General features: G+C 38.6%; 52 protein-coding genes and 2 pseudogenes (1 of these 54 running past the window's edge). 36 read left to right on the top strand and 18 right to left on the bottom strand.

The genetic code is table 11. The annotated features are described in order from the left end of the window. The 7 genes from FDK13_RS10960 to FDK13_RS10930 all read right to left on the bottom strand — a co-directional run. Positions 1 to 173, bottom strand: the 5' portion of a protein-coding gene (locus FDK13_RS10960) for a hypothetical protein (RefSeq protein WP_137340021.1). It extends 247 nt beyond the left edge of the window; the window shows 173 of its 420 coding nt (coding positions 1-173); the start codon lies at positions 171 to 173; its stop codon lies off the left edge, out of view. Continuing rightward, a complete protein-coding gene (locus tag FDK13_RS10955) occupies positions 97 to 507 on the bottom strand; it encodes a carboxypeptidase-like regulatory domain-containing protein (RefSeq protein WP_137340020.1) in 411 nt (136 codons plus the stop codon). Before FDK13_RS10955 ends, FDK13_RS10960 begins: the two co-directional genes overlap by 77 nt. A gap of 18 nt (positions 508 to 525) precedes the next feature. Next, the gene (locus tag FDK13_RS10950; protein WP_170982778.1) at positions 526 to 711 is read right to left on the bottom strand and encodes a hypothetical protein; all 186 of its coding nucleotides are present in this window, start codon (positions 709 to 711) and stop codon (positions 526 to 528) included. A 23-nt stretch (positions 712 to 734) separates the two neighbouring features. Continuing rightward, on the bottom strand, positions 735 to 980 hold the full coding sequence (locus FDK13_RS36605; RefSeq protein WP_374756096.1) for a DUF4974 domain-containing protein: 246 nt from the start codon (positions 978 to 980) through the stop codon (positions 735 to 737). Between the two features lie 24 nt (positions 981 to 1,004). Beyond that, positions 1,005 to 1,277, bottom strand: a complete 273-nt coding sequence (locus tag FDK13_RS10940; RefSeq protein ID WP_229216010.1) for a FecR family protein — start codon at positions 1,275 to 1,277, stop codon at positions 1,005 to 1,007. A gap of 20 nt (positions 1,278 to 1,297) precedes the next feature. Then, the gene (locus tag FDK13_RS10935) at positions 1,298 to 1,792 is read right to left on the bottom strand and encodes a FecR family protein (protein ID WP_137340017.1); all 495 of its coding nucleotides are present in this window, start codon (positions 1,790 to 1,792) and stop codon (positions 1,298 to 1,300) included. A 158-nt stretch (positions 1,793 to 1,950) separates the two neighbouring features. Further along, a complete protein-coding gene (locus tag FDK13_RS10930) occupies positions 1,951 to 2,574 on the bottom strand; it encodes an RNA polymerase sigma-70 factor (protein WP_137340016.1) in 624 nt (207 codons plus the stop codon). A 773-nt stretch (positions 2,575 to 3,347) separates the two neighbouring features. Between FDK13_RS10930 and FDK13_RS10925 the strand changes: the two genes are divergently transcribed. From FDK13_RS10925 to FDK13_RS10910, 4 genes are all read left to right on the top strand, one after another. Continuing rightward, positions 3,348 to 3,683 carry an ArsR/SmtB family transcription factor gene (locus FDK13_RS10925; RefSeq protein WP_137340015.1) on the top strand — a complete coding sequence of 112 codons (336 nt, stop codon included), beginning with the start codon at positions 3,348 to 3,350 and terminating at the stop codon, positions 3,681 to 3,683. A gap of 288 nt (positions 3,684 to 3,971) precedes the next feature. Beyond that, positions 3,972 to 4,214, top strand: coding sequence for an acyl carrier protein (locus FDK13_RS10920; RefSeq protein ID WP_137340014.1), 243 nt, complete (start codon positions 3,972 to 3,974; stop codon positions 4,212 to 4,214). Between the two features lie 617 nt (positions 4,215 to 4,831). Next, on the top strand, positions 4,832 to 5,428 hold the full coding sequence (locus FDK13_RS10915) for a methyltransferase domain-containing protein (protein ID WP_137340013.1): 597 nt from the start codon (positions 4,832 to 4,834) through the stop codon (positions 5,426 to 5,428). A gap of 183 nt (positions 5,429 to 5,611) precedes the next feature. Beyond that, entirely contained in the window at positions 5,612 to 6,697 is a 1,086-nt protein-coding gene (locus FDK13_RS10910; RefSeq protein ID WP_137340012.1) for a 3-oxoacyl-ACP synthase III family protein, read from the top strand. 724 nt (positions 6,698 to 7,421) lie between these two features. Here FDK13_RS10910 and tnpA read toward each other — a convergent pair. From tnpA to FDK13_RS10890, 4 genes and pseudogenes are all read right to left on the bottom strand, one after another. Further along, a pseudogene (gene tnpA / locus FDK13_RS10900) lies at positions 7,422 to 7,737 on the bottom strand (IS200/IS605 family transposase); the annotation flags it as partial. Positions 7,738 to 7,967: 230 nt separating this feature from the next. Next, complete coding sequence (locus tag FDK13_RS36600) at positions 7,968 to 8,237, bottom strand: hypothetical protein (RefSeq protein WP_374756095.1); 270 nt, start codon at positions 8,235 to 8,237, stop codon at positions 7,968 to 7,970. Beyond that, positions 8,233 to 9,048: an IS110 family transposase gene (locus FDK13_RS10895; RefSeq protein WP_220417347.1), complete on the bottom strand. Its 816-nt coding sequence runs from the start codon at positions 9,046 to 9,048 to the stop codon at positions 8,233 to 8,235. The genes FDK13_RS36600 and FDK13_RS10895 overlap by 5 nt, the downstream gene beginning before the upstream one ends. A gap of 232 nt (positions 9,049 to 9,280) precedes the next feature. Further along, positions 9,281 to 9,847 carry a hypothetical protein gene (locus tag FDK13_RS10890; RefSeq protein ID WP_137340011.1) on the bottom strand — a complete coding sequence of 189 codons (567 nt, stop codon included), beginning with the start codon at positions 9,845 to 9,847 and terminating at the stop codon, positions 9,281 to 9,283. A 470-nt stretch (positions 9,848 to 10,317) separates the two neighbouring features. On the opposite strand from FDK13_RS10890, the gene FDK13_RS10885 reads away from it, so the two are divergent. From FDK13_RS10885 to rhuM, 8 genes and pseudogenes are all read left to right on the top strand, one after another. Continuing rightward, on the top strand, positions 10,318 to 11,130 hold the full coding sequence (locus FDK13_RS10885) for a hypothetical protein (RefSeq protein ID WP_137340010.1): 813 nt from the start codon (positions 10,318 to 10,320) through the stop codon (positions 11,128 to 11,130). Between the two features lie 303 nt (positions 11,131 to 11,433). Continuing rightward, complete coding sequence (locus FDK13_RS10880; protein ID WP_137340009.1) at positions 11,434 to 11,799, top strand: BlaI/MecI/CopY family transcriptional regulator; 366 nt, start codon at positions 11,434 to 11,436, stop codon at positions 11,797 to 11,799. A gap of 11 nt (positions 11,800 to 11,810) precedes the next feature. Beyond that, positions 11,811 to 14,069, top strand: a complete 2,259-nt coding sequence (locus FDK13_RS10875; protein ID WP_137340008.1) for a M56 family metallopeptidase — start codon at positions 11,811 to 11,813, stop codon at positions 14,067 to 14,069. 316 nt (positions 14,070 to 14,385) lie between these two features. After that, a pseudogene (locus tag FDK13_RS10870) lies at positions 14,386 to 15,575 on the top strand (IS3 family transposase). A 4-nt stretch (positions 15,576 to 15,579) separates the two neighbouring features. Then, positions 15,580 to 15,867: a hypothetical protein gene (locus tag FDK13_RS10865; RefSeq protein ID WP_137340007.1), complete on the top strand. Its 288-nt coding sequence runs from the start codon at positions 15,580 to 15,582 to the stop codon at positions 15,865 to 15,867. A gap of 124 nt (positions 15,868 to 15,991) precedes the next feature. After that, entirely contained in the window at positions 15,992 to 16,504 is a 513-nt protein-coding gene (locus tag FDK13_RS10860) for a hypothetical protein (protein ID WP_137340006.1), read from the top strand. A gap of 64 nt (positions 16,505 to 16,568) precedes the next feature. Beyond that, positions 16,569 to 17,249, top strand: a complete 681-nt coding sequence (locus tag FDK13_RS10855) for a hypothetical protein (protein ID WP_137340005.1) — start codon at positions 16,569 to 16,571, stop codon at positions 17,247 to 17,249. A 683-nt stretch (positions 17,250 to 17,932) separates the two neighbouring features. Beyond that, entirely contained in the window at positions 17,933 to 18,190 is a 258-nt protein-coding gene (gene rhuM / locus FDK13_RS10850; RefSeq protein ID WP_229216004.1) for a RhuM family protein, read from the top strand. Positions 18,191 to 18,197: 7 nt separating this feature from the next. Here rhuM and FDK13_RS10845 read toward each other — a convergent pair whose 3' ends face one another. After that, complete coding sequence (locus FDK13_RS10845) at positions 18,198 to 19,145, bottom strand: IS982 family transposase (RefSeq protein WP_137340004.1); 948 nt, start codon at positions 19,143 to 19,145, stop codon at positions 18,198 to 18,200. Positions 19,146 to 19,512: 367 nt separating this feature from the next. Here FDK13_RS10845 and FDK13_RS36090 point away from each other — a divergent pair, with 367 nt between their 5' ends. The 3 genes from FDK13_RS36090 (at position 19,513) to FDK13_RS10830 (ending at position 23,820) form a co-directional block, all read left to right on the top strand. Continuing rightward, entirely contained in the window at positions 19,513 to 19,878 is a 366-nt protein-coding gene (locus FDK13_RS36090; protein ID WP_229216003.1) for a type II toxin-antitoxin system death-on-curing family toxin, read from the top strand. A gap of 437 nt (positions 19,879 to 20,315) precedes the next feature. Beyond that, the gene (locus tag FDK13_RS10835) at positions 20,316 to 22,829 is read left to right on the top strand and encodes a hypothetical protein (protein ID WP_137340002.1); all 2,514 of its coding nucleotides are present in this window, start codon (positions 20,316 to 20,318) and stop codon (positions 22,827 to 22,829) included. 127 nt (positions 22,830 to 22,956) lie between these two features. Next, a complete protein-coding gene (locus FDK13_RS10830; RefSeq protein WP_137340001.1) occupies positions 22,957 to 23,820 on the top strand; it encodes a prealbumin-like fold domain-containing protein in 864 nt (287 codons plus the stop codon). A 479-nt stretch (positions 23,821 to 24,299) separates the two neighbouring features. Here FDK13_RS10830 and mnmE read toward each other — a convergent pair whose 3' ends face one another. Then, entirely contained in the window at positions 24,300 to 25,667 is a 1,368-nt protein-coding gene (mnmE, locus tag FDK13_RS10825; RefSeq protein ID WP_137340000.1) for a tRNA uridine-5-carboxymethylaminomethyl(34) synthesis GTPase MnmE, read from the bottom strand. A 147-nt stretch (positions 25,668 to 25,814) separates the two neighbouring features. Between mnmE and FDK13_RS10820 the strand changes: the two genes are divergently transcribed. The 15 genes from FDK13_RS10820 (at position 25,815) to FDK13_RS10750 (ending at position 44,152) form a co-directional block, all read left to right on the top strand. Continuing rightward, the gene (locus FDK13_RS10820) at positions 25,815 to 26,396 is read left to right on the top strand and encodes a 7-carboxy-7-deazaguanine synthase QueE (RefSeq protein WP_137340124.1); all 582 of its coding nucleotides are present in this window, start codon (positions 25,815 to 25,817) and stop codon (positions 26,394 to 26,396) included. Beyond that, positions 26,396 to 28,297 (top strand): OmpA family protein, encoded by a 1,902-nt coding sequence (locus FDK13_RS10815; RefSeq protein ID WP_137339999.1) that lies wholly within the window; start codon positions 26,396 to 26,398, stop codon positions 28,295 to 28,297. Before FDK13_RS10820 ends, FDK13_RS10815 begins: the two co-directional genes overlap by 1 nt. A gap of 181 nt (positions 28,298 to 28,478) precedes the next feature. Next, positions 28,479 to 29,447 (top strand): thioredoxin-disulfide reductase, encoded by a 969-nt coding sequence (gene trxB, locus FDK13_RS10810; protein WP_137339998.1) that lies wholly within the window; start codon positions 28,479 to 28,481, stop codon positions 29,445 to 29,447. Between the two features lie 84 nt (positions 29,448 to 29,531). Next, positions 29,532 to 30,608, top strand: coding sequence for a M23 family metallopeptidase (locus FDK13_RS10805; RefSeq protein WP_137339997.1), 1,077 nt, complete (start codon positions 29,532 to 29,534; stop codon positions 30,606 to 30,608). Between the two features lie 68 nt (positions 30,609 to 30,676). After that, on the top strand, positions 30,677 to 31,408 hold the full coding sequence (gene bshB1, locus FDK13_RS10800) for a bacillithiol biosynthesis deacetylase BshB1 (protein WP_137339996.1): 732 nt from the start codon (positions 30,677 to 30,679) through the stop codon (positions 31,406 to 31,408). A 169-nt stretch (positions 31,409 to 31,577) separates the two neighbouring features. Further along, positions 31,578 to 32,135, top strand: a complete 558-nt coding sequence (msrB, locus tag FDK13_RS10795; protein WP_137339995.1) for a peptide-methionine (R)-S-oxide reductase MsrB — start codon at positions 31,578 to 31,580, stop codon at positions 32,133 to 32,135. A 294-nt stretch (positions 32,136 to 32,429) separates the two neighbouring features. After that, entirely contained in the window at positions 32,430 to 33,623 is a 1,194-nt protein-coding gene (locus FDK13_RS10790) for a DUF4856 domain-containing protein (protein WP_137339994.1), read from the top strand. A gap of 78 nt (positions 33,624 to 33,701) precedes the next feature. Beyond that, a complete protein-coding gene (locus FDK13_RS10785; protein ID WP_137339993.1) occupies positions 33,702 to 34,844 on the top strand; it encodes an imelysin family protein in 1,143 nt (380 codons plus the stop codon). Positions 34,845 to 34,857: 13 nt separating this feature from the next. Beyond that, positions 34,858 to 36,207 (top strand): HTTM domain-containing protein, encoded by a 1,350-nt coding sequence (locus FDK13_RS10780; protein ID WP_137339992.1) that lies wholly within the window; start codon positions 34,858 to 34,860, stop codon positions 36,205 to 36,207. Positions 36,208 to 36,229: 22 nt separating this feature from the next. Beyond that, positions 36,230 to 38,605, top strand: coding sequence for a TonB-dependent receptor domain-containing protein (locus tag FDK13_RS10775; protein ID WP_229216002.1), 2,376 nt, complete (start codon positions 36,230 to 36,232; stop codon positions 38,603 to 38,605). 94 nt (positions 38,606 to 38,699) lie between these two features. Then, complete coding sequence (locus FDK13_RS10770) at positions 38,700 to 41,102, top strand: ABC transporter permease (RefSeq protein ID WP_137339990.1); 2,403 nt, start codon at positions 38,700 to 38,702, stop codon at positions 41,100 to 41,102. Positions 41,103 to 41,249: 147 nt separating this feature from the next. Further along, on the top strand, positions 41,250 to 41,768 hold the full coding sequence (locus FDK13_RS10765; RefSeq protein ID WP_137339989.1) for a GFO_1088 family ECF-type sigma factor: 519 nt from the start codon (positions 41,250 to 41,252) through the stop codon (positions 41,766 to 41,768). Continuing rightward, the gene (locus FDK13_RS10760; RefSeq protein ID WP_137339988.1) at positions 41,752 to 42,546 is read left to right on the top strand and encodes a HEAT repeat domain-containing protein; all 795 of its coding nucleotides are present in this window, start codon (positions 41,752 to 41,754) and stop codon (positions 42,544 to 42,546) included. The genes FDK13_RS10765 and FDK13_RS10760 overlap by 17 nt, the downstream gene beginning before the upstream one ends. 100 nt (positions 42,547 to 42,646) lie before the next feature. Next, positions 42,647 to 43,429 carry a DUF4097 family beta strand repeat-containing protein gene (locus tag FDK13_RS10755; RefSeq protein ID WP_137339987.1) on the top strand — a complete coding sequence of 261 codons (783 nt, stop codon included), beginning with the start codon at positions 42,647 to 42,649 and terminating at the stop codon, positions 43,427 to 43,429. Between the two features lie 27 nt (positions 43,430 to 43,456). Next, positions 43,457 to 44,152: a DUF4097 family beta strand repeat-containing protein gene (locus FDK13_RS10750; RefSeq protein WP_137339986.1), complete on the top strand. Its 696-nt coding sequence runs from the start codon at positions 43,457 to 43,459 to the stop codon at positions 44,150 to 44,152. A 71-nt stretch (positions 44,153 to 44,223) separates the two neighbouring features. On the opposite strand, the gene FDK13_RS10745 is transcribed toward FDK13_RS10750, so the two are convergent. Continuing rightward, entirely contained in the window at positions 44,224 to 44,706 is a 483-nt protein-coding gene (locus tag FDK13_RS10745; RefSeq protein ID WP_137339985.1) for a low affinity iron permease family protein, read from the bottom strand. 207 nt (positions 44,707 to 44,913) lie between these two features. Continuing rightward, entirely contained in the window at positions 44,914 to 47,475 is a 2,562-nt protein-coding gene (locus tag FDK13_RS10740) for a PAS domain-containing sensor histidine kinase (RefSeq protein ID WP_137339984.1), read from the bottom strand. 332 nt (positions 47,476 to 47,807) lie between these two features. On the opposite strand from FDK13_RS10740, the gene FDK13_RS10735 reads away from it, so the two are divergent. The 5 genes from FDK13_RS10735 (at position 47,808) to FDK13_RS10720 (ending at position 52,837) form a co-directional block, all read left to right on the top strand. After that, positions 47,808 to 47,933: a TetR/AcrR family transcriptional regulator gene (locus FDK13_RS10735; protein ID WP_137339983.1), complete on the top strand. Its 126-nt coding sequence runs from the start codon at positions 47,808 to 47,810 to the stop codon at positions 47,931 to 47,933. A 59-nt stretch (positions 47,934 to 47,992) separates the two neighbouring features. Continuing rightward, entirely contained in the window at positions 47,993 to 48,439 is a 447-nt protein-coding gene (locus FDK13_RS10730; RefSeq protein WP_229216001.1) for a nuclear transport factor 2 family protein, read from the top strand. 73 nt (positions 48,440 to 48,512) lie between these two features. Next, positions 48,513 to 48,674, top strand: a complete 162-nt coding sequence (locus FDK13_RS35375) for a hypothetical protein (RefSeq protein WP_170982777.1) — start codon at positions 48,513 to 48,515, stop codon at positions 48,672 to 48,674. 190 nt (positions 48,675 to 48,864) lie between these two features. Next, on the top strand, positions 48,865 to 51,444 hold the full coding sequence (locus FDK13_RS10725; protein WP_137339982.1) for a M12 family metallo-peptidase: 2,580 nt from the start codon (positions 48,865 to 48,867) through the stop codon (positions 51,442 to 51,444). Between the two features lie 1,171 nt (positions 51,445 to 52,615). Then, a complete protein-coding gene (locus tag FDK13_RS10720) occupies positions 52,616 to 52,837 on the top strand; it encodes a hypothetical protein (protein WP_137339981.1) in 222 nt (73 codons plus the stop codon). Between the two features lie 250 nt (positions 52,838 to 53,087). Here FDK13_RS10720 and FDK13_RS10715 read toward each other — a convergent pair whose 3' ends face one another. From FDK13_RS10715 to FDK13_RS10705, 3 genes are all read right to left on the bottom strand, one after another. Beyond that, the gene (locus FDK13_RS10715; RefSeq protein WP_137339980.1) at positions 53,088 to 54,329 is read right to left on the bottom strand and encodes a cation:proton antiporter; all 1,242 of its coding nucleotides are present in this window, start codon (positions 54,327 to 54,329) and stop codon (positions 53,088 to 53,090) included. Positions 54,330 to 54,434: 105 nt separating this feature from the next. Continuing rightward, positions 54,435 to 55,715, bottom strand: a complete 1,281-nt coding sequence (locus FDK13_RS10710; RefSeq protein WP_137339979.1) for an aminotransferase class V-fold PLP-dependent enzyme — start codon at positions 55,713 to 55,715, stop codon at positions 54,435 to 54,437. Positions 55,716 to 55,823: 108 nt separating this feature from the next. After that, complete coding sequence (locus tag FDK13_RS10705) at positions 55,824 to 56,510, bottom strand: phosphatase PAP2 family protein (protein WP_137339978.1); 687 nt, start codon at positions 56,508 to 56,510, stop codon at positions 55,824 to 55,826. Positions 56,511 to 56,884: 374 nt separating this feature from the next. Between FDK13_RS10705 and FDK13_RS10700 the strand changes: the two genes are divergently transcribed. After that, complete coding sequence (locus FDK13_RS10700; protein ID WP_137339977.1) at positions 56,885 to 57,625, top strand: Ig-like domain-containing protein; 741 nt, start codon at positions 56,885 to 56,887, stop codon at positions 57,623 to 57,625. Positions 57,626 to 57,671 lie beyond the last annotated feature (46 nt).

Raw genomic sequence — 57,671 nt, 5'->3', positions numbered from 1 at the left:
GAGATCGTAAAATCCGATTGCTGCGAAGTCGATGTGTTAAAGGCATACCGCGGAATATCAGTATTGGTGTTCGTTGGGGTCCATGAATTAAGCCACTCAACATTCAGATTGGTAAGTCCCGAGCTCAGAAACTGATTTCCGTTGCACACCATAACCCACAACGACAACTTCATCCAATGATTTATCATTAAATTTCAGGTCAATATCAATGACAGAAGAAGTCCCTACTTTAACTTCATGACTGGTATATCCCACAAATGAAAACACCAGAATGGCTTCTTCGTCGGGTACACTTAAAGTATAAGCGCCATTTACATCTGTGGATTTACTATATACGAATTTCACATTTGCCGTTACTTCCAATTCCGAAAGTATTAATCGTATCGTTCTTTGCTGCGCTTCAATCGTTACTTTTTTTTGTAACAGCTCCTGGGCATGTGCCTTATCCCCGTAAGAATAAGTGCAGGCAATCACTGCCAAAAGCAACTGTAGGGATGACGCTTTCATATATAGTCCACCATGGGTCTATGATTTGTAGTCTTTTTTGCATTGTTTTACATTGTTTAGATCATGAGATGATTTACACGCTCCCAGTATTTCATTTGTCCAGAATGAAACAACCGAGATTTTCAAGGGATGGGCAGGAGCCGAAGTATGTGTCCAGCATCTTCGGCTCTTTTTGCCTTCTGATAAAGGAAAATCCATTTTCATTTGGTTTAATTTTAGCTAAAATATTAATTGGAAACTTTGCATCCTATACCGCTTAGGACAACTTGATCTGCTTTCACCTGATAACTTGCCCCAATCGCAGCACATAGAACATCAAGCTGTGCGAAAAGGTCTTTAAAGTGAGACACATCCGCAGTGATACTACAATTGTCAAGATTATTGTTTTCATAAATTATGGTTGCACCATAAGCCTTTTCCAACTGAGGGACGATGACAGAAAGCGGGACATCTTTATAATTGAAGTTCTCAATTATCGTTCCTACTGCATCTTCCTGCTAAATAATGACGGGCTGATCTACCAAACCTGTTAGCATAGTTTCATTCTTAGGAAAAAAAGTGACCTTTTTATTAGGTGTGAGTGTCACTTCCCTATTTTTTTCAGATGTTACCGCACTTTCAAAGTTATTTTGAACTTTCACAATTCCTGTCACAACCGATACTTCAATACTGCCTTCCTGTTTTCTTCTGATACTAAAACTGGTTCCAACCACTTTTTTAATAATATAATCAGAATAAACAAGAAAGGGTTTAGCCTTATTGGGTGTTATGCTAAAAAACCCATTTCCTTTTAAAATACCTTCCTCTCGCTCACAGCAAAAACTTCCGGAAAATACAGCGTAGCTCCTGGGTCAAGTGTAATCTCGCTCCCATCCGAAAGTTTTACTAATTTCAACCGGTTGGTTTCATTTGTATTCCGCAGCAATTCTCTGATCTCAGAATCAGGAACCTTGGCGATAATGGAATACTTGTTTGAAACACTTGATTTATAAACTATAAATCCTGCCACTAAAATGATACATGCTGCCGCAAGTTTAACGTAGGCAGAATGCCACCACTTTGTTGTAAGTATTGGTTCAGGTGTTTCTGCCTGACCGTGCATTCCTAATTTAATCGAATTCCACATCTGAATTTTCGCTTGCTCGTCTTCGAGCAAATCGTTATCTGTATCCTTTGCTCCCAAAGAGTCGTACCAGAAATCAACGACTTGTTTTTTTATAGGATTTATACTGTTATCCTGATAACGTTGCAACAGTCGGTAGAGACCTTTCCAATTCTTTTTCATATATGATTTTGTAAGCCACTAATATGACTATATATAAAAGAAGTCGGCTAAACACGGTCAAACACGAAAATGGTTTTACATATTCTTGAATAATTCATATAAATAAAATCATTTATCAAGAATTATCTTGAAATATTCACTATAACTTTTCTGCGAAATTATAGTTCTAAATAATGGAATAGCAGCAGGGAGATATACACTGAATAATCCCTCAGTTGAAGTCTGAGGATTTTGAGGGCCTGGCTCATATGGTTATCCACTGTCCGGGTTGTAACATTTAGAATTTTGGCAATTTCTCCGATCGACTTATGCTGGATCCGGCTAAGTTCAAAGATGTTTTTTGTGCGCACAGATAGCTGGTCAATACAAGCTATAATTGCCCGGTTCAAATCGTTATACGCGAGTTCCTCTTCGGTATCCCAATCTGCATCAGAAATGTTGGCAAATACAGACTCTGCATGATTTTTTCGAACAATCTCCTTTTTATAAAAATCAATTATTTTAAACTTGATTGTGCCGAATAAATAGTAATCCAATACCTTAATTTCCAGTTCTTCACGTCTTAACCAAAGGTCAAGAAAAACATCCTGCACTATTTCCTTAGCATTTTCTGATATCTTTATTTTACCTACCACTATTTTGTAAAGCTTATTCCAATACCGTTCATATATTTCTTCAAATGCGGTTGTACTACCCATTTTTAACGCATTCAGTCGTTCAATATCGCTCGTAAAAGTACTGGCATACAAAAGCCTTCCGGTGGATAAGATATAGTTAAACACGAAGGTAATAAATTAAACTTTATTAATAAAAAATATAACTTAAAATAGATATTATGTTAGAATCTTAATATTCTAACTTCGACAAACCTTCTTCATCTATTTGAATTGAATCTGTCCATCGATCTTCGGCTATTGAGAATACATACATATTGGGCATCGGCATCTGGAAGAGTCAACGTAACACTCCCCAGCTGCTGCATGAACAAATCCTGGTGTTCCGGTTCGAACTGATCCGTCACCGGTTTGAAATCCTCGAACTTAGGGTGTTTTGATCGTAAAATTTTTCCACCTTGCTCGATTAAACCGGAAAGATGCCGCATCGTAGTCCGTACGAAATTATGGCGATCTATCTACTTTCGAAAAATCAATAGAAAAGACTCAAAATCAGGCATATATATAACTTTATCAAAAACCATTTTCTTGATTATTTCCAAGTTTGCCTTCTTATACTTCTTTTGTGGCACGTCTTAATAGGCTTTCCGAAGCATTCAAAAGTCTGGTATGTATGTTAATTGAACAGCATAGCACAAGGATGCGGACTTAAATCAATAACATGGCAACCCTTAGTTACTAAATCGAAGCCTTTTTGGTCACCTTTGATGTATCAAATTATTCAGTTTTAAATATAGGATCGGTAAGGCCAACGTGGTTTGTTTCTGCCAACATTTGAATAGTAAAAGTTTCAAACTGTTCCGCAAAGATACATAATTTGCGTTCATGTTTAAATATTACTATATTTGAACATTCTAATATAATAATATTTAAAATAGCAAATGAATAGTCCCTTGCATTTATATAAAGCTGAGTTTTTTAAAGCTCTGGGGCATCCCCTTCGACTGGCCATCCTTGACTCCCTGCGGGATGGACCTTTATCAGTCACAAAATTACAGGAAATGGTTCAAGTTGACCAATCGATTTTGTCTCAGCATTTGGCCAAATTAAGGTCGTTCAAGTTTGTGACGGCCAGAAGAGAGAAGACTACAATATTCTATCATGTACATGATACGGACGTGTATATCTTTTTGGACCTGGCAAAAAATATTTATGGAAGGCAATTGCAGCTTTCACAGGACATATTGAACCAGCTTAATACTACTGAGCATATCTGATGGGCCCTAAAACCGCTAAGACACTGCAATTACATCAGAGCTATTATTAACGTAATTCATGGAAATAGTTTCCTTAGCGAAGAAATCAATACTACTTCCTGCTCAGCACCACATAAAGATTTTATACATCACACTATAATTGGAACAGTTTGGGTAAATTAAATTATGACTGATTTGGTAAAGTAAAGTTCACATTTACTTGTTGACGATGAATTTTTCAACTAAAAGACATCACTTTACCAAGTAAATCAATTAGAACCATATAAGAAATAGAAAACGGTAACTGAAATGCAATACACTTATAATAAACTGATTTCTATTATTGTAACACAAGGAATTGCAAGGCGTTCAGATATGACCCCCTTGGCTGACTTTCAGCAGGACTTGAGTTATAAACCAGCTGATATTTTTGAACTGATCAGACTTGCTGAGAGGGCTTTTAAAGTCAGCATACCATCTGAGGATTATGACCAGTTTTCAACATTATATGATTCGGCATTTTATGTAAAAGAGAAACTTGAAATCAAATGATATCAAATCAAAGCGGTCGTACTCTTCCACCCAGGGTACACCTGAATTTTAATCAGGTAAAATTTTCTGATAAAAGCGGGAGCAGTACGATGGATAACAAAATGAAGTTTTTATCAACCCGCCTGGGAAAGAAAAAAGATTGTGTCTCGAGATCAAAAACATGGAGTATTATCAATCTTAAATGTCCACGTTGCCATCGAGGAAACCTGTTTTCCAAAACACACCCTTACACTTTTAAAGATGGGCTAAAAATGCCGGACAATTGTACAGTTTGTGGGCAGGATTTTAAAATTGAGCCCGGTTTTACATTGGTGCATTATGGGCAAGCTTTCCGATTGTAATTGTGCTTATGGCTTTCTTTTCAATTCTTTTACTCGCGATTTTCAAAATGCAGCTTGAGTGGTTTTTTGTTTGTATTACTCTGATACTATTTCTGTTACAGCCAATAATTATCAGACTAGGCCGGTCGATATGGATTCATATCTTCATACATCATGAAGCATCCGGGTTCAATTAAAGTACTCGACCTCTTCATTAGAGCTGGAATTGGCTTAACCTTCCAGGCTGAGGGTTTCTAAAACGAGTTTTAACGAACTATCAATAATCTATTTTATAAAATGATTTTCAAACAACTGAGAGCAAACATTGATGTTGACGATGATACTTTTAACGAATTATATCCCAATCGTATAAAAAAACTGTCAAGCCGCCATTGGACTCCGGTCGTTGTTGCCAAAATGGCCGCTGAGTATCTTGCCAAAAAACCTAATATTAAGGTACTGGATATTGGTTCTGGGGCAGGGAAGTTTTGTTTGGTGGGTGCTGCTTGCACGCAGGGGATGTTTTACGGTATTGAACAAAGGGATTATTTAATTGAAATTTCTAAAAAAATTGCTGCTAAATACCATTTACCAAATATTGAGTTTATTAATTCCAACATTAATAAAATTAATTTTTGTGATTACGAGGCATTCTACTTTTTCAATTCTTTCTATGAAAATGTAGATACTTCTTGTCCAATTGACAATATAATACTTCCCAGCAACGATTTATTTTATGCTTATTCGAATTATGTGAAACAGCAACTTCAAAGCACAGCAGTAGGAACGCGTTTGGTTACATATTGTACTGATTCTGACAATATACCAAATAGTTTTAGTCTATCTCATTCTGCTTATTATGGGTTTTTAAAGTTCTGGGACAAGGTTTTATAATGAATTTCTATAATTAAATCGTATTTTTTTCATGATTTAATGAATCAAAATAGAAGTGATTATTAGGAATAATCAAGAACGTCAATCAGAATATATACAAGAATTTATCATGAAGATTAAAGAAATTTCTGGCCTTAGAACAAGCCTGGAAAATTTTGATCTAATTTTTGCTTAAAATTAATTATGAATAATAATGTGTATTCGATTATAGTGGGTAGCGGAAGCTACATCCCCACGGTCATTGTTGAAAATCAAGATTTTTTGAATAATGAATTTTTTACACCAGATGGCATAAGACTTAAAAGATCCAATTTGGAAATCATTCAGCAGTTTGAGAAGATTACCGGAATTCGCCAAAGGCGGTATGTAAATTCAGATCTGGTAGCGTCCGATATCGCCTCTTATGCTGCCAAAGATGCGCTGGCGTCGGCACAAATTGATGGAGAAACACTGGATTACATTATTGTGGCCCATAATTTTGGTGATGTCAGAGATGACAATCCCCGAAGTGACTTTGTTCCTTCACTTGCTTCAAGGATCAAACACCAACTGAATATCAAAAATCCCAATGTAATAACTTATGACCTGTGCCTTGGCTGTAGTGGCTGGCTGCAAGGGATAATCCAGGCAGATCTTTATATTAAATCTGGTTTGGCCCATAGAATATTGGTCATCGGGACTGAAACGCTGTCACGTATGATTGATCCCCATGACAGGGACAGTATGATTTTTTCAGACGGCGCAGGCGCTGTTGTGGTTGCTTCAACAGAAAGCACAGTACCAGTGGGGATTATAGCACAGACAGCGCAGTCATATGCAAGCGAGCTGGCATATCTTCTTAAAATGGAAAAATCCTCAAATCCTGACTATGGCAGCAACAGGCTCTTTGTCAAAATGCAGGGGCATAAGCTCTATGAAAGTGTTTTGAAAATATTTCCAGGGTTGATAAAAGATTGTATTTCCAAAGCTGGATTATCTATCACAGATATCGATCAGGTCCTCGTACATCAAGCCAATAATAAGCTGGACGAAGCAATCTTGAAACAGCTTTTCGCCCTTTATGGTATTAACCAGGTTCCGGACTTGGTCATGCCTATGACCATCTCCTGGCTGGGAAATAGTTCAGTTGCGACCATACCAACTTTGTATAATCTGCTTTCCGAAGACAGGATTGAAAATTATACACTCCAGCCCGATAGCTTTATTGTATTTGCTGCCGTTGGTGCAGGGCTCAACGCGAATGCCATTGTCTATAAAGTACCTCGTTAATTAGTATAGTGTAAGTTTTGGCTGACGATGTTTCTATTTATTGGACGGAGATTCTTCGGGAGTTACTTTAACGCCATAAAAAGTAATTATTGCTTAAACACTGCTCCTTAGAATCAATTGTACTATATCAGGTGGGGAGAAAACCTCCACGAAAGTCGTGGCGGTTTTCTCCTTTTTTAGTTTACCAATTGCAGATAAAATTATCCCTTTCTTTATAGTAAACTAACCCCTCTCTTTCTGGTTTATATATACTGGAAAGGTAAAAACAGTATGATACATTCTCTAAACCAGCGATAAAACCAGCTAATGGAATTTCTGAAAAAAATTATTCACTTAATTCAAAACGTAGTTTACTGAGTCAATCCAATTTGTTTCATAAAAGACATGTTATCCCAGAATAAATATCCTTCAATCATTTTGCCATTCTTCCAGTGACCAATAGTATTTACAGGTAGCCACGCAACCGATGCAGGCCGCCGAGTCAAAAGCAGATTGAATTATGCCGACCGTTTTTGTCACCGGCAGTTCCTTACGCGCAAAATTGAAAATCATCAAATCCTTGACCGGCTTGAAGATCTGCTGAAAAGTTATTTTAATAGCACAGACCTATCAATGCAGGGTTTGCCAAGTGTACAATATATAGCCTAAGAATTAAACAACCACATTCTTAGAAGGTGGATTTTGTGAAAAGGTGAAGGCATAGCCTTCAATAGCTCATTCATACTTAGTCAAACAAGTTGAAATGTTGACCATTATTTTCTTCTTTCTTGTCTTCTTCTTCTTGATATTTTACATATCGGCGGATTACATCTTCGTTGATACCTACCGTATTGACAAAATACGGCATCGGCCTCCCGGCCCCGTGACCAAAAGTGATTACCCCAATAGGTCTTTTTCTTCAATCGAGGATAACTTTTGAACAGTTTTATAGCCAATTCCCCCTTCAAAGTACCCATCAACACCGATACAGAGACTTTGGGAGGAATAGAGACAACAAGATGAATATGATCCGGTTGTATGTTTAATTCTACAACTTCACAACTTCCAAGGGTCTATCCTAACTTTAACATAATCTTCACCTTTTGAATGAAATTTATCAAGGTCTGGGGCTTTGTTGGAATTGAACCAGTTGTCGATTTGTTTTTTTCGCCTTTTCCAGCCCCGAATCTTTTTTTTATTTGTTAAGAGCATAAATGTCTTTTACAGCCCGATAAATTTAATTCGACAAATTAATTAATAGAAATATATTCCTTTTTTGAGACTGATACTATTAACCAATTAAATTAAGCGCTTTTAACATAATATCTTTTGAATAAGCATACTTCATTGATTGCCAAGGCATTTTATTAACCCCTTCGGATGCATGACGCCTGGCTGACTCCAAATCCTCAAAATGCCCCTGATAAATCGAAATAATGTTATTGATTACTCCCAAGGTCTTTCTGTCATTATCGGTAGAAACCAAACTGATTTCCTTGTAAAGGCCCCTAATCAGCGCTTCATGGTTGCCCAATATATTGTCCGATTTAAGCTGGTCAATAAGCGCTTCCAGGAAAAGCCGGTTGATGTAGTGGATATTCCTGTGATATGATGCCTGTAAGCGAATCCTTTATGCAGTCTATTCCATGCTTATTGGTGATCCTGCCATGCACTAGTTTCACCAGTTGCTGTGGGTCATGATTACCCTCTGACAGGGCCTTGATCACTTTGCGCATCGACTTGCCACCAATGTTGGACAAATAGTTGCTCAGCCGGATATTACACCGCTGCAAAATTAAATCCATTCCTTGTTCGGCACGCTGTAAATGCCGGTTCAGATAGAATATCTTCCGGTTATAGTGCCGAAGTTGCTGAATTTGATCATCAGGGATGAAGCTGGATTTGATTAATCCCTTTTGCAGTACAATAGCAATCCAGTGCGCATCTTTTACATCCGTTTTTCGCCCGGGAAGCTGACGGATAAAGTAGGGGTTTACCAACTTTACATCAAATTCAGATTCCAGAACACGCCATACCGGAACCCAGTAGATACTGGTGCTTTCCAGGGCTACTTCCTTCACATGATGCAGACACAGCTGCTGACGCAAACGTTCAAGCTCAGGAGTTAAAGTGCCGAACTTCTCTTCAAACTTCTCGCCAGAATCTGTTAATATGCACATAAAGACACTATCGCAGCGGCGAACCGTCTTTGTGTACATCCAGGCCACAAAATCCTTCCATAATTGTTTGGTTTTTGGTACATCACTATAACGATTTTGGTGGTGATTCTGTGGCCCATTTTTATTCAACGCGATTATAAATCTCGCTTTTTTGTTAGTTTGTTTACAAAAACGAAGTGTGAGCGGCATCATCAAGTTTTAAGTGAACCACTGGAATTAGAAGGGAAAACTGGTAAATAACAAGGTAATGGGGGCTCCTGTTCACTTAACCAGTGCTTTTTCGAACTCTTCAATTGCTTTTGGGTTGAAGTTCTAAATTTTCAGCAACGAGATGTGAAAACGTCAAAAATTCGGAAATAATCAGCTTAGTTCTGCAACAGCCACCACCGTTAAGAATAAAGCATATATGTATTTCATAATTTACTTAGCAACCGCCTTTGCGAGGGGCACGTTTATAAATTATTTTACTATCTCGTTCTACATAGTCGCCCGATACTATTGGATATGAATACTTGGGTGTGTGCGATACACTATGGCTTCTTATAATTATTTTGTCGTCAACTTTCAGGCTATGCAATTGCTGAAATTCATTGTTAAAGTTCAAAAAATTCTTGTCAGACTTTTCCGGCCCAAAACTAAGAATATAATCGTCACCATTAATCCTGACCATCACTCCGAAACCTAATCGTGAGCCTGGCGGAAGAGAAAGAGAGGTTACAACAGCCTCCATATTGGTAAAAGCACTTATATGCTTCCTTATTTTAGCTTCACCGGCATACACTTTTTTACCTTCGGGAGATGCTTCCCATTCTTTGTACTTTATACCATCAGGGGTAGCCTCCCATTTTTTCAATGCAGCTTTCCTTTCAGAAGCAGAGAGTGGCTTTGAGGTTGACTTTTTAGAAGCTTCATTTTTAATTTCACGATTAGCAAATACTAGTCCGCTTACCACAACCAGCGATAAGATTAGCGAATAAATTATTTTTTTCATATTTTTTGTAGGTTTAATTAAAATAAATCTATATCCTGATAAATCAGATCCGTTTAAGGCATTCTTTTTATTTTCCAGGATTTCGACAAAGCTAAAAGTTTCTATCCTGTCGTCTGTTAATGACCTGTAAAAGAATGTTAACGAAACGTAAAAGTAGCTTTTACAGACTGCTATGGATTTTGGCCTCTAAGTAGTTGGATATACTGTACAATAATGTTGCCTATACAACTGTCTTACAAAAACGCTAATTTCTTGATACTTTAGCTATTTCCAGTATTCACACAAAATCACCATTTTTATGGACTTTTAATACATTGTTTCTTCGACGTTAGTATGATAAATATTATTGATTTTGATAAACGGGGCTTTAATTAATAATATTAAAAGAATTTCCATCTTATAAAACATCTTTCAAGCTTATATATAATTATCTTATACATTTGTTACTTATTAAAGGATGTATACTGATCATGAGAAAATTTGTATTTACCACAATATTAGCTTTAATCACTTTTTCAGGCAGTGTTTGCACTGCTCAACCGGAGGCTTTAAGAGGAACTTGGATATCACCTGAGCAGGATGTAGTTGAAATTTTAAACACGGGTCTTGATTCAGCTAATTATCTTTCAAATAAATTATTGAAGGAAGAATCATTTAATTTATTTATTCTCGGGGATACATTAAGTTTTCAACAAATTTACACCAGCTCTTTTACACAACATAAAATTGAATACACTAATCGATACGATTTGAAAGTTGTAAGTGTCAATGATTCGATTCTAGTCATAATGCCAGTTTCTAATTTTTCAAAAGCGTATTTCCAGGAGCGATCTATTCTAGTGCTCAAAAAGATAGATTACCTTGTTGATAAAACGATAGTTTTTGAAAAACTAATTTATCATGCTTCTTCTGCTTGGGGTGGACCGACAATTGCTTTGCAGGTTGACAGCAGTAAAAATCTTTACATGGATTACAAAAATAATACTGGTGAGTCGAAGTATTTACAATCAGGTAATTATTCAGCCGTGTTGGATGTTGAAACGTATAATGAATTAATATACCATTTACAGAAAAGCAATTTGCGAATGTTGAAATTTTCAGATGTTAAAGGAAAGGATTCCCCCATTATAACTCTTATTGTTTATTTTAATGGAAAGCGAAAATATCTAAAATCTGTATCTCCACCCAGAATTTCAAAAAATCTTATAAAATTTATTAATTGGCGGTTGCGGAAATATGCAAAGTTAAAACCGACAGACGAAAAAATGGAAATAGAGCGATGAAAATATACTTTATACAAATATTTTTTTTAGATCTAACGATGGAACTGAATTCTACCAGAACCAGAAACCAGCCAAAGAAGTTAATAAAAACCTTGGTCAGTGAGACAGATCTATATTCTCAGCTGCCGATCTGATTTTCAGATATACCACCGTTTTTGCGGAATATATTTAACATGTTGTAAGATATCCAACTGGCTTTAATATTTTAGCCAAACATCCTTTTTTCTTCCGTAAATAAAATAATTCCTAATGAATTAGGAATACTCCTAATCGATTAGTAGTATTGAATAAAAAAAAGCTACTATGCAAAAATTAGGAAAAAGAGAAGAACAAATCATGCAGGTAGTCTGGCAACTCCAGCATGCCTTTATCAAGGATATCATTGAGCTGCTCCCCGCTCCCCAGCCGCACTACAACTCGGTCGCAACCATGGTCAAAATCCTAACGGATAAGGGTTTTTTAAGTGCTGAGAAAATAGGAAATACCTACCGGTATTCGCCGGTTGTAACCCTGGCCGAATACCGGCAGCAGGACGTGGCCACCATAAAACAAAAATACTTTGGTAACTCCCTGACTAAAATGATAACGCATTTTGCAAAGGAAGAAAACTTGTCCGATCAGGAATTAGACGAGCTGATACAAGTCATAAAATCGCAAAAATCATCTTAAACTCATTTGTCATGAACGAGTTTCTATACAAAGCTTCTATCATTGCGGGAGTCGCTTTTTTGTTTTATAAGGTCTTTCTCCAGCGGGAAAGCTTCTTTACCGCCAATCGAATTTACCTGATTGGCTGCCTTGTCCTGGCTTTTACCTTGCCCTTTGTGAGCTTGCCCTCGCTTATCAACCATCAAGGCTATTTGGCCACAGTGTTGCCGCAGAATAGCTCAACAGGAGAAAACAGTTCAAGGGTATATGCGAAGCAGTTGGCTGCGGAGAGTTCCGCTCAGGGTATTGCTGGCAAACCGCCGGTTGCTGCGTCAAAGTTGAATTATCAAGATCCGGCCTTGCTGCAAAAAACCAGCCAGCAGCCCGTTACAACAACAGGATACAGCTTTGCTTTTTGGCTTTTTACCTTTTATCTCTTTGGGGTGGCTGTTTTCAGCGGAAGCCTGTTAATCCAGCTGGGCATTATTCTGTACAGGATAAGACAATCTCCTGATAAAATTCAGGATGGGAACATCGTGATTGTAAATACGACGCAGCGGCAAGCACCTTGTTCTTTCTTCCACTATGTTTTCATCTACCCCGATGCTTACGATTTTGAAACCTATCAGCACATCATTTCCCACGAGAAAATACATGCCCGGCTTTACCACAGTCTTGATCTGCTGCTGGCAGAAATTGCCGCTATATTACTATGGTTCAGTCCCTTTATCAGGTTACTAAAAAAAGAAATAGAAAAGAATAACGAGTATCAAACAGATGCCTTTATGGTGGAGAAAGAGCATGTCGACAAACAACAATACCAACTGAATCTGCTTCAAATCGCCGTGCCGAACAGACCACTTTCCATTACAACTAATTATAATCAATCTGTACTTAAACAAAGAATTATGATGATGAACGCAAAAAGATCTACCCCTCATGCGTACTGGAAATACAGCTTTCTGGTACCTGTATTCTTTGGAACTCTGCTGCTGCTTAATAAACCCGCTTCCAGCCGGGAAATGTCCGGCAATAACACTCAAAAGAACTCTTTGCCGTTAGAATCCGCTGACCGGATACAAAAAGCAAATCCACAAAGTGAAAAACACCCCAATGGCAGCGATGAATCCAGGATTTGGAATTACCCGGATTCAAAAACCGATATATCATCCGGTTACTGGTACAGCCATCAAGACAAAGAGAATTATTGTCTGGAATTTAAAGGCAGCCAGGGTGTCTCTCAATGGAATATGAGTCGGTGTTTTGGGAAAAATAGTTTTAAAAAAACCGGAGATAATAGCTTTGTATTGACAAAAGATGCTGGTACGCTGCAATTAAACGGAAACCTGCAGGCCGAAGTAAGCCAGGGAAAATATACTTTCACGGAAAACAAAGATTTTGTAAACTACTTAGCTGCCAATAGTACGGCATCGCAGGAAAAGAACCTTGTTCTCTTTTTGTTCTTTGCGGATGTTAACAGGCAGTATGTAGAATTCTTAAAAAGTCAATATCAGACGTTCGACGGGCAGCGTTTGCTGGAAATTGCCATTCACGGCATCAGCCTGACCGAATACCAAGGGTATATTGCTTTATTTGAACAATATAGCCACAAAAAGCCTTCGATGTCCGAAATAATTGAAGCAAAAATACATGGCGTCGATCAGCAGTATGTGCAGGATATAGAAAAGATGGGCTTTCCAGGACTTAGCTTGAAGAAAATTATTGAGGCTAAAATTCATGGCATTGACCCTAGTTACGTACAACATTTAAAGGAAGCGGGCCTGGCCAACCTTTCCCTGGATAAAGTAATTGAGGCCAAGATCCATAATATCAACCCAAACTCAGTGAAGGAACTTAGGGCATTGGGCTTTGGAGATCTGACCCTTACTAAAATGATAGCGCTGAACATTCACGGAGTTACTGCGGCTTACATTCAGGAACTTCAATCGGCCGGCTTGAAAAATCTAACGCTTGACCAGACCCTGGAAGCAAAAATACATGGACTGGATGCTGGTTCAATCAAAGAGATCCGGGCTTTGGGATTTACAAATGTAAGCTTTGAGGAAATCAGAAATGCCCGGATTCATGGGGTGGATGCATCTTTCCTTAAAGGAATTAAAGAAGCGGGCTTACCGGATCTGACCATCGAAAAAGCAATAGAAGCTAAAATTCACGCTATCGATGGAGCGTTTATTCAGGAAGCTAAGAAAAAGGGATACGATTTTACCAGTATTGATAAATACATTTCACTCAAAATCCACAATCAGGCCATTGAATCATTAAAAGAATAAAGCAATATTTGGATGCATTGTAGCCAAATTAATTAACAGAAAAGGCTTTCTACCGGACTTCCCGCACTGGCCTTTTCTGTTAAATTCCTTATTATTAAATCCTAAATTGTGCCCGTAAGCATTTATAATGGCACCTGTTATTCAAAATAGGATTATTGGGCAACTACGATTGAAAAGGAATAAGTCTATTTTAAATTAGTAAATAAGTAAGATTTTGGATTTAGCTATCAGTCAGTTATGTCAAATACAAAAGAAGGTGGACATGGTACCTTTATGAGGACAAAGAGTTAAGGGAAACTTTTATAACTTAACACTTATGTCTGGAGAAAGAAGAGTATTTGACAAGGAGTTCAAACTAATGAGCGTTGAACTAAGCGGCCGCCGCCCGGTAATAATCGCACAGACCTTAGTGCAGTGGCAAAGGAACTGGATGTGCCACCAGCAATGCTATACCGCTGGCGCAGAGAATTTTCAGCAAAGCAAAATAGTAGTTTCCCCGGTAATGGAAAGGTGATTTTAAGCGAAACGGAACAAGAATTAGTTCGGCTAAGGAAAGAACTCCGCGACACACAACTTGAGCGCGATATATTAAAAAAAGCTGTCGGCATTTTCTCCAGGAACGATGGCAAATATTCGGGTTCATAAAAAGTCATCGGAGATTATTTCCCATTGAGAAAATGTGCCTTATTTTAAACGTAAGTAGAAGCAGGTTTTACACTTGGATGAAAAATGGATTATCGAATAAGTCCATTGAAAACCAGGTCCTTACGGAGAAAATAAGAGTTATTCATAGTAAAAGTAAACAAACTTACGGAAGCCCCGGAATCACTCACGAACTGATAAAACTGGATGTAAAAGTATCCCGTCCAAGGGTTGCCAGGCTGATGAAAAAGGCGCAAATAAGAAGTATTGTTAAGAGGAAATTCCGTGTCACAACAGATTCCGAGCACAAGTATCCGGTTGTTGAAAATAGGCTAAACAGAGAATTTAAGGTAGAAAAAATAGCCACTACCTGGGTATCAGACATCACCTACATTAAGACGACGCAAGGCTGGCTATATCTCACAATAATACTGGATTTAGCTGTTAGGAAAATAATTGGATGGGCCTTAAGTTCAACCATGAAAGCTATTGATACTGTGATACCTGCATGGGAAATGGCTCAAAAAAAAGAAAGATTTCAAGTGCGTTAATTTTCCATTCAGACAGAGGAATTCAATACGCTTGCAGCGAATTGAAAACTATTTTAGAGAAGAATCCTTTTGTAATCAGAAGTATGAGCCGAAAAGGAAATTGCTGGGACAATGCGGTTGCAGAAAGCTTTTTTAAGTCTTTGAAGACAGAATGCGTTTATCAGAATAAGTTTATTAATAAGAAAGAGGCTGCTGTTATTGTCTTTGAGTATATCGAAATTTGGTATAACAAAAAAGATTGCACTCTGCTCTTGGGTATGTATCTCCCAAAGAATTTGAAGAATTTTTAAACCAACAAAAAATTGCGGCTTAACTATGTGTCCTCTTTATTGTTGCAGTTCCAGAATGGTCAGTATTATATTTCAATAGGATTAAACTATAACGGCGCTAAAGCTGGCCCAACTACAACTTATGTTCAATGGCATCACAATGAAGTAGACACGTTTGTCGCCGAGTTTAAAATTACGAATGTTTCAACAAGTCTTATGGAATTGACATTCAACAATCAACTTAAATATACCAGCTCTATAAAAACGGTAGATTCTACTGCAACTTGGGGAGAAAAGGCATTTGGGAAGTTTTTTGAAGTAGTCAAATCGACATGAAATAAAACTGATTTAACCTTCTAGATTAGCAAGATCCAACCATTAGGTATGAAATTGAGTCATTGCTGTACATTAGAGATTGGAAGTCAAAAGAACTTAAAATTTAAACCTTAATTTGTTCGTGATGAAATACCCAAATTTTTATTTTTTAGCTATTGCTATCGCCTTATTTTCGGCTGGTTGCAAAAAAGACAATGTTGAGAATGATCTACTCTTAGGTGGCGTAACCATGGAACAATCTGTCGATATCCGTGTAACAAGTTCTAAAGGAGAAGATCTACTAGATCCTGCCAACAAAAACAAAATTACGGATTTCAAAGTTTATCATGGGACTGACAAAGAAAATGTACTTTTTAATCAACCTAATCTTGATGCCCCAAGTGGTTACTCGATTAAAAAGAATGAAAAAGAGAATTATTATTATCTACAGGTATTGTTGACTACCCCCTATTCCCAAGAACCTTCTGCAAAAACTACGACTTATTTAAAGATAGGTAGTTACGAATTAGACACGATACAGGCGTCCTACTTTTCAACAACACCAAGTATTAAATTAAGTAAAGTTTGGTTCAATAATAATATAACATGGGATGCTACAAGTAATACCCAGATGCTATTTGAAATAGTAAAACCTTGACCAGTGTGAAAGTTTAAACATTGCTTTTTTGGATGGATGCTTGTCTTCGATCTTAATAATAGTTATGAAGATATTTATTACACTATTTTTTATTGGAAATTCTGACTCATATAAGGTAAGAGCAATCCTGATTCTTTTTGCTTCATTATCTTATAATTACCAGCTGAAAGCGCAAAGCTATTTACTGGACAAATCAAAAAATGCTTCCTTTGTCTCAGCATCCATCGGAAGTGATGATTGGGCAGTTTATAAAACGGCAGCAATTGGATATTCAGTCAATGGAAGGTTTGACATGGTGTTGGCAGGTATATATGAAAGTGGATCGACCGCCAAAGCCTATACGATAACTCCTGCACTAAGCTACCTGGTAGTCAAGCAGGACAAACTTCCCTTGAGCATTGGATTGTTTGCCGGCTATGGTTTTAAAAACTTTAATCATACCAAGGATCTGAAAAATTATACTATCAAAACAGGGATTTCCTTGTATCATAAAATTAAAATCAGAAATAATGTGCTACTGATCCCCGGTTTATTTTGTGGTCAGGATTTTACAAAGACAAGGCTTGATGATTATACAAATAGATTTTCAACCCGTTCAGCCGGAATTCAAACCACTTTGTTAATAAAAAATTTTTCGATTACCCCTCAATTTTCATATACCCAGCTGAGAGGGTCACTTTTTACATTACAGGCAGGCCTGATCCTATTTAAAAGCGAATTTATTCAGCCAGTCAATGAGCTTTAATTGTTTATATTAATTCCGCTAAACGCAAATGCTCAGATAAATAGCATTAATATTATGGTTTAAAAATCATAATATATTAAAAATAAATACTTTATATACGATTTTCAAAGAATTTAGTTCTAAAAAAAGTTTAACGTCAAACATTTAACAAATGAGCAAACAATATGTTTTGTGTTGCATTATTGGCGTATTCCCATTGTCAATTAGTGCACAAAATTCAACTCTGGAATCATAAGACTTAAAGTTAAGTGAAACACAGAAAAAGATTTATGATAGTGATTCTTACAGAAAACTTGGTTTGAATTCTCTTTCTAATCAAGCTATTGTAAAGACACAAAATGCCGATACAAAATGTATTAGTAGTTGAAAATAAGATACTTAAATATGTAAAGGTACAAAACGAGTTTTAAGGCGTATTTTTCTCTTCATGTATTATCTGACATTTGGTCTAAAATATCTTCTTTCATTGAAGGTTTTTAGACTTAGTCATTCATGACAATGCTCCTACATCTCAAAAGTAATGCGATTTTATGTGTTATTTTTCAATGATCAACTTTATCTTAAATTTGAATTATTAAAATCTTTGGAATGGAGAATCAGATAGAAATTTATCAAAGTAACGACGGTGAAACTCAGTCAAAGTAAAATTTGAGCAAGACACAGTTTGGCTGAGTCAAAAGCAAATGTCCGACTTGTTCGATAAGGACAGTGATACGATCGGGTTACATTTAAAAAACATATTTAGTGAGGAAGAGCTGGAAGCAGCTTCAACTACCGAGGATTTCTCGGTAGTTCAACAGGAAGGAAAACGCCAGGTTAAAATAATAATAAAGTTCTATAATCTCGACGCCGTCATTTCCGTAGGATACCGGGTAAATTCAAAACGCGGTACTCAATTCCGTCAATGGGCAACCCAACGCCTAAAAGATTATTTAACCTGAATTCGGTTTAAGCAGCAGCTAGACAAAGTTGGTTTGTTTTAATTTCCTCAATATTGAGTGACGGTTTTTTTGGAAAAAAGCAATATGCAACAAGCGCACCTAAGATGTTCATTATGAAGTTATTTACGGATCTGTGTCGGGTGTGTTCGATCTGACACAGATTTTTTAATTCATCATTTATTGTTTCGATAATCGCTCTTTTTCTTAGTAATAGCCTGTCTTTCAGTTCCATAATATGTCCCTTCATGTTTTTCCTGACTTTTGTAATCAACTGCATTCCGTCAGCAAATAGCATTTCCCACAGCGCTTTTGAAAGATAGCCTTTGTCAGCATAGATTTTGCCAAAAAGTTGTTCAGTAAGTTTTTTAATATGTTTGGGATTGCGATCGTCCACATTGCCCTTAGTCAAATAAAAGGAAAGTAATTCTCCCTTTTCATTACAAACCAGATGTAACTTAAATCGCGCGGCGAACCGTCCATAGAACCAACCCATCGAAGACTTCCCTCTTTCGGCTAAATTTTTGAAAACCTTGTGGTTATGGATTCTCTGATTTCTGCAGACTTTCAGTGCGGCCGCCGCTGCGGTAGTGCTGTCCATAAAACTAATACCTGTACATTTACCTAAACCTTTCTCCTTCAAAAACATGGCCAGTACTACAAAATAGCGACTTTGAACCTCCACAAAGCGATTGTAAGACAAACTTTTAGGAAATAAATCTATCCAATGATCCTGTATTATCTGCTGATAATAATGTTTAAAAGTTTTGTGTGACCCTAAATGAAAACAGATTAAAATTGTTAGAATTTCAGAATCAGACATCGATAATGGCCTGTTTCTATATCGCTTTTCACCGTTGACCTGAACTTGCTTTAATTCCTTGATTCGTAGCTCAAATTCTTTGCAAAAATCATCTACGGTACAAAATATTTCGGTAACTTTATCCTTTGAAAACATGGAGATTTATTGGTTAAATATTTGAATATAAGATACTTAAATATACTAATATTTCTCCTGTTTTTATAATAATAGCAACTAAATTCTTATCCCGAATTCAGGTTATTTAATTCAAGGATATGCCATCAACGAAAAACGACTAGCCCAAAAACAGCAACAAGTACAAACCTTAAAAGACGGAATACGTATCCTAAGCCGGGCCATTGAAACCAAGATTGGAGATTCTGATACAGCATGGCTAGATCAATTTGCAAAAGGACTTGAATTATTAGATGATTACGATCATGAAAACCTTGACCAGAAAGGTAGGAATACACATCAAGCAACATATCCTGAACTATCGGCTTATCAAAATATTATTGAAGCCATGAGAAGTGATTTCGAATCTTCCGTTTTTGGCAAAGAAAAAGACGATAGCTTTCAAAGTTCCATTGCCCAGATCAGCAAAGGTTTCGGAGATATTGACTTTTACCCTTCAATTGAGGAAAAGGCCGCTACCCTACTCTATTTGATTATTAAGAATCATTCGTTTGTTGATGCTAACAAACGAATTGCGGCGGCTTGTTTCTTGCTGTTCCTGGAGGTGAATGGTTTATTGAAGTCGAAAGAGGGAGATTTCCTTATTAGTAATGAGGCGCTTGCTAGTTTGACACTTTTTGCGGCTGCTAGTAAACCGGAAGAGATGGATACGGTTAAGAAGTTGATTGTTAGTGTGCTGAATAGGGATCAATGAGTTGATATTTGTGAGAACTTAGATTAAAAATTTTCATGGTGCATCGCCAGCTTTTAAAATTGTGTGCTATTAAAATAAGCCATCTCCGAAAAACTTCTATTCACAAAACCCGTTTCGAGATCTAGTAAGTGAAATTTGATTTTGCAAACAACACCATGAAACAAAAATAGAACAAATTCCAGATTAAATGAAAATTGGTGAATATTTCATCTAATCTGGAATTTTCGCGAACACTCAGATTTACTAGGACGAGATGTTTATACAGAAAGATTTACCGTTTAATAAGTTTGCCTCTTTGGATTTATCATACGATAGAGATTCAATGAACTTATTAAGTAAATTACTAAACTTTAATGATTTTTTATCAAAAAAGCGAAACTGCATCCTTCATAGTTGCTTACGTTTTTTAAGTGCTTAACCCTCAAAATTCTTGATATATGTCTTTATCATTTTTTTACATAAAACAACATTATTGGAATAACAGTGCTGTCAGGATTTACCTTTCATTTCTTATCCTTACCAGCAGTTTCAACGACTGTGTTGCACAATTTGGCCCGGATGGACTTTTCACACCCACAGCAAGTTCATCTCTTTACAATCCAACTACACCCATTACATCGGTTCCAGTTTACCCAACTTACAAAGACGTTGAAGAATACAAGAAGCGTCTACTCATTAGGGTTAACGACGCTTTATATAATCTTGAGAATGACTCAATTGGTTTGAAGGAAATCTACACAACTATTTGGGGTGCTTCATTCTATAACGATTTATATAGCGAGCTAACAGGTCTAAAGGAATATTTAGTGAATGGCACAAATGCCAATGGAACTTACCAGTATGTTGTAAATCCGGTTGATATTTCCGGCTTTGCTAGCAAAGATATAATGATGATCTATCAAGAGCCTTTTGTGTCGTATAATGACTTTGTAAGAACTAATTTGCTAACGACAGATCTGCTTTCGGACCACCTGTTAAATCGGTACAATGGTGGTCTAGATACAGCAAGTTACAGTCCGACCGTGAAACTCAAGAATATGCACATGGATCTGGACTATCTGAAAGGTTGGCGAAAACTAGAAACATGGCTTGAAAATCTCAAATCAAACAGAGCAACGCTTTTGCTAGCTCAATCCAACATTTATTCATATGAACAAGTAAAGGTTGATGATATCCGTAGAAATCTAATTTCTACTGATCCATCAAGTATTGAACTGGTTGAATGGATTAAAAATAGCAGATTTATAAAGGATTGGTTGTGGTATACTGGCGGCATTCTCAACATTAACCCGCTTTTAGTAACAACTCAGGCAAACAAATATCCGAATCAGGAAAAAAACACTTTCTTAACACCCGAACAAAGATCTTTACTAGATTCATTGAGCAAATTGCCAGTTCTCAAAACATTTACAAATACCCAGATCGTGTTAAATAAAGTTTTGCTGCCAGTAAAACCAACGCTTGATGACAACGAATATTTTTTAGTGCAATACGATGCTAGGGGTTACATAAATACCTCCCCTTTATCAAACGAATTTTTCAATAAGAAAAAGCAGGTACGGGCAGTAGTATTTAACGTTGCCAAAGACAAAAAGGTAACCTTCTCAAGGTCAGAAGAAGATCTTGCCTTTGAGAGTCAGGCTACAACCGCACTTAACGCCGTGGCAGATCAAATTGGTGTAATTACCAGTTTAGGTGCTTCGAATATTGCAACTTTTTTAGCACTTCAAAAACGCCTGAATGCAACCGAATTAGGACCTGTTTTATTGAATGTTGGGTCTGCCAGTGTAACCCGGGCAAATACTCTTTCAAGAAAACCAGCCATTTCGTTCGATAATCCCGGAGGTAATCCCAACTTCAAGTCCGAAGAAAAGGGAAATCAGAAAGACACAAATATTACTCTCCCAAAGAACTGGTGGCAGCAGGGAAATCAATTACAACCTTTTAGTAAACCCCCACCGGATACATTGATGGTAATGCTCGTATCCAGGTCTATATCGATTAACATTAATGGTATCAAGGTCCCGCTTACAGGCACAAAAAGAAATGAAGATAAAAGGCGAATTTTGTGGGTGGCTCGTCCAAAGAAAAAAATGGATATTTTTAAAAAATCCTTGATTGGAGAGCGGATAGAAAAGTTTATTGATCTGGATCGCGATAATTTTTTGCGCTACGCTAGTAATCAAACTTTGAAAAAGGACGTAGAATCAATGCGTTTAAGATTTATAAGTTTCGTAGCGTTAATTGACGCACGTGAAAATGAACTGGCGGCTTTAATTGACTGTCTTGATAAGAAAATTAAAGAAGTAAGTGCTTATGTGAGCATCTATAATCGATCATTACCTCCCAAGAATTTAGCAGCATCTGTGGACACGAATTCGCTTTATAGCACTGAATTAATTTCTTTTCCCGTTCTTAAAGCACCCAAAACGCTTAAATATGTGCTAGTAGAAACAGACCAGAGTGGAAAGGGAATTGCAAGAATTGTTGATAAAAGGACTATTAAAATAATCAAGCCCTTGCGCGTTGACGTCAGCGTCGGTTTGGGCTACAATTTCCAGGAATATAACGTTAGTCATAGCAATGATCCGGGATTACCCAGTTCAGCGTCAGGAGATCGACTACAGTTTGTGGCAGGTCTGCATTGGTACCTTTTCCAACCCCTTAACAAATTACATGATAAACCGTTTAAAAATTTAGGGGAACGAATATCTATCTATGGAGGACTAAGTATTAAAAATGCACTCGACAATTATTACATTGGTCTTTCATACGATTTCGTGCCCGGCATCCGGGGTATTCTTGCCGGTCACTTCTATAAAAACGAGCGTTTCAAAATTGTGAATAATACCGTCGCAGACAAAGCAACAGGTGTGGACTTCGCAGGTCTGTTGCTAAGTCTCAATTTGGAACCTGTAACCATTGGTAAAGCGATCGGACTTTTTAAATGACTTTCCCATGAAATATAATGTAATCATCCTCCTTCTAGTATTCACAAGCATTATTTCCTGTAAAAACTATCGTAAACTGAAAGATGTAGATCCAGTGGCCAACAGCTCCTATTTACATGGACGGCTTGTGCTCACGGACACGCTTACACAACGCGTAATAAAAAAGCCCCTAGGTAAAAAGACCGTCACGGTCAACTTCAGTGACGCTACCGACAACACCAATTTCCTCCACAGCACTGTTACCGATGATAACGGTTATTTCAAATTTGAACAACTCTCCGATAAAGGGAAATACATCGTCTATTATTCAGAAACAGTTGATAACAAACTGTATTCCGCTACTTCGGAAGTCATCTCTTTACCCAACGAATCAACCGACCTTGTAGCGACGTTAGCATCGAATAATCAATTTGGCGTGATCTTCGATATTTCCGACGAAGATGGACAACGGCTTGGTAATGCCGATGTATGCATATTTACTACGTCGATCCCTCTTACTAAAAACGGATGCGATGGCAGTAGCTTTTCTCTCAAGTCGGATGCTAATGGGAATGCTTCACAGTTTAATCTAAGCGAAAGACATTATTACATTTTTAGCAAGATCGTTATCAACGGTAACGATTATATTTCGAGAGACACGATCAAAATTGGGAATGGGATTCTCAAGAAACATATCAGCTTAAAAGCGATTCCTCCTGTCAGTTCGAATAATCTGGCTATTGTAGCTATCGACGTAAATGCCAACGTACTGGCCAATGCTACGATTTGTCTTTTCACCAGCAAGGCATTATTCGCAAGAGATACGTGTGAAGCAAGTAACTATTCGCTAGTAACCGATTCAGGCGGCAAAGGGTCGTTTACAAACCTTCTTCCCGGCAAATACTATGTACTAGGTACTTTGTATCTCAAAAACTTTCGCTTAATGGCCAAAGATGAGGTGAATATAGAGAACAATAAAACAAAAGATCCGCTGCCATTAGTTTTGAAATAAAAGCGGGTTTAAAATTCACTATTATCAGTCAATACTGTGAATTAACACAAAAATATCGCTACAGAATTTGCTCTTTCCGCTTAAAACCTTGACTTTACGCGCCCTCATTTTGTAGTTTCTTCTATTACATTTCAGACTGCAAAATCTAGTCACGGTGGTCTTGGCAGTGAACTTATTACCGCATTCCTGGCAGATTCTGATGGTTTCAATTGTTGAGCTCATAGTGCCTTGTTTCCTATTGTTTCTACATGTTTCAGTACGTTTCAGAATGTTTCAGTTTGTTTCATCATTTCCCCCCTAAAACCTGAAAATTTGTACCTTTTTGTACCTCATGCCAAAAATACCATAAAAGGTACAAATCGGTACAAAAAAACCGAATATTATCGCAAAACATCAAAAAATAAAAAACCCTGTTAGAACGTATCTAACAGGGTTTTAGTTATCTTTACTTACCTTTATTTATTGTTAATTACTCCTATCTACTTTCCGATACAGAACTTACTAAATATATTATCCAGCAAATCATCCGTAACAATAGTCCCTGTTATCTCTCCCAAATGATGCAGAGACAATCTTATATCCTGAGCCAAAAAATCACCCGTAATCCCTGTATCCAAACCATTGATAACTTCATTCAAAGCATCCTGCGTTTTCAACAAATGTTCGTAGTGACGAAGATTTGTTACAACTGTATCCGTTGCTGATTGTCCGTAAACACGGTTAACAAGGATTTCTGTCAGTACCTGTAAACCTTCCTGCGTTTGAGCTGAAATTCCAATAATTTCCGGATTTTCAGATTTTAATTTATCAAAAGTTTCAGGTTCAATATCAATTTTGTTAAAAACCCAAAGAATATCTTTGCCAACGGCTAGTTCCGTAGCAACCTGTTTATTTTCCAGAAATGTTTGTTCGCTGTCGAAAAGAAAAATCACGATATCTGCCTTTTCCATCGCGCCACGTGAACGCTCAATGCCGATCGATTCGACCAAATCTGTCGTTTCCCGAATTCCAGCTGTATCGATAAACCTGAATTTCAATCCTTCCAAAACCATGGTATCTTCGATCACATCACGGGTTGTTCCAGCCACGCTTGTCACAATGGCTTTTTCCTCATTTAAAAGTGCATTTAATAAGGTTGATTTTCCAACATTCGGAGACCCGATAATGGCCACCGGAACACCTTCCTTCAATGCGTTTCCATAATCAAAAGACTCAATCAAAGGCGCAATAGTCTTACGCAGTTTCTGGATCAACTGCCTCAAATCGTCCCGTTCAGCAAACTCCACATCTTCTTCCCCGAAATCCAGTTCCAGCTCAACCAATGAAGCAAAGTGGATTAGCTCTGTTCTGAGCGAAGCCAGTTTTTTTGAAAAACCTCCTCTCAATTGATTCATTGCCGTTTTATGACTCGCTTCGGAATCAGCAGCAATTAAATCCGCTACTGCCTCGGCTTGTACCAAATCAAATTGTCCGTTCAAAAATGCACGTTGGGTAAATTCTCCGGGGCGTGCAATCCTTGCTCCTTTTTTTATCAAAAGTTTTAAGATTTGTTTGATAATATAATCAGAACCATGACAAGAAATTTCAACAGAATCTTCTTTTGTAAAAGATTTTGGTGTTTTGAAAACAGTTACCAAAACCTCATCTATTAATTCCGTATCTGATTGTATTGTGCCAAAATGTGCGGTATGGCTTTCAACCTGATTCAGGTTTTTGCCTTTAAAAATATCGTTAACAATGGAAATGGAATCTAATCCGGAAACGCGGATTACGCCGATTGCTCCTACGCCCGACGGAGTTGCCAAAGCGCAAATTGCTTCCTGCTGTTGTACTAAGTTACTTATCATAATGCAAAGATGGCATTCATTCAGCAAATTATTTCCTGATTTCTTTTGTTACCATCTATCTTTGTACTGATTTTATTTATCGCTTATCTACTTTTTTGAATTTTGCTAACTGAAACATTACCCATCGTCACCAGCCAGCTTCCGGTTATGGAAGCCTTTTATACTTTGCAGGGAGAAGGCCAGCATAGTGGAAAAGCTGCCTATTTTATCCGTTTAGGCGGATGCGAAGTGGGTTGTCACTGGTGTGATGTGAAAGAATCCTGGGACGCTAACGCGCACCCGAAACAGGACATCAATACGATTGTTGAAGGTGCTCTTGAATACCGCGGCCGACTGGCTGTGATTACGGGCGGAGAACCTTTAATGTACAATCTTGATGCACTTACCGGCGCTTTACAGGAAGCCGGTTTCCAGACAAACATTGAAACTTCCGGCGTTTATCCGTTTACCGGGCATTGGAACTGGGTTTGTTTTTCTCCAAAAAAATTCAAAACGCCGCATCCTGATATTTATCAAAATGCCAATGAACTAAAAGCAATCATCTATAATAAGAGCGACTTTGAGTTTGCGGAAGAACATGCTGCAAAAGTGAATGAGAACTGTACCTTATTATTGCAGCCGGAATGGAGTAAACACCAACAGATGCTTCCTTTGATAATAGATTACATCAAAGACAATCCGAAGTGGAAAATGTCGTTACAAACGCATAAATATATGAATATTCCGTAATGCGCCCCCTTCTTCTGACACTGCTTTTTTCAGGTTGGTTTTTCTCAACAAATAGTCACGCACAGGATGTGCCTTTATCGCGCCGTGGTAAAGAAACGTTTGATAAAGCTCAGAAAGCATGGCAGGCAAGGCAGCTGAATGAAGCAATGGTATTGTTTGAAAAAGTAGAAGAAACGGATCCGAACAATTCTGAAATTCATTTAAGACTGGCGCAGATTTACGAACTTCAAAAAAAAACGGAGCTTACCAGAAAACATTTTGCCAGGTTTGTAGCACTCCGCCCATCCGATCCTCAATCTTCTTCTGCTTATCAATGGCTTGGAAGTAATTTTTTCAGAGAGGAAAAGTATGATTCTGCGGTTGTATATTTTGAAAAAGCATTAGCTCTTTCTCCTCCAAAATCCGGTTTAGCGCGTTTGGCGAAAAAAAGTGCAGCTTCCTCCAAGTTCGCTCAAACAGCGATGAGAAATCCAATGAAGGTGCATAAACAATCCCTAGGCGATACCGTAAATTTCCTCAATTCACAATTTTTTCCGGTTATGACAGCAGATGATGAAACGCTCATTTTCACTGGATTAACGGAAAATCGTGATGAAAATATTTATGTAACGCATCGAATTCCCGGTGGTTGGGATGTACCGGAAGAAATCTCGAAAGCAATTAATACCACTAATAATGAAGGTACATGCAGTATTTCAGCAGACGGAAGAACGTTGGTTTTGACTGCCTGTAATCGTCCGGATAGTTATGGTGGCTGCGATCTTTACATTTCTCACAAACAAGGAAATGACTGGAGTGCGCCGCAAAATGTGGGTGAAAGTATCAATTCCAGAAACTGGGAATCTCAACCTTCTCTTTCCGCAGATGGGAGGACACTTTATTTTGCTTCCGATCGTCGCGGCGGCCAAGGCCGTTCGGATATATGGTATTCGGTTTTGAAAGAAAAAGGACAATGGTCGGATCCAAAAAATCTTGGACCAATAATCAATACGCCGGAAGACGAAAATGCTCCTTTTATTCATGCCAACGGACGCACGCTTTTTTATGCTTCAAACGGGTTAACGGGCATGGGAGGTTTTGATATATTTTTATCCCAAAAGGCAGACACGACCTGGACTACTCCACAAAACATAGGTTATCCGATTAATACCCAGGCCGACCAGGTTGGACTATTTATTTCATCTAATGGTAAAAAAGGATATTATACAGACGACAGTTCTGAAAAATCCAAAGGCCGTTCCCTGTTATATACTTTTGATCTGCCTGATTCCCTGCAAAATCTGGTAACCCCTACCCGTTATGCAAAAGGTAAAGTTTTTGATAAAAAAACAGACAAACCGCTGGCGTCGAGCATTGAATTATATGATTTGAAAAGTCAGGAAAAAGTCGCTGAATTTTCATCGGATACCCAAACTGGTAATTTCCTGGCTGTTTTGAACAAAGGAAGCGAATATGCTTTTTATGTTTCAAAAAGTGGTTATCTGTTCAAAAGTCTTACTTTTTCCGTAACCGATTCTGCTTCCTCTGTCAACCTTGATATTCCTTTGGAAGCGATTGAAAAGGACAAAATTGAAGTTTTAAACAATATTTTCTTCAATACCGGAGAATTTACGCTGGACGATAAATCAAAAGTTGAATTAAACCGGATGGTTGAATTTTTGAAAAACAATAAACAGATCAGTATCGAAATATCCGGACATACGGATGATGTTGGAAGTGAACAGACCAATCTGGAATTGTCTAAAAAAAGAGCACAATCAGTTCTGGATTATTTGAAAAAATCCGGCATTGAACCAGAAAGACTTACAGCAAAAGGCTTTGGAAAAACAAAACCGGTAGTAAAAAATGACTCCGAACTTAATCGCCAAAAGAACCGCAGGATTGAATGGCGGGTTTTGTAAGGAAATTTGCATAAAGGAGTGAAATTTCGCACTTTTGTACAAAATCCTATGTTAGCCTTACGTGAGCGTAAAATTACAAATCGCTCCATTATCACACTGACACATGGAATAGCAAAATGGCTGTTCTGCACTGTAAATGCTTGAATTAAAGATTTTTGAATACTATAAGTAAGAAATTAACATGACATCTGAAAAAGTAGATTGCCTTATCATTGGTTCCGGTCCTGCCGGCTACACCGCTGCTATATATGCTTCAAGAGCTGGTTTAAATCCTGTTCTTTACCAGGGAGCCCAGCCTGGTGGTCAATTGACGATTACTACCGAAGTTGACAATTATCCGGGATATCCTGACGGAATTACAGGCCCCGAAATGATGATCAATTTCGAAAAACAAGCCAAACGTTTTGGTGCCGATATCCGTTACGGTATGGCAACAGAAGTTGATTTCACTTCATACCCGCGCAAAGTGATCATTGATGGCAAAAAAGAAATTCTAGCTGATTCGGTGATTATTTCTACCGGTGCCACTGCAAAATGGCTTGGTATTGAAGGTGAAGAAAGACTGAACGGCCGTGGCGTTTCTGCCTGTGCGGTTTGTGACGGTTTCTTTTTCCGTGGCCAGGATGTAGTGGTTGTAGGTGCTGGTGATACTGCTGCCGAAGAAGCAAGTTATCTTGCCAAATTGGTTCGCAAAGTGTATTTGGTAGTGCGTCGTGATGAAATGCGCGCTTCTAAAATCATGCAGAAACGTTTGGAAACGCTTCCGAATATTGAAATTCTTTGGAACACTGAAACTGTTTCTTTGAACGGAGAAGAAGGTTTGGAAAGTGTTTTAGTTAAAAATAACAAAACCGGAGCAGAAACACTTCTTGACGTAACCGGATTTTTCGTAGCGATTGGTCACAAACCAAATACCGAAATTTTCAAAGGTTATATTGATATGGACGAAACCGGATATATCAAAACCATCAAAGGAAGTGCACATACCAATGTTCAGGGTGTGTTTGCTTGTGGTGATGCTCAGGATAATGTGTATCGTCAGGCTATTACCGCTGCCGGAACAGGTTGTATGGCCGCTTTGGATGCTGAACGTTTCTTGATGGAGCGTGAAGTGGAAGTGATCGCCGATGACATCCTTGAAATAAATTAAGAATAACCCGGATACATTTGACATTAAAATCGGGCTTGGCATTGTGGAAATCACAATGCCAAGCCCGATACAGTAATTATATTTATGAGAGAAAAGCTTATTGTTGGTTTGCTAATGGTCGTGTGTCTGATCCCCTGGAACACGCAAGCACAAGAGCGAGGAAAGTTCAAAAAAAACCCGAAAATCAACCAGGCGGGCAGTAATGCCAATGAAGGCCCAACCAAAGTAGGAACGCCTCAGCCCGAGGACGAATTTCAAGTTGAAACTTCTACTTTAAAATTCCAAAGCCAGTTTGAACCAGTGAAACCGTTGAACCCGGTTGTCAGTGAAGATACTTCAACGATTGACGAAGGAGAAACCGACGTTGTAGAAGTCGTAGACTCTCTGCTGGTTGGTGACGAATGGGTAAAATCTGCCGAATATTATGTGATTTGGGATTCACGGACTATCAATCCTTATGGATTAAGTCCGCTGGATTTCGACGAACCTGTTGACCTCACCTTATATAATCCTGCCCTGAACCGCATGTGGAGCGCGCCGATGGGGGAAACAAAAACGACTTCCAACTTTGCTTATCGCTGGGGCCGCTGGCATAACGGAACCGACCTTGACCTGGAAACGGGTGATACAGTCAGATCTACTTATGACGGTATGGTCAGGATCGTGGCCTGGGACGGAAGTGGTTATGGGAAATTTATTCTGGTACGTCACTACAATGGTCTTGAAACCTTATACGGTCACCTTTCCAAGCAATTGGTAGAATCCGGACAAATGGTTAAGGCGGGGGAAGTGATAGGTTTAGGTGGTAACACCGGCCGCAGTTCAGGTTCTCATTTGCATTATGAAAACCGTTATGAAGGAAATCCTTTTGACGCCCGAAATATTTTTGACTGGGATAATAAACAAATCCGTTCCGATCATTTTCTGTTAACAAGCAGTGTCTGGAATCACCTTCGCGGCGGACGTGCAACGAAAAGTGAATTTGAATCCGGAGATGCACCCGTAGCTTATACCCGCTCGATTTTGCATAAAGTGCGTTCCGGTGATACGTTATCATCCATTGCCGGAAAATATGGTGTTTCGATTTCAACCATTGCCAAAAAGAACAGGATTTCTACCCGTTCAACCTTACGTTTAGGACAAAAAATAAGAATTAAATAAATCAGAAAAATGGAGCTGGATTTAATTCAGCTCCATTTTTTTTAGAAAAAAAATAAAATATTTACCTGATGAAACTTGATATTTTGGCCATTACGGCCCATCCTGATGATGTTGAACTAGGCTGCGCCGGTACTTTGCTGGCACAAATGGCATTAGGAAAAAAAGTCGGGATAGTGGATTTGACACGCGGAGAACTGGGTACAAGAGGAACGCCGGAAGGTCGCATCCAGGAAGCTGCTGATGCTGCTGGTATCCTGGGAATTTCCGTTCGTGAAAATGTAGGCATTGCCGATGGATTTTTTGCCAACGACGAAGCGCATCAAAAAGCGGTCATTCCTTTTATAAGAAAATATCAGCCCGATATTGTCATTACCAACGCTTTCGACGACCGTCATCCGGATCATGCGCGCGGTGGGAAACTGGTATCTGACAGTTGCTTTTATTCGGGACTGAGAATGATTGAAACCTTTGACAGTGAAGGAAATAAACAGGAATCCTGGAGACCTCGTCTGGTATTTCATATAATCCAGGACCGTTACATCAAACCGGATTTTGTCGTAAATATTACTGATTTTCACAATCAGAAAGTTCAGGCCATCAGAGCTTTCAAGAGCCAGTTTTTTAACGCAGATTATGACGAGAACAGTAAAGAACCCCAAAGTTATATTTCGTCTCCTGAATTTTTAAATTTCATCATCGCCCGCGCCCAGGAAATGGGACACGCAATCGGTGTCAAATATGGTGAAGGTTTTACCACAACAAGAATGCTGGGTGTTCAGGATTTGTCCTCATTTATTTAGTCATTTTTTTGCAAAATAAATTTCCAGCCAGACTCCTGGTTTATCAACGGAAAATGAAAAAATATAACATTTTTTTTGACAAAGCGGAACAATGAAAAAATCCTGAATGTTAAATCTTTACGGATGCGAATTTCGTATATTTTACATCAGGACTTCAAACCAGATAAACATGAAAATTAAGTTAGTGATGCTCGTTTGCGGCGTAATGGCATTTTGGTTTCAAAGTTCATTTGCACAGACAACGGAGCAAAAAAGTCCGGTTTATTCTCACACTGACACGAATAAAGTAACAACATCAGAAACTGAGTGGAAAAAGATTCTTCCCGCAGAAGTTTTTCAGGTGGCGAGATTAAAGGGAACAGAACGCCCTGGCACTAGTAAATTTGAAACGTCAAAAGAAATAGGAACTTATTACTGTGCAGTTTGCGGCAATCCACTTTTTAAGAGTGATACTAAATTTGACAGCGGTTGCGGTTGGCCAAGTTTCTACGAACCGATCACCAAAACTTCCATCGTTTATCACACCGACAAAACGTTGGGAATGGTAAGAACCGAAGTAACCTGCGGAAGATGCAAGTCACATTTGGGCCACGTTTTTGACGATGGTCCCCCGCCAACTGGTTTACGCTACTGCATAAACGGCGTCGTACTTGATTTTGAAAAAGCAAAAACAGCAGAAAAAAGTTATTCCAAAAAACATAAAAAAGATACCAGCGGCGGTAAATGATATTTAAGGTTTAAATAAGCCAACCTCTTTAAAAACTCCTGAGGAGAATCCATTCAAACCGGATTTCTCTCAGGATTTTTTTTATTTCCTCAACCGATTGATTAATTGATTGTTAGAAAGTTAACAGACACATTAAGAGAAAAATAGAAGATTCCAAGCAAATTAATAACTTCAATAAAGACAAACAATTTGTTCTAATTCTAAATAATGTATATGTTTGCATCGATCATTTGGTATTAGTCTAAATAATCGCGCCCAAATGCAGCATATATCCTAACAAAACTTACTTCTCGAATGTTGAAAAACAGATTTACTTTTAAATCGCTATTGTTCGCAGCAATGGTAGCAGTTAGTCTTTCCTCTTGTAGTGATGACGATGATTCACCTGTTACACCACCTGTTGCAGCGGATTTGCGCACCAAAATCGACTATGCAAAAGTTACTGCAGCCACTCCTTACAAAGCACTTTTTATTGATGCAAAAGGTGACACAACGGTTGATCTGACAACTGCTAACAATCGTTACAGAATGTTCCAGGGACTGAATTACTACTTAGGTGCTGCCGTAAGAGATTCGGCTACACTGGATGTAACGGTAATGAAAAACATGTTTGCGAATACATCAAATCCTTTTGTAGATGTAAGTACTTTAAAAATCGTCGGAGCAACATTGAATTCATCTGGTGTTCAGCTAAAAGACAAAACAGCTTCTTCCAAAACTGCGGCGGAAATCAATGCGGCAAATACTTATCTTGAAGCAAGTTTTGCAGCAATAGCCGATGCAAGCAAATCTGTAAAAAAAGCAGCTTCAAAAGGTGTAGCCGGAAAATCAGGCACTTATCTTCTTGATGCAAAAGGAATTGAACATGCCCAAATTATCCAGAAAGGATTAATCGGAGCACTTCAATTAGATTATATTTCCAATGTGTTGTTCGTTAAAGGCCTTGAAGCTGATAACAAATCATTGGTATCTGGTAAAAAATATACTGCATTGGAACATAACTGGGACGAAGCATACGGTTTATTAACTTTAAACCCTATATATCTTGCCGGTGCTACGGACGCCGTAAGAAATGCCCCTGAATCATTCCTTGGATCTTATATTTGGGAATATAACAAAGCCAACTACGCGAAAATCCATCCTGCTTTTGTAAAAGGACGCGCCGCTATCGTTAACAACGATGCTACGGAATTGAAAACACAGGCCACTTTCATCAGAACGGAAATGGAAAGAGCCATTGCCCAGGCCGCAGTAGGTTATTTGGGCAAATGGAAAACTTCAACTACGGATGCTGCACGTGCACACGCTATGGGTGAAGGTCTTGGATTTATTTATTCTTTACGTTATGCTTCGATCAACGGAGCGGATGCAGCTTTCTCTGATGCTATTCTGGTTGGACTTGTTGGTTCTGCAAATGGTTTCTGGGACTTGACTCCTGACAAAATCAATGCAGCTTCTGACGCTATCACAGCGAAATTCAAGCTTTAAGATCTGATAAATTTCGTTATTTATTTCCCGAAGTGGACTGGTTGCTCGCGCACCAGTCCACTATTATTGTTTAAAAAGATGACACTACTTAACTTCAAAAAAAGTGCCTTAATCTTGTTTTTAACAAGTACATTATGGGCATGTTCAGGAGGCAGCGATGCTCCGACAGAAACCATTGACGTACAAGACAAGAACAGAAAAGATATGCTGACCAACCTGGCCGACAATATCATTATTCCTTCATACGCCAGTTTTCAAGCAAAGTTTGATTTAATGCTTGCTAAAAGAACCGCTTTCCTTGTAAAACCTGAGCAGCTGGAATTAGTTGCATTAAGACAAGCCTGGGCCGATGCTTATGTGGAATGGCAAAAAGTTGAGCTTTTTGAATTTGGCCCGGGAGAAAAATATTCAATCCGAAATTATTTCAATATTTATCCTGCCAATGTTGCTGGTATCAACAGCGATATTTCCGAACTGATACCAAACTTTGAAGTCCCTGCCTCCTATGACAGACAGGGGTTTCCGGCTTTGGATTATATGATCAATGGTGTGGGCGCGGATGACGCAGCCATTTTAGCATATTATGGAGCGCCAACGGAAGGAGCTAAACGTCTTGCGCATTTGAATCGCCTTACCAACAGAATGGGCGGCCTGATCAATAAAGTAAGAGCCGACTGGAGCAGTACCGCGCGTGAAACATTTGTAAACAAAACAGGATTGGATATTGGCTCTTCGTCTTCCCTGATGGTTAATGCTTATGTGCTTCACTATGAAAGATATATCAGATCAGGAAAATTCGGCATTCCTTCCGGAGCCATGTTAAACGGAATTCCGGCGGCTGAAAAAGTAGAAGGTTTTTACAAAAAGGATTTGTCGCTGACTTTGGCAAAAACTGCTCAACAAGCTTTCGTCGACTTTTTTAATGGAAAGAATTTCACTACCGGTGTTGAAGGCGCATCCTTAAAAACTTACCTGAACGCTTTGGGAGCGAAAGACAGCGCAACGGGAAAGACGTTAAGTGAAATCCTGAATACGCAGTTTGAAGTGATCAAAACGAAACTGAATGCGTTAAAACCAAATCTTTACGACGAGGTAAAAAGCAACAACCAGGCGATGAAAGATACTTATACGGAAATGCAAAAAGCCGTACGTATGCTGAAAGTCGATATGACTTCTGCGATGAGTATTACAATTACCTACACCGATAACGACGGAGACTGATAAAATTCACATTGTGTTAAAAACTTTACGATCTTATACTTCTGCCGCTCCCTTAGCTGTTTTCAGAATTGCTTTTGGAACCATGCTTTTTTTGAGCATAATACGCTTTTGGAGCAAAGGCTGGATCGAACAGTTGTATATAAAACCTCAATATTTTTTCCCCTTTTACGGTTTCGAATTCATAAAACCAATGGGCGAATACATCTATTTGCTGTTTGCGATTTGTGCCATTTCTGCCCTATTGGTTGCATTGGGTTTATTTTACAGAATTGCCATTGTAGGACTATTCCTAAGCTTTACTTATATCGAACTGATCGACAAATCCACTTACCTCAATCATTATTATTTTGTAAGTATTATCAGTTTTATGCTGATGTTTTTGCCTGCTCATGTTTGCTTTTCCTTTGACGCCGGACGGAATAAAAATATTCATGCCAATCAGATTCCCGTTTGGTGCATTTTTTCCATTAAGGCCATGGTTTGCATTCTCTATTTCTATGCAGGTCTGGCCAAATTAAACAGTGACTGGCTCATAAATGCTTTGCCGCTCAGAATTTGGTTACCGGCAAAAAACGATATGCCGGTCATCGGTTTTCTTTTTAATTATCAATGGATTCCTTATGTATTCAGCTGGTTTGGATGCCTTTATGATCTGACCATTCCATTTTTTCTTTGGAATAAAAAAACACGTCCTTATGCTTTTATTGCCGTGGTTATTTTTCACGGACTTACGGCTATACTCTTTCCGATTGGCATGTTTCCGTACATTATGATCGTTACGGCCCTGATTTTCTTCTCGGGCACTTTTCATGAAAATATAATTTTCAGACTCGGAAGTTTACTGCGAATACCGGTTTCCTTTTTGACAAATGACAAAAAATACATTCTTGGCAAACTGGCTACTAACATTGTTATTTCGACTTTTTTAATCTTTTTTCTAGTTCAACTTATAATCCCATTTCGGTATTTAACATACCCCGGCGAATTGTTCTGGACAGAAGAAGGCTATCGTTTTTCCTGGCGTGTGATGTTGATGGAAAAAGCGGGTTATACCCAGTTTCAGATTAAAGATAAAACAGGGAAAAGCCTGATTGTAAATAACAATTTGTTTTTGACCACTTTACAGGAAAAATCCATGTCAACCCAACCTGACATGATTTTACAATACGCCCATATACTTCGGGATTATTACAGCCGGCATGGATTCAAAAATCCGGAGGTATACGTGGATTCTTACGTCGCGCTCAATGGCCGGTTAGGAAAACCATTGATTAGTCCGGACGTTAACCTGGCCGCAGAAATCGAATCATTCCAACATAAATCCTGGATAACTCACTTTGATAATGAAATTAAAGGTTTTTAATATTTTTATATTTTGTCTGATAATGACCAAAACGCTGGCACAAGCCCAGCTTTCGGGAATTATTATTTCAAAAAAAGATAGTCTTCCACTTCAAGGTTGCACGATTTATGTGACCAAAGGAGCGCAAAGTACAACAAGTGATGAGCAGGGTAAATTTGTCATTCCTACTATAAGTTTGGGGAATCATACCGTACATATTTCCCACCCCGATTTCAAATCATATCAGCATTCTTTTAAAGCAGATGGCCAGCCCGTTATTCTAAAAGTTGAATTGCATAACAGAGAAAATGATCTGCAAGAAGTTACAGTCACCGAAAAACAAAGTGATTTTGGCTATACGCGGATGCGCGGCGTTGAAAATATGGGAATTTATGAAGGCAAAAAAACAGAAGTGATTTTGCCTGATAAACTGGTTGCAAATCTGGCTACAAACAACGCAAGACAAGTTTATGCCCGAGTTCCGGGACTAAATATTTATGAAAATGACGGAGCCGGATTACAGCTTAGTATCGGTGGCCGGGGTCTGGATCCTAACCGGAGTTCCAATTTCAATGTCCGGCAAAATGGCTACGATATCAGTGCCGATGCGCTTGGTTATCCTGAAAGTTATTACACGCCACCAATAGAATCTGTGGGCAGAATACAGATTATTCGTGGTGCAGCATCCTTGCAATACGGAACGCAGTTTGGCGGATTGTTGAATTTTGTAATGAAAAAACCCGTCGAAAACCGAAAGATGGAATTGGTTGTCAGGCAAAGTAGCGGCTCTTTTGGGTTTTATAATTCCTTTACGAGCGCCAGTGGAACGGTTGGAAAACTGAGTTATTATACTTTTGTTCAATACAAAAGAGGCGATGGATGGAGATCGAATTCTCATTTCAACAATGTGACCGTTTTTTCTAATGTTAATTACAAAATCTCAGAAAAAACGAAAGTTGGTATCGACATCACACACATGAATTATCTGGCACAACAGCCTGGCGGACAATCAGATGATATGTTCAAAACAAATCCACGCCAAAGCAACCGGGAGCGTAACTGGTTTAAAGTCAACTGGAATATGCTCGCTTTAAATTTCGACCATAAGTTTAATTCAATGAACGAATTTAACCTGAGGCTTTTTGGATTATCAGCTTTTCGTTATTCGTTGGGTTTCCGACCAAACCGCGTTGCCACTGTCGATGATAATAGTGAAAGAGATTTAATCAAAGGAAATTTCACGAACTGGGGAGCGGAGGCAAGATATCTTAAACGCCATTACATTGGAAAAATGCAATCCGTTTTGCTTGTTGGATCCAGGTATTATCACGGTTTCAACCACAGTTTACAAGGTGCCGGAAGCAACGGAAAAGATGCGAATTTCAATTTTGCAGATGCTGACAAACTGGTTACTTACGACTATCGTTTTCCAAACCGGAATGTTTCTGTTTTTGCTGAAAACGTTTTATACGTCAATGACCTGTTTTCTGTAACACCTGGTGTCCGCTTTGAATATATTAACACAATTGCTGACGGTTACTACGGAAACATTTCGAGAGATTTAGCGGGTAATATCATCAATATCTCTAAAACAGATGAATACAGAACCAATGGAAGACAATTTGTCATTGCTGGCCTGGGGCTAAGTTACAAACCCGCTCCGTATCTGGACATGTACGGAAATATATCCCAAAATTACCGGTCAATCACTTTCAGCGATATGCGGATTTCAAATCCTTCGTCGGTTATTGATCCGAATATGAAAGATGAAAAAGGTCATTCGCTGGACATTGGAATCAGAAGTTACCAGACTTCACTTTATAATTTTGATGTCAGTGGTTTTTACCTGAATTATAATAATCGTATCGGGGAAGTACAATTTTATGATGAAAGCAACCGCGTGCTTAGAAAAAGAGGAAATGTTGGCCGGGCGGTTATTATGGGACTGGAATCTTATGGAGAAGCTGATTTTTTAAGATTGTTAATGCCAAAAACGAATTTCAGCGGTGTATTATTTACCAATATTGCAGTCATTCATTCAACTTATAAAGAAAGTGAGATCGTTGGTGTAAAAGGAAAGCAAGTTGAGTTTGTGCCAAAATTCAATATAAAATCCGGTGTACGTTTTGGTTATAAAAATCTGAAAGCATCTTTTCAATATACCCATTTATCCGACCAGTTTACCGAAGCAACCAACGCGGTTGACGGCGGTGTAACAGGTGTTGTCGGGCTTATTCCATCGTACACAATAATGGATGCCAGCATTTCATACGAATTCAAAAAGCTGAGATTTGAAGGAAGTGTCAATAATCTGGCAAACAGCATGTACTTTACCCGACGTGCTACGGGTTATCCCGGGCCTGGAATTTTACCTTCGGACGGACGAGGATTTTACCTGACCGTTCAGGTGAAGATTTAATTGATTATGATGTATGAAAGTTAAAATTCGTTAAATAGCTTTCATACATTAGATTAGCAGCTTTGAGGCTCTTACTTTTATTACAAAAAACCTCATGCTGGAAAACTACTTCAAAATCGCCTGGCGCAATCTTGTCAAACGAAAATTCTTTTCACTGGTAAGTATTCTTGGATTATCTGCCGGTATGACGTTCACCTTCCTGATCGGAAGTTATGTCTGGGGTGAGTTACAGGTAAATACTTCTTTAAAAAAGCCGGACAACCAATACATTCTGCAAAGCAAATGGAAACAACCGGATATGGGTGTCGAAATTGCTACACTCGGGCCGCTGGGAAAAACGCTTAAAGAAGAATATCCAAATCTGGTTGCTAATTATTACCGTTACGATGGAATAACGGTTGCCGTTTCAAATGGCGAAAAACATTTCCGCGAAGATGTACAGGCAGGAGATTCCACATTACTTTCCATGTATGGATTCCCACTCATTTATGGCGATCCGCGGACGGCGTTGCAACAACCTAATTCAATTGCACTTACTGAAGAAAAAGCCGTTAAATATTTTGGGACAAATGATGTTTTAGGCAAAAATATTACCCTGGACAATTTCGTGGGTGGAAAACAGGAATTCAGAATAACGGCAGTTTTGAAAACTCTCCCAAATAATTCTGTGACAAATCTCTTAAAATTACCAGCCGAAATTTTCATTCCGTTAAAAGGTCTGAATGGTAGAAATGGATCCGATAGCTGGTCCTTTCCTTACATGATCACTTTTATAGAACTTAAAAAGGATGTAACAACAAAAGATCTTGAAAAACCAATTACCAGAATTTTGAATACCAACGCAACGGAAAATGACAAAGCCAATTTACAGGTATATCTGACGCCGCTGAAAGAATTTTACATGGAACAAAATAACGGCCTGGTCAGAAAAATGATCTATACACTTCTTGGTGTTTCCGTTTTTATTCTAATAATGGCGGTGGTTAATTTTGTCAATATCTCTATAGGAAATTCATCATCAAGACTCAAAGAAATTGGTGTCAGGAAAGTGCTTGGAAGTATGCGAAAGCAATTAATCTTCCAATTTCTGGCCGAATCTTTTATTCTAACCTTCGTATCGATGTTATTTTCCATCGGTTTTTACGAATTATTCCGACCATATTTTGAAAATATGCTCGGGAAAAATATAAATTCCGTTTTCTCACTGCTGCCTTATTCTCTGATTATTATTGTTTTTATTACCGCTATAACAGCATTGCTGGCTGGTATTTATCCCGCATTTATTTTATCGTCTCTCCCAGCCATAGAATCTGTTAAAGGGAAACTTAAATCGGTAAAGGAAAATATTTTATTCCGAAGAGTGTTAATCGGCGCCCAGTTTTCAATTGCACTATTTGTATTTATTGCAGCAACTTTGGTCGCCGGACAAGTCAGTTACTTTTTTAGTAAAGATTTGGGTTATAATAAAGAATCCATCATTTCCATAGCAACACCACGAGACTGGACACCGGAAGGCCTTATAAAAATGGAGGGAATCCGGGAAGAAATGGCTCGTTTGAAAGAAGTTGATCAGGTAAGTTTATCTTATGAAATTCCGAATGGAAATTTTGGAGGAAACACCGGATTATACAAAATCGGCCAGGATTCCACGCAGGCAATTTATACACAAATTCTTTCCACCGATGAAAAGTATGCAGATACTTACCAACTCTCAATTTTAGCCGGAAAGTTTTTCTATGCCAAACAAGGCGTTTACCGGCCAGATGAAATTGTCCTGAATGAAGAAGCTGCAAAATCGCTTGGTTTTATGAATCCTCAGGATGCCGTAGGGCAACAGGTCAGAATGCATTTCAGCTCCACTCCTCTCACCATTGGCGGTATTGTCAAAAATTTCCATTTTGAATCGATGCATAAGGAAATTAAGCCTCTGGCTTTTCTCCATATTCGAAATGCGAATATCTATCGCTTTCTCTCTTTTAAAATTCCAGCCGGGAATATTTCACAGTCCGTTGTCGCGATTGAAAATAAATGGCGGACATTAATGCCGGAAACAGCTTTCGAATACTCTTTCATGGATGATACACTGGCAAAACTTTATAAATCGGAAATGCAATTAAAACGGGCCGCAAATGTGGCAGCAATACTTTCTGTCATCATTGTTTTACTAGGAATTTTAGGAATGGTTTCCATGAATGTCGCCAGGAGAACGCGTGAAGTCGGAATAAGGAAAGTTCTTGGAGCCTCCTTTGCGAGCGTCACGATGTTGTTTTTGAAGGAGTTTTTAATGATAATCCTTGCAGCGATGCTGACTGCTTTTCCACTGGCTTTTTTCAGTATGAATAAATGGCTGCAAAATTATGCTTATCGGGTTGAAATCGGTTGGGCTAGTTTTGCATCGGTCGGTTTCATTTTCTCTTTGGTCGTTTGCATTTTGGTTGGTCTTGTTACCTACAAAGCGGCGGTTATGAATCCGGTTAAAGCGATAAGGACGGATTAATTAGTAATTTATTTTTAAAATAAAAAATCCATAACAATCTAACAAACAGATTATTATGGATTTTTTTTGATTTAAATTCAACGTTAATATTAAAAAAATCCGGTTAAACTGTAACAGTTTTCAAGTTCAGTCGTCTTTGTCATTGAAATGGATTTACAAGCTTTTAAGCAACATATCATTCCCGTACAAGCACGCCTTTTTCGGCTGGCTCAAATGTTTCTTCGCAATCGCGAAGAGGCGGAAGATGTTACGCAGAATGTGCTTTTAAAACTTTGGACGAACAGACAAAAACTGGAAAGTTATCAAAGTGTAGAAGCACTGGCGGTACAAATGACCAGAAATGAATGTCTGGACCGGATTAAATCTCATGGCAGGAAAAAGATGGCTTATGATTTTGACATGACAGAAGTAAAGGCGAATCAGGTTTCTCCCTACAAGGAAGTTGAAAATGCAGACAATGCTTCCCTTATCGAAAAACTGATTGGAGAACTGCCTGAACAGCAGAAACTTATACTTCATTTGCGGGATGTGGAGGAATATTCCTTTGAGGAAATTGAAAAAGTTACGGGACTAAGCACTGCCAACATCCGGGTGATTTTGTCCAGAGCACGCCAAAGGTTGAGGGAGAATTATTTAAAAGACAATGACTATGAACCAGGATATTGAAAATTTATTAGATAAATATTATAACGGAGAAACGACACTTGAAGAAGAAAAATATCTTCGGTTGTTTTTTCAAAATGATAATATTCCTGCCCATTTGCAAAGCCACACGGCACAATTCCGCTACTTCGCAGAAGCAGGAAAAGAGCAGCCAACAATGGTATTCGATTTTCATACGCAAGAGAAAACTGTAAGTAAAAAATCGGCAAAAATAAAGATTCTGACAAGCTGGTCTTTACGCATAGCCGCCGGACTTGCTTTATTAATTACAGGTTTTGCATCCGGTTTTATTTACAATTATAAAGTAAACAAAAATCAGAATTCTGAAAATAATTACATTTCTGGCACTGAGGCTGAGCCGGTTTTAAAAATGAGAAAAGTACTGGCTTTTGATCAATCAGAAAACACTTCTGCCAGCGACCGGATCCAGGCCGTTTCTCAGAGTTATGAATTGTCCGGCGCAGATGCAGAAATAACTGAATTGCTGGTTAACGTCCTCAATTTTGATGTAAACGTAAACGTCAGACTGGCCGCATTTCAGGCCTTGCTCCGGTTTGAAAACGAAGCCGGTGTGCGTCAGGCATTGATCCAATCGCTATCAATTCAAACAGATCCGAATCTTCAGATCAGGCTTATCGAGGCTTTGGTACGAATGAAAGAAAAACGTGCTGTGGAGCAAATTCAACGTATCGCGAGAAATCAGGAAGTACTGGGAGTCGTTCGGGCCAAAGCGGAAGAAGGACTCAGCTTTCTGAATCAGGAAAAAGATCCAGCCTCTTAAATATTTACTACCCGGAATTACAAATCTCCATTTTGGAGAGCAGGATTTCTATGCCCTTTTCAAATTAATTATACCAATTCACAATTTTCAAACAAAGTCCATGAAAAAAATCCCCCTATTAATTGCCGTAATCCTCTGGCTCGCTACGCACGTCCATGCCCAGGAATACAAAACGAAACTGGCCAATTCAAAAGATCAAAAAGTACTCATTGAGATGAATGCAAGCGAAATCACGATCGAAGGGACTAATACCGACGAGATTTCCATTGTGGCATCCTCCAAAATTGATCCGCTTCCTGAACGTGCAAAAGGATTGAAACCAGTTTATTATGGTGTGGAAGACAACACCGGAATTGGCTTGTCGGTAACGAAAGACGACGGCGCTATAAAGATTGAAAAGGCGGTACGAATGTCCATTAAATACACCATCCGTATTCCTAAAAAAGTAGCCATTAAATTTCAGGAAACCAACTGGCAAGGCGGCTCCCGACTTTCGATCAGCAATATGGACGGTGACCTGGAAGTGAGTACACTCAGCGCCGATATTGACCTCCTTCGTGTGAGCGGCCCCGTGGTAGCAAACAGTACAAGTGGCTCAATAAAAGTAATTTACGAGAATCTGAATCAGGCAAAGCCATCAGCAATTTCTACTGTTAGCGGTTCTGTTGACGTAACCTTACCGGCAAGTGTGAAATCTAATTTAAACCTTCATACGATTAACGGAGAAATATATACTGACTTTGACCTTGGTCTGAAAAATGAGAAAAACGGCATGTCGAAAATAAGTATGGGATCCTCCGTGAAAGGAGCAACCAACGGCGGTGGCGTGGAAATTCAGCTGAATACGATCAGCAATAATATTTACATCCGGAAACAAAAATAAACGGTAATCTCCCTGACTTTTTTAGCTATGAAAAAATATACATTTTTGCTTTTGGTTCTGATATTCAACCAGGCATTTTCACAAAAAATTATTGATAAAAAATTACCTTTCACTCCCGGACAAACTGTTAATCTCAATCTGCGGTTCGGGGATAGCATCAAAGTGCGTTATTGGGATAAGAGCGAAGTTTCTGTGCACATCTCAGCAACAATTAATGGCGGCAAACTTAACGATGCATTAACGGTAACCACAGCCAATACTGCCCAGCAAATCTCACTCAAAACTGACTTAGACCAGGATATGCTTTCGCAGGGTAAAGCAACGGATTGTCCGGATAAAAAATTCTCCTACAACTCTGAAAAAGACGGAAAACGGTTTTATGTATGCAGCGAAATCAATTACCAGGTTTTTCTTCCGCGACAGGCAAAACTTATCCTGGAAACCATAAATGGAAATATTGATATTGAAGGTGCATCGACGGCAGTACATGCTAAAACGATCAGCGGTTTTGTAGATATGAGCTGGCCAAAGTCGAAAGGCGCCAACCTTGGCATGAAAACAATTACCGGTGAAGTTTATACAGATTTCACAATTGACTATAAAGACAAAAAGCAGAAAAATCCTATTGTAGGCTATTTATTGGAAGGTACAATGAATGGCGGCGGCCCTGAAATAAAACTGGAATCGATCAGCAACAATGTCTATTTCAGACAATTAAAATAAGAATATTTACAACCTGTCAAAATAATAAAAACTAACCCGGCATACATAATTCCGGGTTAGTTTTTTGACAATTATTGCTCAACAATACCTTCATCCGGTTTCCTTGTTTTTTTGTAACTATTCTTTTTCTTTTGTAAATCTTCCGCCGCATCTATGGAGTGTGAATGATGAATGTCCTGGTCATCTTCTGAAATGTCTGAAAGTTTCTGGTAAAATTTATGTAAAATATTCAGTTCATCTTCTGTTAAATCTTCAATATCAACCATTCTATTACTGGCATGACGGCTTGCTGCAATCAATTCATTCAGTTTAAGTTGTATGGCCTTCGAATCTTTGTTTTGAGATTTCTGGATAATGAACACCATCAAAAAAGTAATAATGGTGGTAGAGGTATTGATGACCAGCTGCCAGGTATCCGAGTAATTAAAAAACGGCCCCGTTATTCCCCAGACAAGGATAATTAAAAATGCAATAACAAATGCAGGCGAGCTTCCCGTCCAGTTCGTGATTTTTGTTGCAATTTTTTCAAACGCAGCATTTATTTGGTTAGGCATAGGTACAATTATTTAGTGGATGGTTGTAAAATTTTTGATAGAATAACTACTATTTAATCTGTCGCGCCGATATCTCCTATATTGATTTTATGACAATTCAAATAAAATTCCGGCCATTAACACAGGCCTTTCCCAAACAATTCAGTAACAACATTAACGGTTTGGCCGTTGGCTTAAACCCGAATTACTTGTCCGGCCAAAGATATTTTACACCTGAAAAGGAAGAAATATATTGAAAACAGAACCAATTCCGGGATGACCTTTGGCTGAAATAAAACCAAGGTGATTAGTAACAATTTTCTTGCAAATCGCTAAACCAATGCCAGTTCCTTCATATTGGTTTCTGGAATGCAGCCGCTGGAAAAGCTCAAATATTTTATGCTCATATTGCTGATCAAAACCAATACCGTTATCCTCAATGCTGATTTTCCAGTAATTGATATTGGTATTTATATTCTCAATTCCCGAAACCTTTTGTCCGTTTACGACCGTTGCGGCTATTTTGATGACAGGAGCTCTATCTGGCTCGCTGTATTTTATACTATTCTCAATCAAATTCAAAAAAAGCTGGTGCATTTGCAGCGGTAAAACTTTTAGAACCGGCAAATCTGCACAGGTTATTGTTGAATTTCTCTCCTGAGCTGATACCGACAAATCTGCCTTAACTTCTTCAATAAGCTCGTTAAGATTCACTTCAGTAAAATGAATTTCAGAATTGTTCGCCCTTGAATAAGTCAGCAAATCCACAATCAGATTTTGCATACGCCTTGCGGAAGCGGTAATTCTTGAAAAATATCCTTTTCCCGACTGAGAAATATGCTCATGCTCAGTTTCCTGAATCAGACTGATAAAGGTTTGGATCTTCCGAAGCGGCTCCTGAAGATCATGAGAAGCAATATAATTAAACGAATCAAGTTCTGCGTTCTGACGTTGCAATTCCTTGTTTTGCTCTGCCAGTTTTATTTCATTCCGCATCCGTTCAAGTTCCAGTTCTGCACGTTTGGCTGCAATTTTAAGAAGTGATTCAACATAAGAAACCTCCTTAATTTCCTGCTGATGCATAGCAGCTACTAGTCCTGTTATGCGCCCTTCATTGTTATACAAGGGATAACCGATATATCCCTCGACCTTGAACTGCTCCATGGTTTCGTTTTCAGGAAATGTAATGCGGCAGTTTTTTGGATAACTATAAACGTTTCCGTTAATAACTTCCCGGCATGGGCCATCAAATAAAGGATATTGAAAATTCTCAGCAATTTTACCAAACTCAGAAACAGCAAAACATTTGATATCGTAAAAATCTTCTCCCACCGGGAGCAACTCACCCAACAATACATAGTCCATCTGGCTTTTAACCGATAAATCCTGTATGAGTGAATTAAAAAATTCCTGCCCCGATTTGTAAGCGGCAAAACTTTCGGAAAATTCGCTCAAAATTCTTAGTTCCAGGTCTCTGTTTTTGGCATTTAATTTCGCATTAGATTCTTTAAGCTGGCCAGTTCTCTCCTCCACTTTAAATTCAAGTTCGGCCGCAAAATTTTTCTGTTCATCAATATCCATACATCCCCCGATATATCCCAGAAATAAGCCGTCTATATCCAAATGCGGCACACCTTTGTCACTGATCCAGCGATATACTCTGTCATAACGACGCAGGCGATACTCCATATAAAATTCCTTTTGCGCGGCGAAACTGGTACGATAAATAGCCAGACATCGCTCTAAATCATCAGGATGGACCCCCTCGGTCCAGCCAATACCTATTTCCTGTTCCACCCTCCTGCCTGTAAAATCCAGCCAGCCTTTATTAAAGAAATAACACAAACCATCCAAGCCCGACATCCAAATCAGGCTGGGAGCCGTATCGGCTATAGTCCGGAAACGCTGCTCACTTTCTTCCAAAGCCCGATGTGCCAAAACTTCAACGGTAATATCTTCCAGCGTTCCATTGAAACGATAAGCTTTTTTGTTGTCATTAAAATAAGCTTTTCCCTTTGCTTTGACAATCCTTTCCCGGTCGTTTATGCCATCCATGATGCTATAAACAATGTCATATCGCCCACCGGAAGAATAATCCAGCGCAGTTTCAATAGCTTTTATAACCCTTTCCTGATCCTTTTCCGAAATTCTTACCAAGGCTTCTGGCGGCAGAATGGAATGGTTCTCAGGCAGTCCGCACCATTCTTTAAAACGATTATTAGCAGTAAATTCATCAGTAACCGGATTGTAGTCCCATGTTGCCAGATCTGCTGCATCAACAACAAATTCCAACGCTTGCCTGCTTTGATATAACTCTTTTAATGCCACCTCATCATTTTTAATTTCAGAGGCTGCAATTAAAATCCCGCCCGTATTCCTATTTTCCAGTCTGATGATACTGAGTTTAAATTCGCAACTGTTTGCGTCATTATCCGATAATAAAAAAGAGGATATTTCTAAATTTTGACTGGTAAGCTGATCAAATTCAGGCTCTATTTTCTGCCAGGTATCTAAAAAAACCAACCCGGCAGGCATGGCGGTTTCTGACAAAAAACCAAGCCGGTTTATTAGTTGTTTAAAAGCCTCATTAGCCAAAATGCAATATTCAGCACCCCACGCTATTGCCATAGGAAAAGATACATTCCGGATAATTTCAACAGCGGTATGAAGACTTTGAGGCCAACTTTCAGGCTCACCAATACCAGTTTCCTTCCAGTTGACAATTCCAAATGAGTTGAAATGTTTCACATGATCAGATTGCAAATTAATTTCCGGTCGGCCACTATCCATATGTATCCTTAATAAGCACTTCTAACTGTGTGAAATTCTTTGACCAAATGATAATATCAAAAATAGAGAACCGCCATTAGTTTTACAACTTTGGAAATCAAACTAATCCGGTTTGGATAATAAAATTCTATTTAAAAAGTGGGAGCAACCAAATATTACCTTTAAACTGCCTGCTGCACTTATACTCTGGCACATATACGTAAAAAAATGAGGACATCCCCCTGAATACTACCACAGATTCATTGACTTTTACAGTAAGACCGGCAGGATGTAAACATATATTTGTTATACCAAAAAGAAGGGACGATTCTGTTTTTCCGAATTCCAAAGTTATGATAAACAAAGAGACAAAACCCGGACAACGAATTTTAAAAGCAGTTTCAAAACTGTTTGATTATCAGGGCTATAATGCTACTGGTGTGAATCAGATTGTTCAGGAATCCGGATACCAACATTAACAGCGATCATATTTATTTTCTTTTTGAAAGCGCTATCATTGAAAGTAAATTATTTACTAATGCCCGAATTATTCAATCACTTTTCACTCATTGCTATGGAACAGAAACTTCCCTTACCGCCGTTTAATTTCGAAACCGCTACACAAAAAGTCCAACTCGCCGAAGATGCCTGGAACAGCCAGAATCCCGAAAGAGTCTCCCTTGCCTACACGGTAAATACCGAATGGAGAAACCGCTCTGAATTCGTGAATGGCCGGGAAGAAGTCGTAAAATTTCTATCCACCAAATGGCAAAAAGAACTAGGCTACAAATTGAAAAAAGAATTATGGGCCTTTACAGAAAACCGCATCGCCGTTCGGTTTGAGTATGAATACCATGACCAAGACGGACAATGGTTCCGGGCTTATGGAAATGAAAACTGGGAATTTGATGAAAACGGATTAATGCAAAGAAGATTCGCAAGCATCAACGACCTGGCCATTAAAGAAAAAGACAGGAGATTGTAAGAATCACAATAATGAGTATCTAAACTACGTATATCAATAAAGGTTCAACCAGTTGCAAGCTGACGGCTAAAATGTGGATAAAAGAAGGGATTTGCACAAAGCAAGATTTATCCGTGCAATTCCCTGGTTTAGTAAAGCAGAAAGTCTTGCCATAACACTAGAATTAATTAAAGATATCAGGGCCATGGAACTAATATCAGGATTGCATATCTGTTCTATTGGTTCAGAAGACTGATTTCCAGGAGTGATTAAGGCAGCCGGTTTGGATGGAGAACTTGCGCATTGACATTTATCGAATAATAAGTAAATGTCTTAATTTCAGTATACTATCCTTAAAAGCTTTAACTTTATTTCTTTGTTACAGAAATTATTCGGTTCATCGCACCTAATGTTTCATCCGGTTATACTTAGCACCACAAAGAAGAATGATTAGAACTTTTACTATTATTATGCTGATTTGTTGTACTGTGAATCTGGCAGCGGCACAGTCAGAACAAATGTCAAAAAAGTTGGAAACACCGAAAAGTGCTATTACGGTACAAAACACCTTTCTTACAAAAAATTCAAATGCTCAGCTGAAAGGAACCAAACAAAACACCCGTCTTGTTTCATTAAATTTCAACGCTAACCAATTCCGGAACCTCACGACAAAAAGGGATAAAGCCCTGGAAATTGAAATTCCGGGTATAGGAGACTTGCCGATTGAACTGGAACTGGCCCCGGTTACGATTACTTCTACTGATTTTAATATATCCAATATTACTGACAAAAATCAGACTCAGAAAATTATTGACCAAAGCACTTTTTACCGCGGAAAAATAAAAGGAGACTCGAGCTCACTGGCATCTCTGAGTTTCGTAAATAATGAGCTTTCAGGGATGATTATTGATAGCACCGGAACCAGAATTTTGGGAAAAAACCAGGATCTGACTATGACAGAGACCAGCTACATACTTTATTATGAAAATGATATTACTACTGATTTTCAATTCCTCTGCGGTGCAATGGAACGGAATTTCGCAGAGAGAAAAAATGTCCGTATGGCAGAACAAGCAGATGGAAATGAGTGTAAATATTTAGGTATTTATATTGAAACAGACAAATCGGTCTATGATAAATTAGGCAGCAAAACTAATGTTACCGCTTATGTCCTGGGACTATTCAATCAGGTGGCGACTTTGTTTGGTGCTGAGAATATCGCATTCCGTATCTCAGGATTATACATTTGGGATACGTTAGATCCTTACGCATCCAGCCAAACTAATTTAGATGACGCCTTAAACGTGTTTCAAAGCTATTGGAATGCCAAAAATAATAACTTTCCAGGGCAATTTGCACACCTTTTAACCTGCCGCCCTTTGGGCGGCGGGAATGCAAATATGGAAGCGATGGATGACCGGAATAAAGCATATGGAGTAAACATGATTTATGGAAACTACAAAATTGTGCCTGCTTATTCATGGGATGTAAAAGTATTTGCGCATGAGCTTGGCCACAACCTTGGTTCTCCGCACACGCACTCCTGCACATGGCCTGGTGGAGCTATCGACAACTGCGAGACTGCGGAAGGGAATTGCGCGCCGGGGCCAACTCCCGTAAATGGCGGGACGATCATGAGCTATTGCCAAAATACGAGCATTGGCATCAATTTAGCGTTAGGTTTTGGCCCGCTTCCCGGCAATTTGATACGCAGCAGAGTTTCAAATAACACAACTTTACCTGTTTCAAATAGTCTGCCGTCCGACTTACTGGCTTATAACATAGCAGCCCGCAGTGCACAATTACAATGGAATTTCAGCGGATCGAATACTACACATACCATTCAATATAGGACAGTAAATTCCAGTGGAAACTGGAACGAATCTCAAACTATAAAAAATACAATCCTGCTCTCCAACTTATCACCCAATACCAACTACAACTGGCGGGTTAAAGGAAATTGTTCCGACTATACTGAAACCCAGACTTTTGCAACAAATAACAGCCAGCCAACTTATTGTCAACCCGTTGACCAGTGCTCCAAAGCCATAGGGATCGGCCTCAATTCAGTTTATATCAACAATCTACCTTTAAGCGTTGCTTCTGATTGCGCTATTGGCGGTTATACTTTTAATACCTCCGCTCCGGTTCTGCAGCTTACAGCCGGACAAAATTATGCCTTCAATTTTTCATTGATTGGTTATAATTTTGCACAGCAAGTTAAGGCCTGGATTGATTATAATAATGATGGAGAATTCACCACCGACGAATTAATTGCAGAAACGAAAACGTCACTGACCGGCAGCTTTTCCGGCACATTTAAAATTCCGGATAATCAAATTTCTATTAGCACCAGAATTCGTTTACGCTCAAATTATTTCTATCAAAGTTTTAATTCCTGTGAAAATCTGGCGCTGGGAGAAACCGAAGATTATCTCGTTAATTTTATTCCTTCCACTCCTTTGCCGGTCAAATTCGTTTCTGTAAATGTGTCCAGGCAAAATAACAATGCTGTTTTGACCTGGGAAACAACCGATGAAGATGCTGGATTTTTATTTGATATTGAGGAAAGTGTTAACGCCAAAGATTTTAAAAACATCGGAAAAATTCCCGGAAACGGACCTTCTTCACAGATCAACAAATATATTTTCAACAAGGAAATCGGAGAACAAAATGTGCCTGCTCTTTATTACCGGATAAAAATGCCGGAAGGTTCCGCTAATTTTATTTATTCAAGGATAGTATCACTGAATTTCAATGTATTGGCTAATCCTGATATCACTATCTGGCCGAATCCATTTCAGGATTATTTAAAACTTTCGATCAAAACATTGAATAAAGGATTGGTTCATTTCACCCTTTACAACATTCAGGGACGGACAATTAAGAAGGATCACAAATATCTTTTCCCCGGTGAAACAAGTTATGAAATGAAGAATTTTCCAGGGTTATCAGCGGGAAATTATATTTTAAAAATCAATGATGATAAAAATTCTTATTCAGAGGTTGTAATAAAAAATCCATGATTGATAAGTTTGTAATAAATGAAGCTGTGTTGAAATTATTATAATTTGGAATGAAAAAGAAATTCTTGCAAACCTTTCCGGACTGAAAAAGATAACCGCCCTACTGAAATACTTTCGATTCAAATGAGGCGGAAATTATGTCTTGCTCTTTTAACTGTGAACAATCTGAACAGTTGTAGATAGGTAATCAATGGGTTCGACATAAACAATTAGCTTGGTAAAACCTGGGGAAACGGATAATTCAGGTTTTCAAAAATTAGTTTCTCCCTCTCCTGAAATGTTATTTAAACCGGACCTGAAGAATTGTTTTATATTGGGATCTGGCTGAAAATATTTTCTATATCCCATAAATTTTTACTACCAGAAAAGCACCTGATCAGATTGAAATCTAATTAAAAATAAACCGGAAATCCCAACATAACATTTTCAATAAACCGAGATAAATCTATTCTGATTCAGGCATTTATCAATAAAAAAAGAATCCCGGAAGCCCGAGATTCTTATATATGTTACCCTCCTCTACACACTTAGTAAGTGTGTTATAGTACAAATATATTATAAAGGGGGAGAATAACAAGAGCTTATAAGATAAGAAATTATTCGATGATAATTTTCACTGCACCTAATTTGTTCCAAAATATCTCATAAACTCCAAAATACCGCCATTTGTAAAAATATTTTAAAAACCAATGTTTTAGATTTCTATTAAACGGTATTATAAAACCGTAATAAATTCTGAATCTGAATTTTCAGTTTCCAGAAATTCTCATTGGGCAGTATCACTATCCGGGAAAATATTGCGGCAGTCCCTTACAATAGAATCCTCAACTAATTCTACCAGGCGTTCATGTCTATCATATAAATACCTTTCCGGACTACACCTTTCACATCCGTAAAAAGTAGATCTGATGGATATATTTTATCTTTCATAGCAACTTTGAGTTGTAATAGTTCTGCACAATAAAAAAATCAGTCCGGAAAGAATTACATCAAAATTCCTCCTTCGCGCGCCACTTTTAACCTAAACACCTACCCTGCTTTTTTAATATTTTATCGTCTGCTTTTAAACCATTCTCACATTTTACAATCTAAGTAGTATTGCCCGGAAATAATACTAAATTGTTGATTCCTGGCAGTCTCGAAGTTTTATTAATCATCAACTTACTATTTTATGAAAAACCTGAAAAAAATCGCTGCTTACGGTATATTTCTTCTATGCATAACGCTCGTTTTTAGCTGTGTCAGCCAAAGAAGAAGACCGGGGCCACCAGCAACACGAGTTGAAGTAATTCCAGCTTCTCCGTCGTCAAGACACGTCTGGGTTCCCGGCAACTATAAATGGAAACGAAATAAGTACGTCTGGCACGAAGGACGCTACCACAAAGAACATTAACGGTTTTGTCATAAAGACATTAACCCGACAAATTGCTTATTACAAAATGATTAATTTTGAATGGTCGTTTCTCATATGGAAATGGCCATTTTTAGTTTGAAGAATATAAATCTCTTTGTTTTCTACCTGTCGGATGGCGTAAAAAGCCATCCGACGGGAGATCGTAGCCCGTCCGACGGCTTTTCCTGCCGCCGGACGGGTAAAAAACCTCATTGAAAATTATCAATACGAGCACTTATAAAACTGAAAATCAAAGCGGGATTTCCTCGGAAAACTTATTTTCCAGCCAGCCCATCGCACGTGCCGCAGTGAGTCCGTGTACAATGATGGATAATAAAACAATGAAAGAAACAATTGACCAAAGTTCATTACTATATAAAAAATCTTTTCGGGTAAGTGCAAACGACAGATAGTAAAATGATCCCAGTCCACGGATACCATAAAAACTGATGCCTAATTTTTCCTTGAAATGCAGATGCGTATTCATAAGCCCAACGATACCACTAAAAGGCCTGATCAGAAATATAAAAATAATTCCTATCACAGCCATCTTCCAAGTCAGTGCATTCAAAATTCCGTGAATAAGACTACCACCAAAAACCAGTAAAACCACCGCGACTAAAATACGCTCAACCTGATCTGAAAAGTTGTGAAGATCCTTGTGAAATTCACTTTTGAACTCATAATTCCGTAGCGTTACTGCGGCAACAAAAACGGCTATGAAACCATATCCGTGGATCATTTCAGTTAACCCATAAATCAAAAGTGCCGACGCAACGGCAATAAATCCATCGTTGATATTAATGAATTTAGTTTTCTTGGATACATTGAAAATCAGATACCCCAACAATCTCCCAAGTAAAAACCCAGCTAGAATTCCTGCCAGAATTTTATATACAAAATCATAAGCGAACCATTCTAAAATACTTCCCGCGTTATTCGGACCCAGTGACGCTACGGAAATTGCCAGCCATGTGAATGGAAATCCCATACCATCGTTCATTCCGGCTTCGGCTGTAAGGGCAAAACGGACATTGTCTTTTCTCGTTTCCAAAGGTGGCCCCACCTGTACATCTGCGGCTAATACGGGATCTGTTGGAGCCAGCGCAGCGCCAAGTAAAAGTGAAGATGCAAAGTCAAAATGCAGTACCAGATAAGACAACATAGTCAGCAAAAATATACACAAAACCATGGTAATAGTAAGCAGCCGAAAAGGAACGATCCAGGTTTTCAAAGAAAATGGGCGGTCGATTTTCAGCCCTCCGCCCATGATAGAAATGATGATCACAAACTCCGTAAAATGAACTGTATAATCCTCATATCTTACCGGATCCGGCTTGGGGAGCATGTCCATGAAATAATAAGAAACAGCACCAAGAAGGACATAAACAACAGAATCCGATATACCCGTTCTCTTTGTAAAAGATGGCATCCATGCCATTCCCAATGCCGCAACTCCTATTAACGTTATCGTAATAATGTAGCTATCCATCGCGCAAACATGAAAATAATCATGCCTGTTTATTGATGCAAGCCGGTATTCTCAATTTCGAATTGTAAAAATTAACCCCTTAGCAATGAGGAAAATCAGCTATTTTCAACCTGGCTTACTAGCAGAAGACAGCTCTTCCTTTATTCTTTTTGCTACAATTTTTTCTTCTCCCGGCTGAAGCATCCAGGCCGTTACCCTGATCAGATTTTCACCTTTCAAAGTTTCAACAAGTGCGGGATCAACCGAATCCGAACCGGCCTGATAGTGATATAAAGGCAAACCGGCAAAACTGGCTTCGATGGACGGATTTCCGTATCGTAACTTATCTCTCAATTCCTTTCCTGTCAGTTTGACGATACTGTCGTCCCAGGAAATCGTCAGCGTTGGTGTTATATTTCCAAGTTCCGGCACAATTACTTTTGTTGTAATTCCGTCAATATTCTTAACTGCGTTTTCAATATGTGCAATGCTGGCCTCCCACCCTTTCCATTCTTTGTCATGATCGCCGGAAATGAATTTATCCAGTGCCACATACATGCCCAGAATTTCTTCTTTATTCACTTTATGACCACGAGCTATGGTAAAACCTCGGGGCGGAGCGTTCAGTCTGGCGGCTGCAATAATGTCTTTTCTTCCCATTAAAATCCCAGCACTTTGCGGTCCGCGCATCGCTTTTCCGCCCGAGATAAATACAAGATCAAATCCCATATCATTAAATTTCCACAGGTTTGAAACCGGCGGAACATCGGCTGCGATATCAATAGAAGTTGCAATTTTCAATTCTTTTCCAAGCGCTACCCATTCCTCATGTTTTATCTGGCCGTGACTGGCTTCAATATTCAAAAAATGAAGTAAGGCCGTTTTCTCACTTACAGCTTTCCTGACATCTTCGACAGTCTCAACTTCAATTACCCGGCAACCTGTATTAAGAAAAGCATGATTGTAGCGTTCATTATGAGATTTCTGACAAATCACTTCTGACTTCATCCCGGTTCCTTCCAAATGCGGAAGCTGTTCAACTTTTTTGATATCAAGACCGGTGAGAATACCGGCCAGTCCAAGCGTCATGGCCGAGAAGGCGCCGCAGGAAACCATGGCTGCCTCTGAATGTACAAGTTTTGCGATTTTCTCCCCCACTTTATCCTGCACTTCATCAATCATGCAAAAATGCCGTGAAGTATTTTCAATTGTTTCAACCACCTCCTCATCCATAATACATCCCGACATGTACGTCAGTGTACCGGCCGCATTAATGAAGGAACGGATTCCCAGTTCCTCAATGACATCACGTTTTTTCTTCAAGGGAGCAGCCGCGGCAGACTGCATGGAAAGCGAGCCAAGAAATGGCAAAGTGGACAGGCTTTTTAAAATTTTTCTACGTTTCATGGGTTCAGTTTAATCAGGAACCCAATTTACACAGCTTTCAATTAAATGTTTCAGATACGCAATTAATTGAAAGTTCTTTTATAATTTTTATTCAATTTATTCCATCGACTAATAAACCGGCGTCGATTTTCTTCTGTTTTTGCCCCACTTATATTGATGCGTCCAGTAGGCCATTTTCATCGATAAAAACCCGAATCCTGCTCCAAAAAGCACATCACCGAGATAATGTCGGTTATTGGCAATCCGCAGCAATCCCGTTGTACCTGCTATGGTATAAGCTGCGTAAGGCATCCAGGGAAGCCGGTCTTTATATTCTTCACTCAAAAAAGTGGCTGTGGCAAATGCCTGGGCCGCATGTCCGGAAGGGAAAGAATACCGGTCGCTTCCATCAGGACGGGTTTCGTGAGAAATTCCTTTCAAAATCGTCACCGAAGCATACATAAACAATTCACCTTTTATCAAAATCGCTGTTCGGTTAGGAAAATCATTTTTTGACTTTACACCAAAAGCATCCAGCCCATAGGCAATAGGCAGTGACGCATATTCCAGGTAATTGTCCAGTTTGGTATGAAAATCCGGAATTTGTTTGTTCCGCTCATCACGGATTTTAAACTTGATCTGGTCTTTGAAAAACACGGTTGTAAATAACCCGGAGACCATTAAAATTCCCGGTACATATAACTGACTTTTTGTAAAAGAAAGCTTTTGATTGATCTGAACAGAGTCCTGCTGCTGGCTAAATGAAGGCAACGACAAAACAATAGCCAGTTGCAGCAACAAAAATTTACGAAACATATAAAGGGGTTTTAATTCAATTTTGCAAGAGGTATTAAAAGTATAAGCAGATTCTGAATTTTTTCTGAATTAAAAAGATGCTGGGTGACCAGAATTAATTACAATATTGCTGTTACGTTTATTATAAACTCTATGTTATGAGAATCAAATTTTTTGTGATTTAATTCAAAAAGGAATTCATTTAATCAGATTTTAACGCGATTGGAGATAAACACAGCACTTTGTTTTTTCATATTTAATTACAAAAAACAAGAAAAAAACTTCCACTAAAAAAATACTGCCTTTTTTCTCTCATGCTTAATTTATCAAAGGGTTAGTGTGGGTCAAAAACAATTCTTATTATTGACCATTATTCACCTGACCAACTCGCTGCCATGAGAAAAATTTATTTTCTACCCCTGCTATTTTTGATCATAACAGCTTGTTCCAAAAAGAGCGATCCCGAGCCGGACGTAACTTTGGATTCTCCAACGCTAGACCTGAAATACAATGCCACGCACCAGTTCGCACTGACCAAAGGTACCACCGTGGTAACGCCCTCAACCTACACCTGGAAATCCAGTGATACATTGGTTGGTAAAATTTCAAAAGACGGAAACTTTACAGCCAGAAAAATTGGAGAAACGACCATCACCGCAACCGCGGATGGAAAAACGTTTCAATCAAAAATTACCATTTCGCCTACCAGTACCCTGGCAGCAGAACCGGTAACGGACTGGGGCGCCACAAACACGCAAATCAAGGCAAAAGAAAAAAGAACTTTGTTATCTGAAACAACCGAAACGATATTTTTTAAAGGAGAAAATACCAAGATAGCAGCTTCTGGTTATATTCTGGAAAGTGGAAAATTAACGTCTTCTGCTTTACTATTGACAACCACACAGGCAGTAGCCACAGAAGCATTAACATTTTATCAGGAAAGATATCCTGATTATGGAACGCTTGATTCCAGCGTTGTATTTATCAATGATGCCAGAACATTCGGGGTTTTAGTAGGTGTCGATACAGATCTTGGCCTTTATGCAATTTACAGCCCTTACGATCCAAACGGAAGATTGACAACAGCTTCCGTCGCAGACAGGTTGAAACGTTTTAAGATTGGGCGTAAGCTTTAAAATTTTTTCCGAATTAAAACAAAAACCCGTTCAGACGAACGGGTTT

The sequence above is a fragment of the Dyadobacter frigoris genome (assembly GCF_005280585.1).
Lineage (GTDB): Bacteria > Bacteroidota > Bacteroidia > Cytophagales > Spirosomataceae > Dyadobacter > Dyadobacter frigoris.
Note: the sequence above shows the minus strand (reverse complement) of the source record. Positions and strands in the feature narration are given on the sequence as shown.

Coding starts and splice junctions, on each gene's coding strand:
- FDK13_RS10955 (WP_137340020.1), bottom strand. CDS start 507: ATGAAAGCGTCATCCCTACAGTTGCTTTTGGCAGTGATTGCCTGCACT.
- FDK13_RS10950 (WP_170982778.1), bottom strand. CDS start 711: ATGAAAATGGATTTTCCTTTATCAGAAGGCAAAAAGAGCCGAAGATGC.
- FDK13_RS10935 (WP_137340017.1), bottom strand. CDS start 1,792: ATGAAAAAGAATTGGAAAGGTCTCTACCGACTGTTGCAACGTTATCAG.
- FDK13_RS10925 (WP_137340015.1), top strand. CDS start 3,348: ATGAATAGTCCCTTGCATTTATATAAAGCTGAGTTTTTTAAAGCTCTG.
- FDK13_RS10920 (WP_137340014.1), top strand. CDS start 3,972: ATGCAATACACTTATAATAAACTGATTTCTATTATTGTAACACAAGGA.
- FDK13_RS10915 (WP_137340013.1), top strand. CDS start 4,832: ATGATTTTCAAACAACTGAGAGCAAACATTGATGTTGACGATGATACT.
- FDK13_RS10910 (WP_137340012.1), top strand. CDS start 5,612: ATGAATAATAATGTGTATTCGATTATAGTGGGTAGCGGAAGCTACATC.
- FDK13_RS10895 (WP_220417347.1), bottom strand. CDS start 9,048: ATGATGCCGCTCACACTTCGTTTTTGTAAACAAACTAACAAAAAAGCG.
- FDK13_RS10890 (WP_137340011.1), bottom strand. CDS start 9,847: ATGAAAAAAATAATTTATTCGCTAATCTTATCGCTGGTTGTGGTAAGC.
- FDK13_RS10885 (WP_137340010.1), top strand. CDS start 10,318: ATGAGAAAATTTGTATTTACCACAATATTAGCTTTAATCACTTTTTCA.
- FDK13_RS10880 (WP_137340009.1), top strand. CDS start 11,434: ATGCAAAAATTAGGAAAAAGAGAAGAACAAATCATGCAGGTAGTCTGG.
- FDK13_RS10875 (WP_137340008.1), top strand. CDS start 11,811: ATGAACGAGTTTCTATACAAAGCTTCTATCATTGCGGGAGTCGCTTTT.
- FDK13_RS10860 (WP_137340006.1), top strand. CDS start 15,992: ATGAAATACCCAAATTTTTATTTTTTAGCTATTGCTATCGCCTTATTT.
- FDK13_RS10855 (WP_137340005.1), top strand. CDS start 16,569: ATGAAGATATTTATTACACTATTTTTTATTGGAAATTCTGACTCATAT.
- rhuM (WP_229216004.1), top strand. CDS start 17,933: ATGTCCGACTTGTTCGATAAGGACAGTGATACGATCGGGTTACATTTA.
- FDK13_RS10845 (WP_137340004.1), bottom strand. CDS start 19,145: ATGTTTTCAAAGGATAAAGTTACCGAAATATTTTGTACCGTAGATGAT.
- FDK13_RS36090 (WP_229216003.1), top strand. CDS start 19,513: ATGAGAAGTGATTTCGAATCTTCCGTTTTTGGCAAAGAAAAAGACGAT.
- FDK13_RS10835 (WP_137340002.1), top strand. CDS start 20,316: ATGTCTTTATCATTTTTTTACATAAAACAACATTATTGGAATAACAGT.
- mnmE (WP_137340000.1), bottom strand. CDS start 25,667: ATGATAAGTAACTTAGTACAACAGCAGGAAGCAATTTGCGCTTTGGCA.
- FDK13_RS10820 (WP_137340124.1), top strand. CDS start 25,815: ATGGAAGCCTTTTATACTTTGCAGGGAGAAGGCCAGCATAGTGGAAAA.
- FDK13_RS10815 (WP_137339999.1), top strand. CDS start 26,396: ATGCGCCCCCTTCTTCTGACACTGCTTTTTTCAGGTTGGTTTTTCTCA.
- trxB (WP_137339998.1), top strand. CDS start 28,479: ATGACATCTGAAAAAGTAGATTGCCTTATCATTGGTTCCGGTCCTGCC.
- FDK13_RS10805 (WP_137339997.1), top strand. CDS start 29,532: ATGAGAGAAAAGCTTATTGTTGGTTTGCTAATGGTCGTGTGTCTGATC.
- bshB1 (WP_137339996.1), top strand. CDS start 30,677: ATGAAACTTGATATTTTGGCCATTACGGCCCATCCTGATGATGTTGAA.
- msrB (WP_137339995.1), top strand. CDS start 31,578: ATGAAAATTAAGTTAGTGATGCTCGTTTGCGGCGTAATGGCATTTTGG.
- FDK13_RS10790 (WP_137339994.1), top strand. CDS start 32,430: ATGTTGAAAAACAGATTTACTTTTAAATCGCTATTGTTCGCAGCAATG.
- FDK13_RS10785 (WP_137339993.1), top strand. CDS start 33,702: ATGACACTACTTAACTTCAAAAAAAGTGCCTTAATCTTGTTTTTAACA.
- FDK13_RS10775 (WP_229216002.1), top strand. CDS start 36,230: ATGACCAAAACGCTGGCACAAGCCCAGCTTTCGGGAATTATTATTTCA.
- FDK13_RS10770 (WP_137339990.1), top strand. CDS start 38,700: ATGCTGGAAAACTACTTCAAAATCGCCTGGCGCAATCTTGTCAAACGA.
- FDK13_RS10765 (WP_137339989.1), top strand. CDS start 41,250: ATGGATTTACAAGCTTTTAAGCAACATATCATTCCCGTACAAGCACGC.
- FDK13_RS10760 (WP_137339988.1), top strand. CDS start 41,752: ATGAACCAGGATATTGAAAATTTATTAGATAAATATTATAACGGAGAA.
- FDK13_RS10755 (WP_137339987.1), top strand. CDS start 42,647: ATGAAAAAAATCCCCCTATTAATTGCCGTAATCCTCTGGCTCGCTACG.
- FDK13_RS10750 (WP_137339986.1), top strand. CDS start 43,457: ATGAAAAAATATACATTTTTGCTTTTGGTTCTGATATTCAACCAGGCA.
- FDK13_RS10745 (WP_137339985.1), bottom strand. CDS start 44,706: ATGCCTAACCAAATAAATGCTGCGTTTGAAAAAATTGCAACAAAAATC.
- FDK13_RS10740 (WP_137339984.1), bottom strand. CDS start 47,475: ATGGATAGTGGCCGACCGGAAATTAATTTGCAATCTGATCATGTGAAA.
- FDK13_RS10735 (WP_137339983.1), top strand. CDS start 47,808: ATGATAAACAAAGAGACAAAACCCGGACAACGAATTTTAAAAGCAGTT.
- FDK13_RS10730 (WP_229216001.1), top strand. CDS start 47,993: ATGCCCGAATTATTCAATCACTTTTCACTCATTGCTATGGAACAGAAA.
- FDK13_RS10725 (WP_137339982.1), top strand. CDS start 48,865: ATGATTAGAACTTTTACTATTATTATGCTGATTTGTTGTACTGTGAAT.
- FDK13_RS10720 (WP_137339981.1), top strand. CDS start 52,616: ATGAAAAACCTGAAAAAAATCGCTGCTTACGGTATATTTCTTCTATGC.
- FDK13_RS10715 (WP_137339980.1), bottom strand. CDS start 54,329: ATGGATAGCTACATTATTACGATAACGTTAATAGGAGTTGCGGCATTG.
- FDK13_RS10710 (WP_137339979.1), bottom strand. CDS start 55,715: ATGAAACGTAGAAAAATTTTAAAAAGCCTGTCCACTTTGCCATTTCTT.
- FDK13_RS10705 (WP_137339978.1), bottom strand. CDS start 56,510: ATGTTTCGTAAATTTTTGTTGCTGCAACTGGCTATTGTTTTGTCGTTG.
- FDK13_RS10700 (WP_137339977.1), top strand. CDS start 56,885: ATGAGAAAAATTTATTTTCTACCCCTGCTATTTTTGATCATAACAGCT.